Source organism: Streptomyces sp. NPDC093089 (genome assembly GCF_044754405.1).
Classification (GTDB): Bacteria; Actinomycetota; Actinomycetes; order Streptomycetales; family Streptomycetaceae; genus Streptomyces.
On sequence record NZ_JBIVPA010000011.1, the window covers coordinates 1 to 56730 of the forward strand.

Genomic DNA, 56730 nt, shown 5'->3' on the forward strand with positions numbered 1-56730 from the left:
TGGTCGGCCTTCGCCACGGCGGTCAAGGACGTCGACTACACCGGCCCGCTGGTCATCGAGTCCTTCACGCCGGACAACACCACCATCGCGACGGCGGCGTCCATCTGGCGCCCGCTCGCGGCGAGCCAGGACGAACTCGCCACGAACGGACTCGCGTTCCTCCGCACCATGTGAACACCTCCCCACCCCCTTCTGCTCATCCCCCAAGGAGCACCCTTATGTCACGACCATGGGTGAAGCGTGCCCTCGCCGCGCTCACCGTATCCCTGCTCGGTCTCACCGCCTTGCAGACCGCACCCGCCCTCGCGCATGAAGGGCACACGAACGACGACGAGTTCAAGGTCCTCCTCTTCACCAAGACGGCGGCCGGCGCCTACCGGCACGCCTCGATGGACGCGGCCATCCAGGCCTTCACCCAGCTCGGCACCGACAACGGCATCCAGGTGGACCAGAGCGAGGACGCGAACGTCTTCAACACCACCACCCTGAACACGTACGACGCCGTGGTCATGCTCCAGACCTCAGGCATGGTCTGGGACACCGACGCCCAGCGTGCCGCCGCCCAGGAGTTCGTGCGCGGCGGCCACGGCATCGTGGCGGTCCACAACGCCACGGACATGAACATCGAGTCGCAGTTCCCCTGGTGGGACGAGGTCGTCATGGCCGGCGCGCACATGACGTCGCACTCCAGCATCCTGCAGGGCACGGCCAAGGTCGCGGACAAGGTGCACCCGTCCACCGTCGGCCTTCCGGACCGCTGGGTGCGGACCGAGGAGTGGTACAACTTCGACAAGAACGCCCGCGGTGACGTGCACGTCCTCGTCACGGCGGACGAGACCACCTACAACGCCGGCCCCGCCGCGATGGGGGCCGACCACCCGATCTCCTGGTGCCGCAACGCCGAGGGCGGCAAGGTCTGGGCCACCGCCATGGGCCACCAGACGTCCTCCTACTCCGAGCCGCTGTTCCGGCAGCACCTCCTGGGCGGCCTCAAGTGGGCCGCGGGCGCCGCGGAAGGCGACTGCGGCGGAACGGTCGCCGACCGCTACCAGAAGGTGACGCTGGACGGCGCGCCCGACCAGCCCATGCAGCTCGACGTGGCCGCCGACGGCAAGGTCTACTACATCTCCCGCTCCGGCGCGGTGAACGTCATCCACACCCACGACGACGCGCCCGAGACGCACCTCGCCGGCCAGCTCGACGTCTACGACGGCGGCGAGGACGGCGGCATCGGCCTGGCCCTCGACCCGGACTTCGCCACCAACCGGTGGATCTACATCAACCACTCGCCCGCCGGCAGCGCCGAGATCAACCGTGTCTCCCGGTTCACCGTCAACGCCGACGACACGCTCGACATGGCCAGCGAGGAGACCGTGATCGAGGTCCCGGCCTACCGGGGCTCGAACGAGCCCGGTCACACCGGCGGCAACCTCGGCTTCGGGCCCGGAGGCAACCTGTACATCGGGGTGGGCGACGACACCAACCCCTTCGCCTCCAGCGGCTACACGCCCATCGACGAGCGACCGGGCCGCCAGAAGTTCGACGCCCAGCGTTCGTCCGCCAACACCAACGACCTGCGCGGCAAGATCCTGCGCGTCCATCCCGAGGACGCCGGCGGCTACTCCATCCCCGCCGGCAACATGTTCGCGCCCGGCACCGCCCTGACCCTGCCCGAGATCTACGCGATGGGCTTCCGCAACAGCTTCCGCTTCGCCGTCGACCCGGAGACCGGTTGGATCTCCGCCGCCGACTACGGGCCCGACGCGAATGCGGAGAACGCGAACCGCGGCCCCGAGGGAACCGTGGAGTGGAACCTGATCAAGGAGCCGGGCTTCTACGGCTGGCCCTACTGCGTCGGCAACCAGACCCCGTTCAACGACTACAACTTCGCCACCCAGACGTCCGGACCGAAGTTCGACTGCGCGGCGCCGGTCAACGACTCGCCGAACAACACCGGCCTGACCAACCTGCCCGCAGCCAAGCCTGCGCAGGTCTGGTACGACTACCACGCCTCCGCCGAGTTCCCCGAGATCAACGTCGCTGGCGGCGCGGCCCCGATGGGCGGCCCGTTCTACCACTACGACGCGGCCAGCACCTCCGAGCGCAAGTTCCCCGAGTACTACGACAAGACGCCCTTCTTCTACGAGTGGAGCCGCAACTTCATCAAGGAGTTCCGCCTCGACGCGGCGGGCGACCTCCTGAAGATCAACCCCTTCGTCGCCCAGCTCGGCCTGCGCGCGCCGATCGACATGAAGTTCGGCCCGGACGGCGCGATGTACCTCGCCGAATGGGGCAACGGCTACGGTCACTCCAACACCGACGACGGCATCTACCGGATCGACTACGTCGCCGGCAACCGCGCCCCGCTGGCCCAGGCGAGCGCCACCCCCGACTCCGGACAGGCCCCGCTGGAGGTCACCTTCTCCTCCGCCGGCTCCGCCGACCCGGACCAGAGCGACGTGCTCACCTACACGTGGGACTTCGGTGACGGATCCACGGGCACCGGACCGAACCCCACGCACACCTACACCACCAACGGCACCCACACGGCCCGGCTGACCGTCACCGACGGCGGCGGCAAGTCGGGCACCGCGAACGTCCCGATCACGGTCGGCAACACCCGCCCCCAGGTCTCCTTCGGCAGCCCGGCGAACGGAACGATCATCGACTACGGCGACACCCTCACCTACCAGGTCAACGTGACCGACCCCGAGGACGGCGCCGTCGACTGCTCCAGGGTCGTCGTGACCGCCGCGCTCGGCCACGACAGCCACAGCCACGACACCGGCCAGTACACCGGCTGCACCGGGACCATCACCACCAGCGCCTCGGGCCACGACGCCACCGCCAACACGTACCTCGTGCTGTCGGCCGACTACACCGACGACGACGGTCTGACGGGCACCACGAGCGTGACGCTCCAGCCCCGCCACAAGCAGGCCGAGTACTTCACCGGCCAGTCCGGCATCCGGGTCATCGAACAGAGCGGCGCCGAGAACGGCAAGCGCATCGGCGACATATCCAACAACGACTGGATCTCCTTCCAGCCCCTGAACCTGTCCGCGGCCGGGTCCGTCAGCTTCCGGGTCTCCGCCCCCTCCACCAGCGGTGGCTCCATCGAACTCCGGGCCGGCTCGCCGACCGGCACCCTGATCGCCACCAGCCCCGTCCCGTCCACCGGCGGCTGGAACAACTACGTCGACCTGGCCCCCGTCACGATCACCGACCCCGGCGGGACCCAGACCGTGTACGCGGTCTTCAAGGTGCCGTCGAGCAGTTCCTTCGACGTCGACGCCTTCACCTTGCACGCCCACGCGGCCGGAACGCCGCAGAGCGGCGGCACCTACACCGTGACGAGCGCACACAGCGGCAAGCGGGTGGACGTGCGCAACGTGTCCCAGGCCGACGGAACACCCGTCATCCAGTACACGGCGAACGGCGGCGCCAACCAGAAGTGGCGCCTCGACGCCGCGGGTGGCGGCGCCTTCACCCTGACCGCCCAGCACAGCGGCAAGTGCCTGGACCTGCAGTCCCAGAACGCCGATCCCGTCCAGCAGTGGACGTGTGCCGGCGGTGCGTCGGACCAGAAATGGACCGTCGAACCGCTCGGTACCGGCACCTACCGGGTCGTCTCGGTCCTCAGCGGAAAGTGCCTGGCCGTTCCGCAGGCCTCCACCGCCAACAACGTCCAGCTGATCCAGGCGAGCTGCAGCGCCACCGCGGCCGACCAGCGATGGACGTTCGCCCAGGTCACCTGAGTCCCTCCCAGCCCCCGGTGCCCGCCCCCCTCCCTGAAATCAGGCGGGCACCGGGCCCTCACCCCCACGCCGCTCCCACGCGAGCTCTCGACGTCAGAGGTGAACACCCCATGACACGTCCGATCACCCTCTTCACCGGGCAGTGGGCCGACCTGCCGTTCGAAGAGGTCTGCCGACTGGCTTCCGGATGGGGCTACGACGGCTTGGAGACCGCCTGTTGGGGCGACCACTTCGAAGTCGACCGCGCACTCGACGACCCCGACTACGTGCGCCGTAAGCGGGAGGTACTCGACCGGCACGGACTGTCGGTATGGGCGATCTCCAACCACCTCGTCGGCCAGGCCGTCCGCGACCACCCGATCGACGAGCGGCACCGCGCCATCCTCCCGGCACGCCTGTGGACCGACGACCCGGAGACGGTACGCCGCAACGCGGCGCGCGAGATGGCCGACACCGCCAGAGCCGCAGCGCTGCTCGGCGTCGGCACCGTCGCCGGCTTCACCGGCTCCTCGATCTGGCACACCGTCGCGATGTTCCCGCCCGCCACTCCCGGCATGATCGACGCCGGCTACCGCGACTTCGCCGACCGCTGGAACCCCGTCCTCGACGTCTTCGAGGAACAGGGCGTCCGCTTCGCGCTCGAGGTCCACCCGAGTGAGATCGCCTACGACCACTGGACCGCACGGCGGACCCTCGACGCCATCGGCTACGACGGCCCGGTCTCCGTCGAGTGGGAGGACGCCGGGATGGACCGCCTGGCCGGTGCCGCCGAAGCGGTCGGGTTCATCCGCCGCCTCGCCGAGACGAGGCCCCCCGCCGCGTCCTTCGGCGCCGCGTTCGCCACCTCCGTCCCGAAGGAAGGCACCGACCATGAGTGACACTCCCGCCTGCGAAGCCGGACGGACCGGCGTCTGGTTCGTCGGCGCCCGGGGCTCCGTGGCGACCACCGCCGTCGTCGGCGCCTCGGCCGTCGCGGCCGGACTCGTCCCGCCCGTCGGAATGGTGTCCGAGCTGGACGACTTCGCGGCCGCCGGGCTGGCCCCGGTCGACCGGCTGGTCTTCGGGGGCCACGACGTGACCGGTATCCCGCTGCCCAAGCGGGCCGAGCAGCTCGCCGTCGGTGGTGTGTTCCGGCGGTCCCTCCTCGCCGTGGTCGAACCGGCGCTCCGGGCGGCCGACCGGGAGATCCGGCCGGGAGACCGTACGGCCCCGGACCGGCCCCAGCAGGAGGCGGCAGCGGCCCTCACCGAGGACATCGTCGCGTTTCGCGATCGGCACGGCCTCGGCCAGGTCGTGGTCGTCGATGTCTCCTCCACCGAACCTCCGGTCGCCCCTCACCCTGCTCACGAGAGCCTCCCCGCCCTGGAGGAGGCCCTGGCGCACTCCTCCGGCATCCTCCCCGCCAGCTCTCTGTACGCCTACGCGGCCCTGCGGGCCGATTGCGGGTTCGTGGAGTTCACCCCGTCCCCCGGCATACGCATCCCCGCGCTGCGCGAACTCGCCGAGCTGCGAGGACTGCCGTACGCGGGCAGCGACGGGAAGACCGGCGAGACCCTGGTCCGTGCGGCCCTGGGGCCGATGTTCGCCCACCGCGCGCTGCGGGTGCGGTCCTGGTCCGGCACGAACCTGCTCGGCGGAGGGGACGGCGCGACCCTGGCCGACCCCGAGGCGGCCCGCAGCAAGAACACCTCCAAGCGCAGCGGCCTGACCGCCATGCTCGGTGAACAGGTGGAGGGCTTCACCCACATCGACTACGTGCCGAGCATGGGCGAGCTGAAGACGGCCTGGGACCACATCGCGTTCGAAGGGTTCCTCGGAAGCGCCATGACCCTCCAGTTCACCTGGCAGGGCCTCGACTCGGCGCTCGCCGCGCCCCTCGTCCTCGACCTGGCCCGCTTCCTGGCCCGGGCCCGGGAACACGGAGCCGTCGGGCCGCAGGAACAGCTCTCCTTCTTCTTCAAGGACCCCCTCCACGCGGACGGCTCGCCGGCCGAGCACCGTCTGGTCGCCCAGTTCGAGGCACTGCGGTCCTGGTACGCCGGAGACGGAAGGTGACCGGGGCTGTGGGCGCCCGGGCCGTGCTGGAGCCCGTACGGGCGCCGGCCGCGCTCGCCGTCCTGGGAGACACGCTCGCGGGCGCCGCCGCGAGCGGCCGGCCGGCGCGTTGGCCGCCACCGCAGCGGTGGGCCTGGTAGCCGCCGCGCTGGATCCGCCGGCCTGGGCTACACCGGAGTCGCCTTCACCCTGGACCACGGCCACCTGGACCCGTACACCGCGGGGGTGAGCCGCCGGCTCGCCAGGATCCGTCGCAGGCTCACCGCCCTGGGCCTGGGTGTCGTGGTGGAGACCGGCGGCCGCTACCTGCTCGGCCCCTGGCGCAAGCACTTCCCCACCCTCCTCGACGGCGAGCCGGAGGGACGCGCGCGCAGGCTCGACCTCCTGCGCGGGGCCCTCGGGAACCCGGACGCCTTCGACCTGACCCTGGGCATCGGGCACTGCCAGTGCCTGGGGCCCCTCCCACCGGCCGCGTGCGTACGGCGGGCTGCGCCCTGGCTGGTCAACGTACAGATCGAGGACATGCGCCGGGGCGTCCACGAGCACCTGGAGTTCGGGCAGGGGGATCGACTTCCCACCGGTCCTGGCGGCTCTGACCGACATCGGATACCGGGGCTGGTCTCCGTCGAGCTGCCGCGCCACGGGCACAGCGGTCCGCTGACCGCAGCCCGCTCTCTCAAGGCCCTGCGCGCCGCCTCGGCGCACCCCTGGACGGCCGAGGCCGTCCAGCAGGTCCGCGCCGACCCCCGTATTGCCGAGCGGAAATGCCGCAGGACGCCGGGATTATTCCCGAGGGAGCCCCCGCCACCAAGGGATCGGACTATTCCGACCGGCGATATCGGCACCACATCGCTACCTGTAGCGATCCCGACTGCCCCGATCATGAACGTACGCGACCTCGCGACCACGGCCCGACCCACCTCCGCCTGCGCGGAGAGCACCCCGCGAAGCGCGCCGAGTTGGCATTCGGACTCTCCCCACCTCCGCCTGGGCGGAGATGGGTCGGACGTCCTGTTCCGGTGACGGGGTGCAGCTCTCTCACCGCGCGATGACGTGGCCTCACCCGCAGAAGATGCCGTCCCGAACAGGCTGGGCTGGGGCGACGTGGTCACCTTCGCCGCCTCCACAGCAGCGCGCATCGGTGAGGTTTCAGGTGTCCGCGTCCGGGACGTCGACACCGACAACTGGATCTGGACCCTCCGCCGGCAGACCACCCCCGCCCGCGGCGGGCTTGTCGACAAGACCACCAAGGGCAAGCGCGCCCGCAAGGTCCCGCTCATCGAAGAAGTCCGGCCGATGGTCGCCCAGCGCCTGCTCGCGGCCGGTGACAGCCCGGACGCCCGCGTCTTCTTCGGTCCTCGCGGCGGACGCATCTCCACGGCCGTCCTGCGTGACGCCACGCACTGGGACGACGTCGTGCCCCAGCTCGGCTTCGAGCACCTTCGACGACACGACCTGCGCCACACCGGACTGACGTGGTTCGCGGACGCCGGGGTCCCCCTTCACGTCCTGCGCAAGATCGCCGGGCACGGCTCACCGACCACCACCCAGCACTACCTGCACCCGACGCGGCCAGATCACCGCAGCCGGTGCAGCCCTCTCCGCGCACCTCATGGCGCTCCGTGCACCTCGTTCGCTGCCTGTCACGGCAGTTGTCGCCGTCTGCCCCCGCCGACTGCCCTGGTCCCCAACTGCTCCCCAAAAACGATCGAGGGGCCGTTTCAGATCACTCTGAAACGGCCCCTCGATCGACGACTCTTTCGAGTCGGGACGACAGGATTTGAACCTGCGACCCCTTGACCCCCAGTCAAGTGCGCTACCAAGCTGCGCCACGTCCCGGTGCCCGTCTGACCTGGGGTTTCCCCTGGCCGAACGCGCATGAGAACAATACCGCACTTTCTCGGGTGGTCACGAACGCCTTTCGCGGCGGTCGGGGAAGGGGGTGCGCGCGGAAGGGGGTGCGGGTGAAGGGGGTGCACATGGAAGGGGTTGCTCACTCTGTGTGACGCGCTGGTGCGCTGGGAGGTGCGCCCGCGCGCCCCCCAATGGGTAGCGGGGAGGGGGATCGGGCGGGCCCGGGGAGCTCGTCACCTGGGCGGGAGGGGGGAGGGGAGAGATCCGGAATGCCGCCTCTCTGGTGATGAAGGGGCAGATGTGGTGAAGCGGGGGAGGTCGGGGCCATATGCCCGAGAGTTCGTTGCCGTTGGCATGTGGCAGAAAGATGCTCACGGGGAAGGGACCCGGGATCGGACCGAGCAGGCCAAGAGCACGCGAAACACAGTCGGAAACAAACGTCAACCATTCCGTTTTCGGCCAAAAATCGTGGCGATATTGCTCCACCCCGGAAAGATCAACACCATGAAGTGGTCGGCCTGTTCGGGACGGGGCCACTGCCGATGCACCACCTGCTCGGTCGACTCGCCGATCAGGAGCTTCGCGGGAGGGACTCGGATGGACAGCTACTTCAGCAGCCGCCTGCATCATCAGCTCAGGGAAAAGGTCCGCGACTTCGCAGAGAGTGAGGTTCGGCCACGGATAGCCGAGATGGAGGCCTCGCGGACGGTCCACCACGAACTGTCCCGACGCATCGCCGAGCAGGGCTGGTTGGGCGCGACAATCAGCCAGGAGTACGGCGGCATGGGGGCCGGCCACCTGGCCAAGACGATCATCATCGAGGAGCTCTCCCGGGTCAGCGGCGCGATGGGCGCCATGGTCCAGGCCTCGCAGCTCGGCACGGCGAAGATCGTCCACTTCGGCAGTGACGAGCAGCGCAAGACCTGGCTCCCGACGATCGCCGCCGGTGAGTGCCTGCCGACCATCGCGGTCACCGAGCCCGAGTCGGGCGGTCACGTCCTCGGCATGAGCGCCAGCGCGGTGCGGGACGGCGACGACTACATCCTGAACGGCAGGAAGGTCTTCGTCGGCAACAGCCACGTGGGCGATCTGCACGGCGTCGTGGTCAGGACGGGTCCGGGATCGAAGGGACTCACCGCTTTCCTGGTCGAATCCGATCGCCCCGGGTTCAGAACCGGTCCGCAGCAGGCGGCAATGGGACTCCACGGCTTCAGCTTCGGCGAGCTGATCTTCGAGAACTGCCGGGTGCCGGCCGCCAACCGGCTCGGCGACGAGGGCGACGGCCTGTCCGTCGCGTACTCCTCCAGCGTGCTGTACGGACGGGCCAACCTCACCGCCGTCTCGCTCGGCATCCACCAGGCGATCCTGGAGGAGACCACCCGCTTCGCGTCCGAGCGGATCCGCTACGGCAAGCCGCTCCACGACCTCCCGACCGTGAAGCTGAAGCTGGGCCAGATGCAGTCCCGGCTGATGACCGCCCGGCTGGCCGCGTACCACGCCGTGCACCTGCTCGACCAGGGCCGCTCCTGCGACGCCGAGCTGATGAACGCCAAGCTCGTCAACGTCGAGTCGGCGATCGACTCCGGCCGCAACGCCATGGAGATCCACGCCGCGGCCGGACTCTTCACGGACCGGGCCATCGAGCGGTACCTCCGGGACGCGCACCACATCTTCGCCCCGGCCGGCACCTCCGACATCCAGCTCCTGCGTCTGGCCGAGGTCGCCCTCGGCCAGGACAAGGGCAGCTGGTCCGAGCGCCTTTCCGAGCTGGTCAGGACACCCGACCTGGAGCCGGTGCACGCCTGATCCCCCTCCGGGACGCCGGGCACACGGACCCTCCGGAAGGTACGCGGACCTTCCGGGACACCGACGCACCGGAGCCCCGGTACGGTCTCGGCCGTACCGGGGCTCCGGTGTGTCACGCGGGGACGGTCAGAACATGTCGTCCTCGCGCCGGTTGATCTGCTCCATCAGCTCGGCCGCCATGGCCTTGATCGTCTCGAGACCGGCGCGCCCCCACGGCCGGACGTCGGTGTCGACCACGCAGATGGTGCCCAGCGCGACGCCGGTACGGTCGATCAGCGGCGCGCCCATGTACGAGCGGATGCCGATCTCGTCCACGACCGGGTTGCCCGCGAAGCGCGGGTAGTCGCAGACGTCCTCCAGGACGAGCGCCTTGCGCCGGACCACGACGTGCGGGCAGTAGCCGTGGTCGCGGGCCATGTAGCGGCCGACACCGCCGCCGCCCGCGGCCGCCGCGCCGAGGTCGGTGCCCGAGTGGGTGCCCTCGGGCGTGTGCAGCCCGGCGAAGAACTGCCGGTTCTCGTCGATGAAGTTGACCATCGAGAACGGGGCGCCGGTCACGTCCGCGAGCCGGTGGGCGAACTCGTCGAACGCCGGGTCCGGCCGCTCCCCGAGCCCCAGCTCGCGCAGCCGCTGGACACGGGCCGGCGCCTCCTTGTCGATGGGGGTCAGCAGGAGGTGACCGGTCGGGTCGTAGGTCATGGTGTGGCTCCGTAGCTCGGCACGGTGTCCGGGATGGTGGTGAGCAGGTGCTGCACCAGGGTCAGCAGGGTGCGGATGCCGGAGGAGGAGATCCGGGCGTCGGTGAGGACGACCGGCACGTCCGGCTTGAGGTCGAGCGCCGCCCGGACCTCGTCGGGTTCGTAGCGGTAGGCGCCGTCGAACTCGTTGACCGCCACGACGAACCGGATGCCCCGGCGCTCGAAGAAGTCCACGGCGGAGAAGCACTCCTGGAGCCGTCGGGTGTCGGCGAGGACGACCGCGCCGAGCGCCCCTTCGGAGAGCTCGTCCCACATGAACCAGAAGCGCTCCTGACCCGGTGTGCCGAACAGGTAGAGCACGTGCCGGTCGTCGAGCGTGATGCGGCCGAAGTCCATGGCGACGGTGGTCGTGGTCTTGGACTCCACGCCCTCCAGGCTGTCGGTGGCCGCGCTGACCGAGGTCAGCAGCTCCTCGGTGCTCAGCGGTTCGATCTCGCTGACCGCGCCCACGAGGGTCGTCTTGCCCACGCCGAATCCCCCCGCCACCAGGATCTTGAGTGCGGTGGGGAAGGGATCGGCCGAGGAACCGTCGTGGCGCTCAGAGCCGTTGTCGTAGGCCATCGAGCACTGCCTCCAGCAAGGAACGGTCGGTTGGGGTGGCGTGGAAGCGGGGCGCCCGGGCGGTGAGCGCCCCGCAGTCCACGAGATCGGAGAGCAGGACCTTGGTGACCACGGCCGGGAGCCGTAAGTGCGCCGCGATCTCGGCCACCGAGGTGGGCCCGTCGCACAGCCCGAGGGCCAGGCTGTGCTCGGGACCCATGTGCGTCTGGGGTGACGAACCGGTCGCCATCACCATCGACAGCAGGTCGAGTGCGGTGGTCGGCTTGGTCCGCCCGCCGCTGACGGTGTACGGGCGGATCAGCCGGCCGGCCGCGTCGTCGAGCCAGGGCCCTTCCTGTGCGGACGTCACGTTCACTGTCCGAGGCCACCCACCAGGCCGGCGGCCTGCCGGGCGGGAGTGACCAGGTACGGCCGGACGCTCTTGACGAGCATCGCCATCTCGTAGCCGAGGACGGCGGCGTCCGCCTCGCGCCCGGCGAGGACGGCCAGGCACGTGCCGGAGCCCGCGGTGGAGACGAACAGGAGGGTGGAGTCGAGTTCCACGACCACCTGACGGACCTCGCCGCCGTCGCCGAACCGGGCGCCCGCGCTCCGGCCGAGCGAGTACAGCCCGGAAGCGAGGGCGGCCATGTGGTCGGCGGCGTCGGGGTCGAGGCCGTGCACGGACTTCACGAGGCCGTCGGAGGAGAGCAGAACGGCGTTGCGGGTGTACGGGACCCGCTGGACCAGTCCGCTCAGCAGCCAGTCGAGGTCCGAGGAATGGCCGGTCGGCGCATTGCTCGCCATGGTGCATCTACTCCTTGTGCGCGTCGTCTGGACGCAGCGCTTCTTGGGGGGCGGGCTGGGACTCGGCGAGGCCGATTCCGCGCTGGAACGCGGCCATCAGACCGGGGTCGTGCAGGGCGTGCTCCTCGGACCTCCGAGCCACGGGTTCGTCGCGCAGCTGCGGGACGAGGTGCTCCTGGGCGCGCCGCTTGGGGAGCAGCGGACGGCTGGGGGCCTCGGCCGGGGGGGCCGGGGGGAGCGGCGAGATCAGGGAGGCGGGCGGGGCCGTGTGGTCGGCGCCGCTCTGCTGACCCGGTATCCCGGGGGCGCGGTCGAAGTCCGCGTACCCGTTGGTCGGCGCGCTCGTGCGGGGGTACGCGAGCGAGCCGGACCCGGGGGTCTCCTCGTGGCGGACGGCGGTCCGCTCCGGGGAGGGCGGGGACGGCGGTACGTGGGCGGCGGGGGCCGTCCCGTTCGTCGTCCCGTTCATGGCCAGGGGCGCGGGCGCCTGGGCCATGTGTGCGGGTGCCTGCGCCGTGGGCACGGGCGGCAGGTGGTGGGCCGGCGCCTGGTTCGGGGCCGGGGCGGTCGCCGTCACCGGGGCGGCCAGGGGGGCCGTCAGGGGGTTCGGTGCCGGGGCCGCCACAGGGTGCGGCATCGACGGTGCGGCGGGCGCCGGCTGGGACGGCGCCGGGGACTGGGTCTGCATCTGCACCTGGCCGGGCGGGACGGCCGAGGAGCCGGCGGTCGCGGCGGCCTGGCGCTCGTGCTGCGCCAGCCCCTCGGGGTCGGCGCCGAGGAGGCCCTGCGGGAGGACCAGGACGGCCTGGACGCCGCCGTAGATGTTGGACTGGAGGCGGACGGCGATGCCGTGCCGCCGGGCCAGCGCCGAGACGACGAAGAGGCCGATGCGCCCGTCCTGGAGCAGATGCGCGACGTTGACCTGGTCGGGGTCGGCGAGCAGGGCGTTCATCTTGTTCTGCTCGGTGACGGGCATGCCGAGTCCGCGGTCCTCGACCTCGATCGCGAGGCCCGCCGTGACGTACTGGGCGCGCAGCAGCACCGTGGTGTGCGGCGCGGAGAACAGCGTCGCGTTCTCGACGAGTTCGGCGAGGAGGTGGATGACGTCGGCCACGGCATGGCCCCGGAGCGTACCGTCGATCGGGGGGACGAGCTTCACCCGCGGGTACTGCTCGACCTCGGCGATGGAGGAGCGCAGCACCTCGGTCATGGTGACCGGGTTCGACCACTGGCGGCGCGAGATGGCGCCACCGAGCACGGCGAGGTTCTCGGCGTGCCGGCGGATGCGGGTGGCCAGGTGGTCGACGTGGAACAGGCCCTTGAGCAGTTCCGGGTCCTCGACCTCGTTCTCCAGCTCGTCGAGGAGCTGGATCTCGCGGTGGACCAGGGACTGGAGGCGACGGGCGAGGTTGACGAAGACCTCGACCTTCTGTTCGTTCCCGACGCTGCTGGAGAGTCGGGACGCCTGCACGACGGCTGCCACGGCGGCCTCGTGAGAGCGGGTCAGTTCCTGTGAGAGCAGGTCGAACTCGTCGCCGGTGACGGGGCCGGTCGGCAGCGCGGGGCGGGGAGGGATGCCTTCGCCCTTGCGCAACTGTTCGACGACCGTGTGCAGTTCGCTCTGGCCGCGGGCGCTGGTGCGGCGCAGGGCGTTGCAGCGGTCGAGGACCGCCTTGGCGGCCCGGTCGGCGCCGAGCGCGGCGGCCGTCACGGAGGCGACCGTGAGGGCGGCGGCACCGGTGAGTGCGGCCCAGAGGCCGGGCGTGGGGCTGGCGCCGGTGGAGCGGATGGTGAAGAGGACGGCCGCCGCGCCGCCGAGTGCCACCGCGACGGCGGGAAGCACGGAGGTGCGCAGGAGTTGGGGGCGTATGCGGGCTTCCGTCGGGAGTGGCGTGGGGGGCTGTGCCGGCGGGGTGCTGCTGGTGCCGGGGGCGGAGCGGGCGCCTGACCGGCCGTGCCGCCCGCCCTCGCGTCGGTCGGACCGCGAGGCGGGTGCGCGAAGTTGAGACATGAGTGTCCTTGGTACGTGCCCAGGAATCGGCGTACTGCGGGAGTGTTCCACGAGGTCTACGGGGGTGGTCTGAGGGGGGATGCGATGAGCCTACCGATGATCATCAACCACACACTGTAGTCGTCAACCGTTCATGTGCGGTGCGCAGTTGGCAAACTTACCCGTAGAGCGGCCCGGTCTGGTATCGCCCCCCTCGCGACCGGCCGATAAGCATTGGCCGAAACCTGACGCCGCCGCGCCGGCCCGCCCCGCTGAGCAGGAGCGGAAGGGGGCGGAGGCGTTCCCACGCCCCCGCCCTCCACGAAATCCGCTCCTGACCGGAATCCCCCGGAGGGGGCGCGAACCGTCCGGTCGGCATGCTCCCGCCCGAATCGGAACCCCCTCGGGCACTCCCTCACCCCTCGCCCGCGCCGAGCTCCCCGGCGACCGACCGGCATCCGGCCCCCGCTCACCACCTCGGTGCCCACCGCCGACCCGTGACCGACGGTGAGACCGGAACCTACCCGGCCACCTGCGGGTACCGCACGCCGGTGAGTCGTTCCGAGAGCTCCCACAGCCGCCGGGCCGTGACGGAGTCCCGGACGGCGCGCTCCCGATCACGGAGGACGGGGTCGCCACGAAGCTGGAACGGCCCGTCGGGCACGACGTAACTCCCCCCTGGCAGTCCGGGGGCGGTCGAGGCGTACAGGGAGGTCCTGGCCCCCTCCGGCGTCGGACGGAAGGCGACGCGCAGGAGCAGGCGGACGAGGGTCGCGTACGCGCGGCCCCTGGCTCCGTCGGCGCCGCCGGTGAGCACGTTGGAGCGGGTGAGCCCGGGAGCCACGGCCATGCTGCGCAGCCTCAGCCCGGAGGCGTCCGCCCTCCGCTGCAGTTCGACCGCGAAGTAGAGGTTCGCCCGCTTGGACTGCACGTAGGCGAACGCCGATCGGTAGCGGCGCTCGGCATTGAGGTTGGCCATGTCGAACCGCGCGAACCGCTGGCCCTCGCTGCTGACCGTGACCACACGGGGGTCGCCGGAGGCCAGCAGGTGCGGCACGAGGAGGCCGGTGAGCGCGAACGGGCCGAGATAGTTGATGCCGAACTGGGACTCGAATCCGTCGGCGGTCCGGGAGAACGGCACCATCGCCACACCGGCGTTGTTGACCAGCAGATCGAGCCGGTCGTGGTCCCAGCCCTCGGCGAAACGGCGGACGGACGCCAGGTCGGCGAGGTCGAGCACGCGCAGTTCGGCGCGGGCGCCGGGGACTTCGGCACGCAGTCGCTCCACCGCGTCCCGCCCGCGCTCACGACTGCGGCAGGCCAGGACGACATGGGCGCCGCGGCGGGCGAGCTCCCGGGCGGTGACGTACCCGATGCCGCTGTTGGCGCCGGTGACGACGACCAGTCGCCCCGACTGGTCGGGGAGGGAGTCCGGCACGCGCAGCGATGCTCGGGCGGTCGCCCGGGAGTCACGGGTCACGGAGGTCTCGATTCGTGGGTCGGGAATGCCCGCGACCCGACAGCACGCGGGCAGTATTGCGACTCGAAGTTGCGATACCTTGAGCCTGTCACACGCTCAAGCATCAACGCAACTGGGAGTTGCAATGGAGTCCGCCGAGCCGTCCCCGAAGCGCCCGCCCGCCGTCGGGCGGGGCGAGAAGATGCGGGCCGCCGTGCTGGCGGCGACCCTCGCCGAGCTCACGCAGACCGGGTACGCGGCGCTGACCGTCGACGGCGTCGCCCGACGGGCCGGCGTCCACAAGACGACGATCTACCGGAACTGGAGCGACTCCGACCGCCTCGTCGCCGACGCGCTGGCCGGTCACTTCGCCACGGACATCCCGATCCCCGACACCGGAGCGGTGGAGGGCGACCTGCGCGAGCTGGCGCGCGCCCTCGTCGCCACCATGACCACGCCGGCGGGCCGGGCCCTGCTCACCACCGTGCTCTCGGACGCCGTACGCGTCCCCCGGCTCGCCGAGATCAAGAACGCGCTCTTCGACGACCGGTTCCGGCGGGCCGAACCCGTGGTCACCCGCGCCGTCGAGCGGGGCGAACTCCCCGCCGGCACCGACCCCGCCGAACTCCTCAGGACCCTCGCCGCGCCGATCTACTTCCGACTCGTCTTCACCGGCGATCCGGTCGACGACACGACCGCGGACCGGGCCGTGCGCGTCACCCTGGCCGCCGCACACGCCCACGCGCTGCCGGCGGCCTGACCCGCGACGCCGGAGGGACGGGGCAGGCCGGCGGGGCGTCCCCGCCGGCCTCAGGTCGGCGAGAGGCCGTGACGTGTGCGCGGACCGGGACGCGCGGGACCTTCATCGCCGGCAGGCGTCACCGCTCGCCCGCCAGGTCGAGATCGTCGCTGCGCGCCTCCTCGGCCGCGACCTCGACGCTCCGGGGGCGGCGCCAAGGACGGTCGCTCGGGTGGGAGACGCCCCGCCACCACGACTCCCCGGGCAGCTTCCCCGCGGGCTCGAAGGGTTCGCCGGGCAGGGGGAACGCCACGGCCTGGCCCGCCTCCTCGGCCGCGTCCCCGGTCCACTCCCCCGGCTCCGCCCACGGGTGCGGGGCCAGGTTGAAGGTGCCCCAGTGGATCGGCAGCATCACGCCGCGGGGCGCACCGCCCTGGAGGTCGAGGTGGGCCCGCATGCCCTCGGCGGGGGTCATGTGGATGTCGGTCCAGAACTCGGAGTAGGCGCCGATCTGGATCATGGTGGCGTCGAAGGGGCCGTGGGCGGCGCCGATGTCCGCGAAGCCGGAGAAGTAGCCGGTGTCGCCGCTGTGGAAGATCCGGTGGGCGGGGCCGGCGACGACCCAGGAGGCCCAGAGGGTCATCTGCCGGTTGCGGAGGCCGCGGCCGCAGAAGTGGCGGGCCGGGGTGGCCGTGAGCGTCAGCTCGCCGATCTCGGTGGACTCGTTCCAGTCGAGCTCGCGCAGGCGGGAGGCGGGCACGCCCCAGCGCTCCATGTGGGCGCCGACGCCGAGGGGCACCGCGAAGACGGTGTCGGTGGTGGCGAGCGCCTTGATCGTGGGCAGGTCGAGGTGGTCGTAGTGGTCGTGCGAGATCACGACGACGTCGACCGGCCCGAGCGCGGCGAGCGGCAGCGGCACCGGGTGGAGCCGCTTCGGGCCGACGAAGGGGAAGGGGGAGCAGCGGTCGCCCCAGACCGGGTCGAAGAGGACCCGGTGGCCGTCGATCTCCGCGAGGACGCCGGAGTGCCCCATCCAGGTGAGGCGCAGCCCGGTGGCCGGGGCCTTCGCCAGGTCGGCCAGGGTGGTCGGGTGGACGGGGATCGTGCCGGTGGGGGCGCGGCGCGATCGTCCTTCCTTGTCGAAGTAGATCTTGGCGAACTCGACGCCGGAGCCCGAGGGGCCGCGTCGGGCCGGTTCGGGGTTCTGGAAGATCCCGTCCGCGAAGTTCGGCGAGCGGTGGATACGGGCGAGGCGCTCTCCCGCGGGATCCGCGCCGAAGGACTCGGGGCGCAGCGCGCGCAGCCGGGCCCGCGGCGAACGGTCGGAGCCGGTACCGGTCACAGGACCTCCTGATCTCTGGGGGTCGTTCCATTATGGGCGGCCCGCGCCGCGAACGGTCGGGACCGTCGGCCATACTGAATCGCTGTTCAGTACGGCCGACCGGCCGCACGTCCCTCCCGAGGAGCCCCGCGATGAGTACCGCCCCCCTGCTTTCCGTCGACTGGACCGACCACGTCACCGGGCGCCGGGGCCACCTGGTGGTCGACCGGCTGGTGCGCGGCGTGGCCAGCGGCGGGCTGCGGATGCGGGAGGGGTGCACGGCGGAGGAGGTCGCCGGGCTCGCCCGCGGGATGACCATGAAGGAGGCCCTGCACTACGACCCGACGGCCCGGTACGTACCGCTGGGCGGCGCCAAGGGCGGCATCGACTGCGACCCCCGCTCCCCGGAGGCGTACGGCGTCCTGGTGCGCTACCTGCGCGCGATGCGGCCGTACGTCGAGCGGTTCTGGACCACCGGGGAGGACCTGGGGCTCACCCAGGACCTGGTGGACCGCGCCGTGGCCGAGGCCGGTCTGGTCTCCTCGGTGCAGGCCGTGTACCCCCTCCTGGACGACGAGGAGGCGGCCAGGAAGCGGCTCTCCGACGCGTTCGCGATCGAGGTGGACGGCATCGGCCTCGACGAGCTGGTGGGCGGCCTCGGGGTCGCCGAGTCCGTGCTCGTCGCCCTCGACCGGGCCGGCCGGGAGCACGCCGGGACCCGGGTGTCCGTGCAGGGGCTCGGCACCATGGGCGGGGCGACCGCCCGGTTCCTGGCGCGGGCCGGGCTGCAGGTGGTCGCCGTGGCCGACGTCCGGGGCACGATCGTGAACCCCGACGGCCTGGACGTGGAGGCGCTCCTCGCCGCCCGCGACGCCCACGGCGCCGTCGACCGCGCCGCGCTGCGCCCTGGGGACCGGGAGGAGCCCGGGGACGCCTGGCTCGCGGTCGACGCGGAGGTCCTCGTGCCCGCGGCCGTCTCGTACGCGATCGACGCCGGGAACCAGGGACGGATCACGGCCCGCTGGATCGCCGAGGCGGCCAACATGCCGGTCCTGCCGGAGGCAGAGGAGGCCCTCACCGCGCGCGGGGTGACCGTGCTGCCGGACGTGGTCGTGAACTCGTGCACCAACGCCTGGTGGTGGTGGACGCTCTTCGGCGACATCGAGGCCGACGCCGACCAGGCCTTCGACCGGGTGCGCGGCGCGATGCGGACGCTCGTCGGCGCGGTCCTCGACCGGGCGGCGCACGGCACCACCCCGCGCGCCGCGGCGCACGCGCTGGTGGCGGAGCGACTGCCGGTGATCGCCGAACGCTACGGCTGGTACTGAGCCGGGCCCGCCCCACGGCCGTTGATGATCATGCCCTTGTCATGTGCTGTGTAGGCTGCACGGCGTGGCGAGAGTGCGGTTGAGCGTGGCGGAGCGGCGGGACGAGCTGCTGCGGGCCGCCGTCGAGCAGATCGAGGCGCGCGGCGTCGCGGCCGTCCGGATCTCCGACGTCGCCTCCGCCCTCGGCGTCAGCAACGCCCTGGTGCTCTACCACTTCTCCACCAAGGAACAGCTGGTCACGGCCGCCTTCGCCCACGCGGCCGAGGCCGACCTCGCCCATCTGCGCCGCCTGCTCGGACGCCGCTCCACCGCGGTGCGGCGCCTCCGGGCCGCCGTCCGCTGGTACGCCCCGACCGGCCAGGCCAAGGGCTGGCGCCTCTGGATCGAGGGCTGGGCCGCCTCGCTCCGCGACCCCGGACTCCGCCGGGTCGCCACCTCCCTCGACCAGGAGTGGAAGGCCGCCCTGACCCGCGTGATCGCGGAAGGCGCCGCCGCCGGCGAGTTCCACTGCCCCGACCCCGCGGCCACCGCCTGGCGCCTCACCGCCTTCCTCGACGGCCTCGCCGTACAGACCACCGCCTACGCCGGCTCCCTCTCCCGCACCGCCATGCTCCGCTGGGCCGACGCCGCCCTCGCCCGCGAGCTCGGCCTGCACACCGACGACGCACCGGACGAAGCCCCCGCCGAAGCACAGGACACGGGCCCCACCGAAGCGCTCACCGGGAACCCCGCCGAGGACCTGCCCCAGGCCCTCGCCGAAGCCCCCGGGCCGGCCGAACCGCCCGCACGGCGCCCCGCCGCGGAGTAGCCGCGGCCGCCCGGCCGCTCGCGACACACGCGACGGGGCTCGGGCGGCGGCGACGCCGACCCGCCCCCACGACGCACACGGCGGGCCCGGCCGGCGACAACCCGCCCCTCCCCGTCAGAGCAGCTCGTAGACCGCCGACACCGTGACCTGCTCCTCGATCTCGCCCGGGGCCGTCGGGACGCTCGGCTCGTCGGCGGAGATGCCGGGCGCCGCGCCGAGGCCGGGCCGCACGGACTCGCCCTCGCTGAGCGAGACCAGCCGGCCGAGCCGGTGGCCGCTGAGCCGGGCGTGCTGCTCCGCCTTGTCGTACGCGTCCCGGTACGCGGCCTCGCGCGCCTTCGCCCGCAGCGCCGTCGGGTCGGCGACGTCGAAGACGACGCCGTTGATGCGGCCCGAGGCCCCCGTGGTCTCGTTGACGGCGCCGATGACCTGCCCCGTCCTGTCGATGTCGCGGACCTTCACGGAGAACGCCTGCCCCGCCTGGTACCCGGTCACCTTGTTCTCGCCCTCGGCGTTCTGGGTGTACACGGGGGACAGGGAGAGGCTGTCGGTACGGATGTCCCGGTCGGCGATCCCCTGCTTGCGCAGCACCCCGAGGAGCGCCTCGGCCGCGGTGCTCTGCGCCGCCATCGCCTCCTTGGCCGTCTTCTCGGCGGCCTCGACGCCGACGGAGAGGATCGCCAGGTCCGGCGCCGCGGACGCGCGGCCCTGCCCGCTGACGGTCACCGTCGCGGGCGCGGGCTCCGCGGCGGCGACACGGAGGGCCGTCCGCGCGGGCGCGGCCGCCAGCGCGGGACCCGCCGTGCCGACGAGGAGCCCGCCCAGCACGGCGGTGGCGGCGAGCAGACGGGCGGTACGGGCGGCGCTGGGCCGGCGGATCGTCACGGGCGGTCCCTTCGAGACGTGAGTGGCCGGTGCTCCGGCGGGCACATCCCAGCACCCGGCGGCCCCGCCTCCCACGCGCCACTCCTGGCCGGCCGCTCCCTTCACCTCTCCGTACCAGCCGCGCCCCGTTCCCCACCCGGACCGACCCGGGCCGGTGCGCTGTCGGTGGCGCTTGGTAGAACTCTTCCGTCAGCCGACCCCACTCGTCCGTTGTCTGGAGCACCCGCCATGACCGTTGGCCACTACCTTCAGGAATTCCACGGCCTGCCCGTGTTCGACTTCCCGGACGCGGACGCGCGGGTGGAGCTCCCCGAGGCGGACCGGGTCGCCTGGCGGATCTCCGCCCCGACGTACTCCGATCCCGGGGACGAGCTGTGGGCGGCGCGGTTCGAGCGGTTCCTGAAGACGGTCGACGCGGGGCGGGTACGGGCGCTGGTCGTCGGCGGCTGGGACGAGGCGTACGAGAACTCGTCGGCCGACATCGTCACGGCGCTGATCGGCGCGAACAACCGGCTGACGGGCCTGGCCGCGGTGTTCCTCGGGGACATGACCGGCGAGGACTGCGAGATCTCCTGGATCATCCAGTCCGACGTGACGCCGCTGCTCGCCGCCTATCCGGCGCTGCGCGAGCTCGGGGTGCGCGGGGGCTCGGGGCTGGCCTTCCCGCCGGTCCGGCACACCGGCCTGGAGACCCTGGTGGTGGAGACCGGGGGCCTGGGCGCCGAGGTGGTGCGCGGTGTCGTGGGCAGTGACCTGCCCGCCCTGCGGGACCTGGAGCTCTGGCTCGGCACGGACGAGTACGGCGGCGACAGCACGCCGGAGGATCTGGCGCCGCTGCTCGCCGGGACGGCCTTCCCCGCGCTGCGCCGGCTCGCCCTGCGCAACAGCGTGATCCAGGACGCCGTCGCCGCCGCCGTGGCGGACGCGCCCGTCGTCGCGCGCGTCGAGCGCCTCGACCTCTCCATGGGCGTCCTCACCGACGAGGGCGCGGCGGCGCTCCTGGGCGGCCGGTCGCTGACCCACCTCGCCCACCTCGACCTGTCCCACCACTACCTGTCCGAGGCCGTGCGGGAGCGGGTTCTCGCCGCGCTCGTCCCGCACGGCGTGACCGTCGACCTCGGCGACGCCCAGGAGCCGGAGGACGACGGCGACGGCGAGGTCTACCGGTACGTCGCGGTCGCCGAATGACCGTCCGCCCGCGTCCCGCCGCCGGACCGCGGATCGTGGTCGTCGGCGATCCGGCGGGTCGCCGCGTCGCGTTCTTCCAGGACGCGCTGCGGGCCGCCGGGCTGCCCGGGGCGCGGGTGGTGTCCTGGCCCGAGGTGCTGCGCGGCCGGGCCCGGTTCACCGCCGGCGAGACCGTACGGATCGATTCGCCCGGCGAGGACCCGGAGGCCGACCGGCTGCTGCGCGACGTCGACGATCCGGCCCGGGTCGAGGGCAGCGGCCTCTGGTACGAGCGGTTCACCGCCGCCGCGGCCGGACTCGCCGCCGCCGTGGCGGAGGCGGGGGCGGCGCTGGTCGACGATCCCGGCGAGCTGCCCGTCCTCTTCGACAAGCGGCTGAGCCACGGCCGGCTGCGGGCCGCCGGGGTGCCGGTGCCCGACGCGCCGACGTCCGGTCCCGCCGCCCCCGTCGTGCGCGGCTGGGCGGACGTCCGGTCGCTGACCGCGCGGCCGGGTCTGCGCCGGGTGTTCGTGAAGCTCGCGCACGGCTCCTCCGCCTCGGGCGTGCTCGCCGTGGAGACGAACGGGGCGGGCCGGGTCCAGGCCACCACCTCGGTGGAGCGCGGTCCGGGCGGACGGCTCTTCAACTCCCTGCGGGTACGCCGCTACACGAGCGAGCGCGAGGTCGCCGCGATCGTGGACGCCCTGGCCCCCGACGGTCTGCACGTCGAGCGGTGGCTGCCGAAGGCCACCCAGGGCGGCCGGGCCGCCGACCTGCGGGTCGTGGTGGTCGGCGGGCGGGCCACCCATGCCGTGCTCCGGACCAGCCGCTCCCCCATGACGAACCTGCACCTGGGCGGGGCCCGCGGCGACCTGGCCGCGGCCCGGGCGGCGATCACGGCCGCCGGCGGGCGGTGGGAGGACGCGCTCGACGTGTGCGAGCGGGCCGCCGCCGCGTTCCCCGGCACCCGCTGCGTGGGGGTCGACCTGCTGCCGGCCAGCGGGTGGCGCCGCTTCGCCGTGGGTGAGGTCAACGCCTTCGGCGACCTGCTGCCCGGCCTCACGGGCCTGCCCGGCCGCGGCGCCGAGGGCCTCGACACGTACGCCGCGCAGGTCGCGGCGGAGTTCCCGCATCCCTACGAAGACGGCACCACAGGAACGAGCACCCCGTGAACCAGCCCGACATGAACGCGGTCGTCGGCAGCCACGACCTGCTCCTGGTCACCCTCGACACGCTGCGGTACGACGTGGCGGTCGAGCTGGCGGCCGGGGGACGGCTCCCGAACCTGGCCCGGCACCTGCCCGGCGGCGGCTGGGAGCGCCGGCACGCGCCCGGGAGCTTCACGTACGCCTCGCACCAGGCGATCTTCGCCGGCTTCCTGCCGACGCCGGCCTCCCCGGGGCCGCATCCGCGGCTGTTCGCGGCCCGGTTCGCGGGCAGCGAGACGACGGCCGGCGGGACGTACGTCTACGACACTCCCGACCTGGTGTCCGCGCTGGCGGGCGAGGGCTACCGGACGGTCTGCGTCGGGGGCGTGGGCTTCTTCAACGGGCGGCCGCCGCTGGGCGCGGTGCTGCCGGGCCTCTTCCAGGAGAGCCACTGGGAGCCGTCCTTCGGCGTCGCCTCGCCGACGTCGTTCGAGTCCCAGGTCGCGCGGGCCGAGGAGGTGGTCGCCGGCCTCCCCCGCGAGCGCAGGCTGTTCCTCTTCGTCAACGTGTCGGCGCTGCACCAGCCCAACTGGTTCCACCTGCCGGGGGCGAGCCGCGAGGCGGGCGACTCCCGGGCCACGCACGCGGCGGCCCTGGAGTACGTCGACCGGCACATCGGGCGGCTCTTCGCCGCGATGAGCAGCCGCCGGCCCTGTTTCGCGGTCGTCTGCTCGGACCACGGCACCGCGTACGGGGAGGACGGCCACACCGGGCACCGGCTCGGCCACGAGGTCGTGTGGACCGTGCCGTACGCCCAGTTCGTCCTGCCGGGACCCGACTCGGAGGCCGCCGCGTGAGCACCCCCGCCCCCCGCCCGTACCGGAGCTACGTCTACGCCTACCCGCACAAGACGGCGTACCGGGAGCTCCCCGGGCTCCCGGAGCTGGCCGCCCTGTGGGCGGACGAGCCGAAGGACGCGCTCTCCCTCTACGCGCACATACCGTTCTGCGAGGTCCGCTGCGGCTTCTGCAACCTCTTCACCCGCGTGGGCGCCCCGGACGGGCTGACGACCCGCTACCTGGACGCGCTCGACCGCCAGGCCGCGGCCGTGCGCGAGGCCCTCGGGGACGGCGGCCCGGTGCGGTTCGCCACGGCCGCCTTCGGGGGCGGCACGCCCACCTTCCTGACCGCCGGCGAGCTGGAGCGGCTCTGCGACATCGCCGAGAAGCGGATGGGGGTGGACCTGCGGGCGGTGCCGCTGTCCGTGGAGACCTCGCCCGCGACCGCGACGGCCGACCGGCTCGCCCTGCTCGCCGAGCGGGGCGCGACCCGGCTGAGCATCGGGGTGCAGAGCTTCGTGGAGGCCGAGGCGCGGGCGGCGGTCAGGCCGCAGCGCCGTGCCGACGTGGAGGCCGCGCTCGGCCGGATCCGGGACAGCGGCGTCCCCGTGCTCAACATCGACCTGATCTACGGGATCGACGGCCAGACCGAGCGGTCCTGGCAGGTCTCCCTGGACGCGGCCCTCGCCTGGCGGCCCGAGGAGCTCTACCTCTATCCGCTGTACGTGCGCCCGCTCACCGGACTCGGCCGGCTCCAGGACCCCGCGGCCGCCGACCGCGCCTGGGACGAGCAGCGGCTCCGCCTCTACCGGCACGGCCGGGACCACCTCCTCGCGCACGGCTACGAGCAGGTGTCGATGCGGATGTTCCGCCGCGCGGACGCCGGGCCCGCGGGCCCCGACGACCACGCCTGCCAGACGGACGGCATGATCGGCCTGGGGTGCGGGGCCCGCTCGTACACCTCCGCCGTGCACTACTCCTTCGACTACGCCGTCGACATGCGGGAGATCCGCTCGATCATCGACGTCTACACGGAGACGGAGGACTTCTCGCGCGCCGCGCACGGCTACGGGATGACCGGGGCCGAGGCGAGGCGCCGTCACCTCCTCCAGTCGCTGCTCCAGGCGCAGGGCATGCCCGTCGACGGCTACGAGGAGCGCTTCGGTTCCTCTCCCCTGGCCGACTTCGGCCCCGAGCTCGCCCGGTTCGAGGCGCTCGGCTGGCTGGACGCGGACGCGCCGGAGGGGCTGCTGCGGCTGTCGCCCGAGGGGCTCGCGCACTCGGACGGGCTGGGCCCCGATCTCTTCTCCCCCGCCGTACGGGCCGCGATGGCCGCGTACGAGGCGAAGTAGCGGGCCGGCGTGCACCCGAACCCGTCCTCGGGCACGGACCTGACCGTGCTGTACCGGGGCCCGCTCTCCTCCTGCGACTTCGACTGCCCGTACTGCCCGTTCGCGAAGCGGCGGGACACCCCCGAGCTGCTGCGCGCGGACCGGGCGGCGCTCGAACGGTTCACCGGGTGGGCCGCCGGGCAGACCGGTGACCGGCTGCGGATCCTCTTCACCCCGTGGGGCGAGGGCCTCGTGCGCTCCTGGTACCGGCGGGCGCTGGTCGAGCTCTCCCGGCTGCCGCACGTGGAGCGGGTGGCGATCCAGACCAATCTGAGCTGCCGCACCGACTGGCTGGCGGAGGCGGACCCGGAGACCGTGGCGCTCTGGTGCACGTACCACCCCGGCCAGACGCCGTACGAGCGCTTCCTGGCGAAGTGCCGCGACCTGACCGGGCGGGGCGTCCGGTTCAGCGTCGGCGTGGTCGGGCTGCCCGAGCACGCGGACGACGCCCGGAGGCTGCGCGCCGCCCTGCCGCCGCACGTGTACCTCTGGGTGAACGCGGCGGAGGGGCACGTGTACACCGACGCGGAGGCGGCGGAGTGGACGGGGATCGACCCGCTCTTCCCCTACAGCCGGCATCCGCACCGGTCGGCGGGGCTGCCCTGCCGGACGGGCGAGTCGGTGATCTCGGTGGACGGCGAGGGGACGGTGCGGCGCTGCCACTTCGTCAGGGCGGAGCTGGGGAACCTGTACGACGGCTCGTACCGCGCCGCCCTGCGCCCCCGGGCCTGCCCCCTCGCCGTCTGCGACTGCCACATCGGCTACGTCCACCTGGAGACGCTGCCGCTGTACGACGTGTTCGCCGGCGGGGTCCTGGAGCGGATCCCCGCCGTCCTGCCCCCGCCGTCCCTCCCCCTGACTACAGGGGCATGAGGTCGGGGCGCTTGGCCTCGACGTGGTCGCCGGAGCTTTCGCCGCGGAGGCGGCGGCCGATCCAGGGGACGAGGTACTCCTTGGCCCAGTGGATGTCGTCGCGGCGGACTTCGAGGGTGCCGCGCGGGGGGACCGGGGGCCAGGGCTGGTCCGGGTCGGCGGGCACGGGGAGGCCGAGGACCTGGCCGGCGCGCAGGGCGACACGGGTGTGGCCGTCCGGGGAGAGGTGGAGCCGGTCGTCGTCCCAGGCGCGCCGGTCCTGGACGGACTTCAGCGACCACAGGTCGAGGACCGGGCAGCCGTAGCGGTCGGCGATGGCCCGGACGTGTCCGTTGTACGTGGCGATCTTGCCGCGCAGGTGCTTGAGGAGGATCACGTCGCGGGTGTCGAAGCCGGTGGTCACCATGACGGTGCCGACGGCGGAGGCCAGGTCGGCGACGGCGCGCTCGAAGCGCTCGGCGACGTCGTCGGGGTCCGTGCCGGGGCGGATGATGTCGTTGCCGCCGGCGCAGAAGGTCACCAGGTCGGGGGCGAGTTCCTTCGCCCGGGGGACCTGTTCCGCCACGATCTGGTCGAGGAGGCGCCCGCGTACGGCCAGGTTGGCGTAGCGGAAGTCGTCGTGCTCCGGCAGCTCGTCGGCGAGCAGGACCGCGAAACGGTCCGCCCAGCCGACGTACGTCCCGTCGGGCCCGGGGTCTCCGACGCCCTCGGTGAAGCTGTCACCGATCGCCGCGTACGACCCGAATGCGTTCTTGTCTGTTGATCTCGAATCGTCTGCCACGGGACCACATCCTTCCCCTTCGGATGTGACCTACGCGACCGTAAGGAGGGGTTGACGCCGGGTGACATATGCCACCGATAAAGATTCCCCCAAGCCGGAATACGGCGGCGGCCCGGCACGTGCGTGCCGGGCCGCCAGGAGGGCTTCCGCGAAGGGAGGCGTCCGCGTCAGACGGAGACGCCGTGCTGGCGCAGGTAGGCCAGCGGGTCGATGTCCGAGCCGTAGTTCGGCGAGGTGCGGATCTCGAAGTGCAGGTGCGGGCCGGTGGAGTTGCCGGTGGAACCGGAGAGGCCGATCTGCTGGCCGCCGGTGACGGTCTGGCCGGACGAGACGGAGAGGGAGGAGAGGTGCGCGTACTGCGAGTAGTTGCCGTCGGCGTGCTGGATGACGACCTCGTTGCCGTAGGCGCCGCTCCAGCCGGCGGAGACGACCGTGCCGGCGCCGACGGCGCGGACGGTGGTGCCGGAGGAGGCGATGAAGTCGACACCGGTGTGGTAGCCGGAGGACCACATGGAGCCGGAGGCGCGGTACGGGGTGGAGAAGCCGCCGGTGACGGGGGCGACCCAGCCGGAGGCGGAGGTCGAGGAGCCCGACGACTGCGCGGCCTGCGAGGTGGTGGTCTCCGAGGTGGCGGCGGCCGGGGCGGAGGAGCGCTCGGAGCCGCGGGAGGCGCGCGGGGTGTCGCCGTTCTTCGAGCTCTGGGTGCTCTTGGGGGCGGCCTTGGGCGCGGTGCTCTTCGGGGCGGCGGGCGCGGAGCCCTTGGCGCCGAGGGTGAGCTTCATGCCGGGGAGGATCAGCGAGGGGTCCTCGCCGACGACCCGGCGGTTGTCGGCGTACAGCTTCTGCCAGCCGCCGGCGAGGTGGTGCTCGGCGGCGATCTTCGACAGGTGGTCGCCGCGGACGACGGAGTACGTCTTCGGCGCGGCCTTGGCGGGGGCGGCCTGGACGGCGGCGGGGGCCTTCACCTGCGCTGCGGCGGTGACGGCGTGGCCCGGGACGGCGGCCGGAGCGGACTGCTCGGCGGCGTGGGCCCCGGTCGCTCCGAGGAGCGGGAGGGCGACGACGGCGCCACCGGTGCCGGCGACGGCGAGTCCACGGGTGAGGGGGTTGGTCCTGGGACGGCGGTGCTTACCCTTCGCGGGCATGGCGAATTCCTCTCCGGCGCCTGCGAGGTGAGCTGTCGGGTTCGGACTGGAGATGCCCGGCCGCGTTCTCACGCGGCTTCACCCCGAGCCGTCCTGCATCGCGGGACCGGCGTACTTCCTGGGTCCCCCGCTCCTGCCACACATGGGTGAGTGAATTCCGGACGGTGGCAGGATTCGGCGGTCCGACCGGATTGACGGTGACGCTAGACGAGCGGGGTCGGCGCGAACAAGCCACTGTTTTCGAGGGGGATTCACGGGGGTGCCATTCGGCTCGAATTCCGGTCACCCTGCGTGGATGACGGTCCTTCGATTTCCTTTTTGCGCACGGAAATTGCTCCGGGCGGTCGGCCACGATCCGTCACCTTTATGACGCTGCTCACGCAGCCCGGCCCATCTCGCCTGCAACCAGGGCGCGTTATCCCCAATACCTCAATTCGGACAGATCGCCCATTACCGTCCGAGGGGGTGCGCCTTCACCACCCCAACGGGATGATTGGCCCTGGAACCGATCTCGCGTCGGGCACCCGAACGACGACACCCAGGAGCATCCGTGACGCAGCAGCTTCCGCAGGTCCCGCCCACCGAAGCCGACGAGCCCGAACTGGCGGAGGTCCGCAACTTCAGGGACGTGGGCGGCCTGCCGACGACGGACGGGCGCGCCGTGCGCCCGGGCCGTCTCTTCCGCAGCGGCCACCTCGCCCACGCGACCGAGAGCGACGTCGCCTTCCTCGCCGCGCTGGGACTGCACACCGTCTTCGACTTCCGCAACGAGGCCGACCGGAAGGTCGAGGGCGCGGACGTCGAGCTGCCCGGCGTACGGAACGTGAACATACCGCTCAACGACCCGGCCGACGGCAAGGAGTTCTGGAAGCTGGTCCGCGACGGCGAGACAGAGCAGCTGCGGGAGATCCTCGGCGACGGCAAGGCCGCCGCCCGGATGTCCGAGTCGTACCGGAGGATGGTGGTCGAGCGGGCGTCGGAGCACAGCCGGATCCTGCACTCCCTGGCGGAGGAGAGCGTCCCCGCCCTGATGCACTGCGCGGCCGGCAAGGACCGCGCCGGGCTCTCCATCGCGATCACGCTGCTCGCCGTCGGCGTCGAGCGGAAGGCGATCGAGGCCGACTACGTGAAGTCGAACGACCCGCACCGCCGCTACAAGGTGCGCCGCAGCTCCACCTCCCCCGACGCGATGTCGCCCGAGGTGATGGAGCTGCTGAGCCCGCTGTTCGACGCGCGGGTGGAGTACCTGCGGGCCGCCTTCGAGACGATCGAGGCGACCTGGGGCACGGTGGACGCCTACCTCTCGGAGGGCCTGAAGCTGGCCCCGGAGACCCGCGAGCGCCTGCGGGAGCGGCTGCTCACGGAGGTGTGACCTCCACCCGGGCCGCCCCGGCGGCCCGGACCGCCGCTACTGGTTCTGCCCGCCCAGCATGAAGAGCAGGTAGAGGAAGCCGGCGAAGAGGTGGCCGGCGATCAGGTAGGCGAAGAGGCGGAGCACGAGCCCCTTGGGGAACTTGCCCTCTCCTCGCTCCTCGCCGGTGACAGGTGCGGACTTCTCGGACATGTCGGTCCTTTCCTGGGGAAGGGTCGCGCAGGGTCAGCGCAGGTGCGGGGTTCCGTCGCCGAGGCACAGCTCGGCGGCGGGACTCTGCATCAGCGTGTGGACGAAGAGGAGCTCGGCCCCGCCCGGGGTGGCGGCGCCGATCCGGTGCGGGGTCAGCGAGTCGAAGTGCGCGCTGTCCCCCGGGTCGAGGACGTGGACGGCCTCGCCGAGCGCGAGCCGCACCCGGCCCTCCAGGACGTGGATCCACTCCTCGCCGGGGTGGACCCGCACGATGTCGGCCCGGGTGGCGTACGGCACGTGGACGCGCAGGCACTGGAGGGCGCGTCCGGCGCCGCCGGCCTGCCGGTAGATCCAGCCGTCGGCCTCGACGGGGTCGGAGCGGCCGGCCCGCACGACGGGGTCGCGCTCGGGCGGTGCCTCGCCCAGCAGCTCGGACACCGTCGTACCGTAGATGCGTGCGAGCGCGAGCAGCATCGGCAGCGAGGGCTGCCGGTTCCCCGTCTCCAGCCGCGAGAGGTGGGCGGGCGAGAGGCCGGCGCGCTGGGCGGCGGCCTCCAGGGTGAGCCCCCGGCGGCGGCGCAGGGCCCGCAGCTGCGGGGCGACGTCGGGCAGGGCGCCGGAGGCGGCGGGGTCCGGGGAGGCTTCCCCGGGGACGTGGTCCATGCGTCCATTCCGCCAGGAGGATGCCTCTGAGGCAAGTTTCTTGCCCCAGAGGCAAAGATCACCGGAAGCCGCCGCTGCCCCCGGAAGCCGGGGACACCGACGGCCCGGTGCGCTTCAGCGCTGCGCGACCGCCTGCTTCACGAGTGTCCTCCCGAAGTCCCACATCAGCCCACTGCCCCCGTGCGCCTCGTCCATGACCGCCGTGAAGGCGGTGACGAACCGGTCCACGTCCGCCTCGTCGACGACCAGCGGCGGGATCAGCTTGATCACCTCCAGGTGGTCGCCGGAGACCTGCGTGAGGATCCGGTGCCGCTGGAGCAGCGGGACGACGACCATCTGGGCGAAGAGGCCCTTGCGGGCCGCCTGGAGCATCGTCCAGCGGCCGCGCAGCCCGAGGGAGCTCGGCCGGCCGAACTCGATCCCGATCATCAGCCCGCGCCCGCGGATCTCGTGCAGCAGCTCGTACCGGGGCACGAGCTCCTTGAGGCGTCCGGAGAGCAGATCGCCGATCCGGCGGGCGTGGGCGACCGTGCCCTCGGACTCCATGACCGACAGGACGGCGAGCCCGGCCGCCATGGCCTGCGCGTTCGACCCGAAGCTCGCCGAGTGGACCAGGACGCGGTCCATCGACGAGTACACCTTCTTGAAGATCCAGTCCTTGCCGAGGGTGGCGCCGACCGGGACGTAGCCGCCGGAGAGCGCCTTGGCGACGCAGACCAGGTCCGGCTCGACGCCCTCGTCGTGCTGGTACGCGTAGAAGTCGCCGGTCCGGCCGAGGCCGGTCTGCACCTCGTCGGCGATCAGCAGGGCCCCGTGCCGGTGCAGCAGCTCCTGGGCGGAACGCAGGAAGCCCGGCGGCGCCTCGTGGACGCCCTTGCCCTGGATGGGCTCGACGACGAAGGCGGCCACGTCGCCCCGGCGCAGCTCCCGCTCCAGGGCGTCGAGGTCGCCGAGGGCGATCGCGGTGTCCGGCAGGAGCGGGTCGAAGCCCTCCCGGAAGCCCCGCTCCCCGTTGACGGAGAGGGAGCCGGTGGTGAGCCCGTGGAAGGCGTGGGAGCAGTAGAGGACCCTGGGGCGCCCGGTGGCGTACCGGGCGAACTTCAGGGCGGTCTCCACGGCCTCGGTGCCGCTGTTGCCGAAGAAGACCCGGTCGAGGTGCGGGCTGTGGGCGAGCAGCCGCTCGGCGAGCAGCCCGGGGAGCGGCTGGCAGTCGAAGCGGGTGAGGTCGGCGAGCTGGGCGTCCAGGACGTCGTGGAGGGCCTTGCGGACGACGGGGTGGTGCCGTCCGAGGCCCATCACGCCGAAGCCGGCGAGCATGTCGAGGTGGTCGACGCCGTCGGCGTCCCAGAAGTGGGCACCCTCGGCCCGCTCGTACACCTTGTCGAAACCGATGGTGTGCAGCATGCGCGGCAGCTGGTGGTTGAGGTACTTGGCGTGCAGCTCGTAGCGCTCGCCGCCGCGCGCGTCGAGCAGCGCCCGCAGGTCGAACTCCCCGCTCATGCCGGCCGCCTCACCCGTTGTTCCCGGAGACGGTCTCCCGGACCGCGCGCAGGGACTCCTTGAGGGAGCCCATGGTCGCGAGGACGGCGGTGGGCTCGTACCCGCAGTGCGCCATGCAGTTGGCGCAGCGCGGGTCCTTGCCGCGTCCGTACTTGTCCCAGTCGGTCTCCTCGACCAGTTCGCGGTACGTGGGGACGTAGCCGTCGCTCATCAGGTAGCAGGGGCGCTGCCACCCGAAGAGCGAGTAGTTGGGAATGGCCCAGGCGGTGCACGGGAAGTCCGCCTTTCCTTCCAGGAAGTCCAGGAAGAGCGGCGAGTGGTTGAGCCGCCAGCGGCGCCGGTTTCCTCCCGCGAAGGCCTTCTTGAAGAGTTCCCGGGTCTGCTCGACGCCGAGGAAGTGCTCCTGGTCGGGGGCCTTCTCGTAGGCGTAGGCGGGCGAGATCATCATTTCGTCGACCTGGAGGTCGTCGTTGAGGAAATTGAGCACCTCGATGATCGTCTGCGGTGTGTCGGTGTTGAAGAAGGTCGAATTGGTGGTGACCCGGAAACCGCGCCGCTTGGCCTCCTTGATCGCCGCCACCGCCTCGTCGAACACTCCCTCCTTGGCAACGGATTCGTCGTGCCGTTCGCGCAGGCCGTCGATGTGCACGGCGAAGGCGAAATACGGGGAGGGCGTGAAGTCCGCCAGCTTCTTGCGCAGCAGCATGGCGTTGGTGCACAGGAAGACGTACTTGCGCCGGGCCACCAGCTGGCGCACGATCTCGTGGATCTGGGGGTGCATCAGCGGCTCGCCGCCGGCGATGGACACCATGGGCGCACCGGACTCGAGGACCGCGCCGACCGCCTGCGCGACCGGCATGCGCTGCTTGAGGATGCCCGCCGGGTGCTGGATCTTCCCGCAGCCCTCGCACTTGAGGTTGCAGGCGTAGAGCGGCTCCAGCTCGACGATCAGCGGGAACTTGTCCCGCTTGCGGAGCTTCTGTTCGAAGAGGTAGGTCCCGACCCGGATGGACTGACGGAGCGGCATGGCCATAACTCGTTCACCTCCTGGGGAGCAGCAAAGAACGGTGCCATTCGAAGAACGCGGGAAGGACGGCACGAAGGACACGGAAGGCTGATATTCCCCCGCGTACCGTGCCGATCCGGACCAGTTCATGTTCCGGAGCGTCCACGACCACCCGGACGGCCGCAACCGGGCGGGCGTCGAGGCCGTCCCCGAACGCCCCGGCGGACCGGGCGGTGCGGAGCGTGGCGGCGGACTCCATGTCGACGGCGATCGCCCCGCCGACCCGCAGCTCGACCCGTTCGGGGCCGCGCACCACGTGGTCGGAGCCGATGAGCGGCCCGGTGTGCACGGCCCGCCCGGGCAGCGCCTTGGCGAGGGCCTTCACCAGCAGGTCGGTGCCGGTGCAGGGGGTGGTGCCGTCGGGCCCCCTGGTCTCGTCGGCGACGATCAGGTCCCCCGGGTGCATGCCGGGGGCGAGGCCGGCGCAGAACCCGGAGGCGATGACCGCGGCGTCCCGCCGACGCTCCTCGCCGAGGGCCCGCGCGACGGCCCGGCGGGCCCGGTCCGGGCCCATGCCGGTGCGCAGCACGGTCACCGGGCCCGGGGCGCCGCCGCGGTCCCCGCTGCGCAGGGCGAACTGCTCGATGCCGAGCGCGCAGGCGATCAGCAGCGGCGGGGTGGCGCCGGGGCCGGGCTCGCGACCCATCAGCGCTCCTCGCCGGGCGAGGGCTCCCCGTGCACGTACCGCCCGAGCGCGGTGAGCGGGAACACCTGCCGGTAGAGGTGGTAGTTGATGGAGAAGTCCCAGGGGAAGCCGGTGCCGGTGAAGTACGGCTCGTCCCAGGAACCGTCCTCGCGCTGGGTGGCGGCGAGCCAGGCGACGCCCCGCCGGACGGCCTCGGACTCCCGCTCGCCGGCGGCGAGCAGGGCGATCAGCGCCCACGCGGTCTGGGAGGCGGTCGAGGCGCCGCGGCCGACGCTCCTCTCGTCCTCGTACGAGCGGAGGTCCTCGCCCCAGCCGCCGTCCTCGTTCTGTACGGCCCCCAGCCAGCCGACGGCCCGGCGGAGCGCCGGATGGGACGGGGGCAGTCCGGCGGCGGTGAGCGCCGGGACCACCGAGCCCGTCCCGTACACGTGGTTGACGCCCCAGCGGCCGAACCAGGCTCCGTTCGGCTCCTGTTCGGCGAGGAGCCACTCGATCCCCCGGCGGGCCCTGGGGTGTTGGGCGAGGCCCTCGTAGGCGAGCATCTCCACGACGTGGGCGGTGACGTCGGCGGAGGGCGGGTCGATGACCTCCCCGAAGTCGCAGAACGGCAGCTTGTTGGGGAACGGGCTGGTGTTGTCGGCGTCGAAGGCGCCCCAGCCGCCGTCCTGCGACTGCATGCCGAGCGTCCAGCGCGCGCCCCGGGCGACGGCCGCCTCGACCCGCGCGGGGTCGGGGTGCTTCACCCGGCGCAGCGCGAGCAGCACCTCGGCGGTGTCGTCGATGTCGGGGTAGTTGTCGTTGTGGAACTCGAACGCCCAGCCGCCCGGCGGCAGTCCGGGACGGCGGACCGCCCAGTCCCCGGACCTGGTGATCTCCTCGTCCAGCATCCAGTCGACGGCCTTCACGAGCGCCGGATGGTCGGGGGCGACGCCCGCGTCGGCGAGCGCGATGGTGGCGAGGCAGGTGTCCCAGACGGGCGACTGGCAGGCCTCGATCATGCGTGAGCCGTCCTCGCGCCACACGGCGAAGCGGTCGAGCGACTCCAGGCCGGCCCGCATGACCGGGTGGTCGAGGTCGTAGCCGAGGAGGTGGAGGGCGATGATCGAGTAGACGGCCGGGGGCTGGATGCCGCCCCAGCAGCCGTCGTTCTCCTGGCGCTCGACGATCCACCGCGCGGCGACGTTCATGGCGGTCCCGCGGAGCGCGCGCGGCGCCATCCGGTGGTAGACGTGCAGCGCCTTGTCGAGCCGCTGGAAGACGCCGTCCCAGCCGGTCGCGGGGGCGAGGGGGCGGGGCGGGTTCGGCCGGGCCGGGTCGGTGTGCAGCTCGTCGAGCGGGAAGGGCGCGGGGCGGACCGGGCGCTTCGCGGAGACGACGGTGAGCGGCACGATGGTCTGCCGGGCCCAGCAGCCGAAGTCGTAGATGTTGAGCGGGAACCACTTCGGCAGGAAGAGCAGCTCCGGGGGCAGTTCGGGCAGGTCCTCCCAGCGCCACCAGCCGAAGAGGGCCAGCCAGATCCGGGTGAAGACCCGGGCGGCGGCGATCCCGCCGCGGGCGCGGACCCAGGCGGCGGCGCGGGCCATGTGGGGGGCCTCGGGCGGGTCGCCGGCGAGGCGCAGTGCCACATAGGCCTCGACGGTGGCGGAGAGCTCGCCGGGTCCGCCGTAGAAGGTCGCCCAGGCACCGTCCTCGCGCTGTCCGCGGCGGATGTGGAGGGCGGAGGCCCGGGTGGTGTCGGCGTCGTGGATGCCGAGGAACTGGCGGAGGAGGAGGTCCTCGGCGTCCATGGTGACGTTGGTCTCCAGGTCGCCCTTCCACCAGCCCGCCGGGTCCTGGCGGGCGAGCAGGTGCTCGACGGCCCGTTGCGCGGCCCGCGCGGCGGTCCCGTCGAGGTCCGGCGCCGAGGCGTCGGTGTCGTGCGTGGTGCTGGCCGCGGCCGCTCGGGGGCCCACGGCCCCGGCGCTTCCGTCGGTCGTCGCTGTCATGGCTTCCCCTTTGCGCAGTCGGATTCTTCTGCTTCTACGGGTCTGCCGTCGGCCGGCGCCGGGTGGCACCGGCCGGCGACCGCGAACTCATATCAGGGTGATGGTGATCATCTCTTCCGTACGACCACGAAGTCGGCCAGGGCGACGAGCTGCGCCCGCACGTGGGCGGGCATGTCCACCTCGTTCAGGGCCTCGATCGCGACGGCGTGCTGGCGGCGGGCCTCCTGGGAGGTCCACTCGCGTCCGCCGGCCTCCTCGATGAGGGCGGCCCGGAAGGCGAACTCCTCCTCGGAGAAGCTGTCGAAGTCGTTGGACTTGGCGTCCGCGGCGAGCAGCTCGCCGAGCCGCTCGGAGGCCTCGCCGCCAGCGGCGAGGGCGGCGACGACCGGGAGGGACTTCTTGCGCTGGCGCAGGTCGCTCCAGGTCTGCTTGCCGGTGGCCTCCGGGTCGCCCCAGATGCCGAGGAGGTCGTCCACGGCCTGGAAGGCGAGGCCGAGGTGGTAGCCGTACTCCTCCAGCTTGTCGGCGGTGCGGTCGTCGGCGCCACCGAGGACGGCACCGATGGAGACGGCGCAGGCGAGCAGGGCGCCCGTCTTGTTGCCCTCCATCTCCAGGCACTCCTCGACGGTGACCCGCTCGCGGTGCTCGTAGGAGATGTCCTGGGCCTGCCCGTCGATCAGCTTGCGGCTGGCCGTGGTGAGCCGACGGGTGGCCCGGCCCGCCTCGACGGTCCCGAGTTCCAGCAGGATCTCGTTGGCGAGGGCGAAGAGCGCGTCGCCGACGAGGATGGCCTGCGCGGGGCCGTGGACCTTCCACACGGTGTCGCGGTGGCGGCGCTGCTCGTCGCCGTCCATCAGGTCGTCGTGGAGCAGCGAGAAGTTGTGGACGAGTTCCACGGCGACGGCGCCGGGGATCCCGATCTCGGGCGCGGCGCCCGCGGCCTCGGCCGACAGCAGGGCCAGCGCCGGGCGGACGGCCTTGCCGCCGTCGCCGTCGGCGGGGTTGCCGTGGGCGTCGATCCAGCCGAAGTGGTAGGCGGCCACGGTGTCCATGGGCGACGCGAGGCGGTCGACGGCCGCCCGCAGTACGGGGGTGGACAGGGTCCGCCCCCGCTCCAGCAGTGCGGACACGTCCGCGGTGTCGACGGCCGGATTCCCCGGCGGCGCAGTCGGCACGGTCTCTCCTCTTGTTCCGGTACTCACACTCATGCCGCCTCCTGCAGCGGATGGTCATGGCGGCGGCCGAAGGCGGAGAGCGCGGCGCCCGCGGCGCTGAAACCACTGCGGACGGCACCCTCCATGGTCGCGGGCCAGCCGGTGGCGGTCCAGGCTCCGGCCAGGTAGAGGCCCGGTGCCCCGGTGCGGGCGCCGGGCCGCAGTCGGCCGACGCCCGGGGTGGGGGCGAACGTGGCCGTCCGCTCCCTGGTGACGAAGAAGTCGCGGACCTCCGCGCCGCGGGCGGCGGGCAGCAGCCGCTCCAGCTCGGGAAGGTACTTCGCGCGCAGGGCGGCGACGGGCTCGTCGATCTCGTCCTGGGCGGCGGACTGGGAGACGGCGAGGTACTGGCCGCCCACCCGTCGCCCACCACCGCCCTTGTCCGAGGGCCCTTCGGGCCCGCCCCTCAGCAGTCCGGAGGAGTCGGTGCGGTCGAAGACCCACTGCACCGGGGAGCCGAGGGTGGTGAAGAAGGGACGCTTCAGCACCTTGCGGTCGTAGACCACGTGCAGGTTGAGGATCGGCGCGGTGGCGATGTCGAGGAGGCGGTCGGGGTCGTCGAGGGCGCCCTCGGGCAGCAGGCCGTGGGTCTCCTGCTGCGGTACGGCGAGGACGACGGCGTCCGCCGTGATCGTCTCGCCGGGGACGTCGACGGCCCAACGCCCGTCGTCGGTACGGGAGATCCGCTCGGCCTTGGTGCGGAGCGCGGTGCGGACGCCGAGGGCGTCGAGCTCCTTCGCGGCGCGGGTGTCGTGGAGTTCGCCGAGCGGGACGTGGGCCCAGCCGATGTCGGCGGCGCCGGGCTCGGAGAGGAGTCCGGTCTTGAAGACCATCGCGGCGAGCCCCATGGAGGCCTGCGGGGCGGGCGCGTTGAGGGTGGGGATGCCGACGAGGTCCCACAGGGCCTCGACGGTCCGCGGGGACTGTCCGTGCCGGCCGAGCCAGGTGGCGAAGTCGATGCCGTCGAGCGCCGGGTCGGCGGGGTCCAGTTTCCTCAGGGCGAGCGCGGCCCGTCCGACGGAGGCCCGCTCGGCGAGGGACAGGTGCGGGTAGGTGGCGAGGCTGCGGGCGAGGTGCAGCGGCACGGGGAGGGCGTCGCGGCGGATCCGGCCGAGCCGGGGGCCGCCGGGGTGGCCGACGTCGAGGACGGGCACGTCGAGGCGGTCCTGGAGCGGGGCGAGGCGTGCGCCGCCGACCCGGTCGAGGAACCACCGGTAGGCGGTGCAGCAGCGCAGGTAGACGTGCTGGCCGTTGTCGACGGTGAGCTCGCCGCGGCGGAAGGAGAAGGCGAGGCCGCCGAGCCGGGGCCGGCCTTCGAGGAGGGTGACGCGGACGCCCGCGTCGGCGAGCTGGAGCGCGGTGGTGACGCCGGCGAGCCCGCCGCCGACCACGACGACGTGCCGTCGGTCGCCGCTGTCGCCGCCGCCGGAGCGCGGGTCGCCGGGGCGGCCCGCGCGGCGGGTCGGCCCGGTGCCCGGCAGGGCGTCGCGCTCGGTTCCGTCGGTCGTCACTCGGCCTCCGTTCGGGTCGTCAGGGGCGGGGTCGGGGCGGACCTGTCCGTCGGGCGCACGGCCGCGGCGGGCACGGCCGCCCCCGGCAGGGACGCCGGAACGGTGCCCGGGGTTGCGCGCCGGTCGGAAGCGTACGGTGGCATCAGGCACGCCCCCTGACGGTGCGGCGGGCGATGGTGCGGGTGTCGAGGCCGGACAGGCCGCGCACCGCGACGTAGGCCTTCTCCCGGCCGGGCAGCGAGACGCGGCCCCGCAGCACGGCCTCGGGATCGCGCTCGATCCGGTCGAGGAGGCGCCGGTAGATGCCGGCCATGGCCGCCACGCAGGCGCCGCTGCGCCGGTCGAGCAGCGGGAGCAGCCGGTAGCCCTCGGCGAACAGGGCGCGGGCGCGCCGCACTTCGAAGTGGACGAGTCCGGCGAAGTCGGAGCCGGGGGGCATCGTCGCGCTGCCGAAGCCGTCCCCGCAGCCGAACTTGGCGAGGTCGTCGGAGGGCAGATAGGTGCGCCCGTTCCCGGCGTCCTCGCGTACGTCCCTGAGGATGTTGGTGAGTTGGAGCGCGAGGCCGAGGGTGTCGGCGTACTCGGGGGCCCGGTCGGCGCCCGCGGCGCCGGGCTGGGTGCCGAAGACGCCGAGGGAGATGCGCCCGATCGCGCCCGCGACACAGCGGCAGTAGACCTTGAGGTCGTCCCAGGTCTCGTAGGTCGCGCCGCGCACGTCCATGAGGACGCCGTCGATGAGTTCGTCGAGGCCGCCGAGCGGGATGGGGAAGCGGCGGGCCGAGTCGGCGAGGGCGACCGCGACCGGGTCGGTGTCGTCCTCGTCGATCTTGCCCGCGCGCACCCGGTCGAGCAGGACCCGGGTGGCTTCGAGCCGCTCCCGCTTGGCCTCGGGCGCGAGCGTGCCGTCGCCGATGTCGTCGACCCGCCGGGAGAAGGCGTACAGCGCGGACATCGCCTGGCGCTTGTCGGCCGGCAGCAGCCGGATCCCGTAGGCGAAGTTACGGGCCTGCTGCCCGGTGACCGCCTCGCAGTAGCTGTAGGCGGCCAGGACCGGTGCGGACGGCTGGGGCTGTGCCTCCACGGTCGCGCTCACCCCTCTTTCCGCGCCCGGAGCAGAACCGCTCCCGCCTGGCGCATCAGGCTCGGCTTGGTGGCCTTCGGTGGGCCGGTCAGTACGTCGAATCCGGCGTCGGCGACGGCGTCGAGGGCCGCGAACCCCCCGGCGGTGAAGCCGGCGAGGAGGAGGCGGAGCCGGCCGTGGACGCTGCCGACGAGCGGGCTGCCCGCGTGGAGCAGCTCGCGGGCCCGCTCGGCCTGGAAGGCGATCAGGGCGCGCACGGAGGCTCCGGCGGTCGGTTGCGCCAGGTCGTCCTCGGTGACGTGGAAGCGCTTGAGGTCCTCGGCGGGCAGGTAGATCCGGTCGCGGCCGAGGTCCTCGGCGACGTCCTGGAGGTGCTCGACGATCTGGAGGGCGGTGCAGATCTCGTCGGAGCGCCGGATCCGCTCGGGCGTCTCGGTGCCGGTGATGCCGAGGACGAGCCGGCCGACGGGGTTGGCGGAGAGCTCGCAGTACGCGAGGAGGTCGTCGTACGTCTCGTAGCGGCGGACCAGCTGGTCCTGCCGGTTGGCCGCGACGAGGCCGAGGAACGGCTCGGGGCCGAGCCCGCACCGCCGCACGGTCGGCTGGAGCGCGCGCAGCAGGGGGTGGTGGGGGGTGCCGTCGAAGACGCGGTGGAGGTCGGCCTCGAAGGCGTCGAGGACGGCGAGCCGGTCGTCGGCGTGCTCGGGGTCGACGCCGAGGTGTCGGGCGTCGGAACCGCCGGGGGCGAGGTCGCCGTCGCCGATGTCGTCGACCAGGCGGGCGAAGCCGTAGACGGCCATGAGGTCGTCGCGCCAGGCGCGGGGCAGGAAGAAGGGGGCCACGGGGAAGTTCTCGTCCGCGGCCTTGCCGAGTGTGGCGCGCGAGGAGGCGTCGGGGCGCGCCTGCCGGGTGTCCGTCACAGGTCACTGCCCGCCGGAGGGACGGCGACACCCTCGTGGAGCTGGAGATTCTGCGTCATGGCCGTCACGTCTCCCGTTCTACACTGCCGATCCAATCCATCCTATTTCGGACACGCCGCCGACCCCTGCCCGTAGAGCCGCCACTCGGAGGCCCGATGGCGGTGGGGAATGGCCCTACTTGCCGCGAATCAGACCGGTCCAGCTTACGTTGTACGACGACCGTCGCCATTCGGGGGTGGCGGACATCCGGCACCCCGCCCGTACGGGTCGTCAACACGCCTACCACACAAGGGAGTTCATCCCGGCGGGCGTCAGGGGACGCGGGCCCCGGAGACGACCATGGCGAGGGTGGTCTCGACGACGGCGTTCCTGCGCTGGACGGGAAGACGCCGAAGGGGGCCTTCGAGCAGCAGGAGTGACAGTCCATGAACGGCCGACCACGCTGCGGCACCGGCGGCCGGGAGGACGTCCCGCCGCGGGGCGCCGGCCCGGGAGAGCGCGTCCAGCGCCTCCCCGAACAGGGCGAACGCGCGGACCTCGGACTCCGGGGCCCGGTGCTCCGGCACCGGCTCGTCGGGACCGCCCTGCCGGACCATGCAGAACGCGGCCCGGTACAGGCCGGGCTGCGCGACGGCGAAGCCGACGTACCCCCGGCAGAGCGCGGCGAGCCTGCGTTCGGCCGCCAGGGCCGGGTCGTCGGCGCCGGGCTCGCGGGCGGCGGCCCGCTCCATGGAGTCGGCGAGGGCCCGCTGCGCGTGGATCCTGACGGTGCGGAGCAGCTCGCCCCGCCCGTCGAAGTGCCGGTACGCGGCGGTGGGCGAGACGCCGACCCGGCGGGCCGCCTCGCGCAGGACGACCCGTTCGGGACCGCCCTCGGTGGCGAGGTCGACGGCCGCGCAGATCAGCGCGTTGCGCAGATCGCCGTGGTGATAGGTCTTGCCCCCCGAGATGGCTGCCATGTGCACATCCTGCCCGATGTTGACCGCATGAACATTCCGGGCGTGTGCGCGACGCGCAAAAAACGGAAGAGCCCCCACCGGACGACTCCGGCGGGGGCTCCGACACCGACCTCAGCGCGCGGTCTCCCGCTCGTACGCCTTGAGGACCTCGTCCGTGGGGCCGTCCATCAGGAGCTGCCCCTTCTCCAGCCACAGCACCCGGTCGCAGGTGTCCCGGATGGACTTGTTGCTGTGGCTCACCAGGAAGACCGTGCCGGCCTCCTTGCGGAGCTCGCGGATGCGCTCCTCGGAGCGGATCTGGAACTTGCGGTCACCGGTCGCGAGGGCCTCGTCGATGAGGAGGACGTCGTGGTTCTTGGCAGCCGCGATGGCGAAGCGGAGCCGGGCGCCCATGCCGGAGGAGTACGTGCGCATGGGCAGGCTGATGAAGTCGCCCTTCTCGTTGATGCCGGAGAAGTCGACGATCCCCTCGTAGCGGTCGCGCACCTCCTCGCGGCTCATGCCCATGGCGAGGCCGCCCAGGATCACGTTGCGCTCGCCGGTGAGGTCGTTCATCAGGGCCGCGTTGACGCCCAGGAGCGAGGGCTGGCCGTCGGTGAAGACCTTGCCGCTCTCGGTGGGCAGCAGGCCGGCGACGGCGCGCAGCAGCGTGGACTTGCCGGAGCCGTTGGAGCCGATGAGGCCGATGGCCTCGCCGCGGTAGGCGGTGAAGGTGACGCCGCGGACCGCGTGCACCTTGCGGACGCCCCGGCTGACCTCGGCCTTGCCGCGGCCGACGATCCGGCTGAGCGCCGCGGTGGCGCTGCCCTTGCCGCCGCCGCCCGCGTTGACGCGGTAGACGATGTGGACGTCGTCGCAGATGACGGTGGGGACGTGGGAGTCGTTGCGGTCAGCCACGGCCGTACCTCTCCTCTGCCTTCCAGAAGTAGACGAAACCGCCGATGCCGAAGAGCACGGCCCAGCCGAGGGCGGTCATCCAGACGTGCGACGGCAGGTTCTCGGCGCCGTAGCCGTCGATGAGGGCGTAGCGGATGAGGTCCATGTAGACGGCCGCCGGGTTGTACATGAGGACGTCGGCGATCCACGCGGGCTTGTCGGCCAGCATCGCGGGGATGGAGAACATGACGCCCGACGCGTACATCCAGGTGCGCATGACGAACGGCATCAGCTGGGCGAGGTCGGGCGTCTTGGCGCCCATCCTGGCCATGATCATGGCCAGGCCGATGTTGAACACGAACTGCAGGAACAGCGCGGGGACCAGCAGCACCCAGCGGAGCGAGGGGTAGCTGCCGAAGGAGATCGCGACCGCCACCAGCACGATCATCGAGAACAGCAGCTGCTGGAGCTGCTGGAGCGAGAAGGAGATGGGCAGCGTGGCGCGCGGGAAGTGCAGGGCCCGGACGAGGCCCAGGTTGCCGGAGATCGCCCGGACGCCCGCCATCACGGAGTTCTGGGTGAAGGTGAACACGAAGATGCCGGTGACCAGGAACGGGATGTAGACGTCCTTGGACAGCCCTTTGCCGGCACCGAGGATCAGCCCGAAGATCAGGTAGTAGACCAGGGCGTTCAGGAGCGGGGTCGCCACCTGCCACACCTGGCCCAGCTTCGCCTGGCTGTACTGCGCGGTCAGCTTGGCCGACGAGAAGGCCACGATGAAGTGGCGGCGGCTCCACAGGTCCCGGACGTACTCGAGCAGTCCGGGCCGGGCACCGCTGACCGACAGGCCGTACTTCGCGGCGAGCGCGGCCGGGGACAGGCCCTCGTCGACGGACGGAGGCGCGCTCGTCGCGACCGCCCCGCCCTGGTGTGTGTCACTCACAAGTCGAAACTTTCGTGTGCAAGATGCGCGGCACGTCGGGTACCACGATGTCAGACGACCGGGGGGCGACCCAGCCGGGTCAGCCGCCACACCGTACGCCACCTCATGGGACGACGCGGACCGCAGGGGGTCGCCCAGCCTTCGCGGAATCCGCCGAACCATGCCTTCAGCGCGGGGAGCGAGGGCCGCCGGGCCACGGTGAGCAGGAGCCAGACGCCGAGATAGACCGGCACCAGGGGCGCGGGCAGATTGCGACGTGCCAGCCACACTCGGTTGCGAGCCACGTTGAAGTGGTACGAGGCGTGACGGGAGGGGGCGGTGGTGGGGTGCAACAGCACCATGTCCGAACGGTAGTCGATCATCCAGTCGGCGTCGAGCGCCCGCCAGGCGAGGTCCGTCTCCTCGTGCGCGTAGAAGAACTCGTCCGGCAGCCCGCCGACTTCGGCGAAGACCTTGGTGCGGACGGCGTTGGCCCCACCGAGGAAGGTGGTCACCCGCGAGGAGCGCATCGGGTCGGAGGCACGCAGCCTCGGCACGTGCCGGCGCTGGGTGCGCCCCGTCTCCGGGTCCGCGATGCGGAAGCTGATGATGCCCAGGCGCGGGTCGGCGGTGAAGGCCTGGCGGACGAGTTCGGCGGTGTCCGGGTGGGCGAGCAGCCCGTCGTCGTCGAGGAACAGCAGGACGTCGACGTCGGTGCCGCCGGGGCCGAAGGCCTCGATGCCGACGTTCCGGCCGGCCGGGATGCCGACGTTCTCGGGCAGGTCCACGGTCCGCACCCAGTCGGGCACCCCGGTGACCGGGGTGCCCTGGCCGACGACGACGACCTCGACCGGCTCGCCCTGCTGCTTCTCGACCGAGTCGATCAGCGCGCGCAGGTCGTCCGGACGGTTGCCCATCGTGATGACGACGGCGCCCACCTTGAGGGGAGTGCTCACGGCGGGCCTCACTTCAGCCTGCTGGAGACCATGATCGACACCAGGTGCAGCACGGTCTGGAGGAGGGCGATGCCGGCGAGGACGGCGACGCCGACCCGGGAGAAGAACAGGTCTCCGCGGATCTGGTCGGCGACGGCCAGGACGACGATCAGCAGCGAGGCCTCGATGCCGAGGACGAGCCGGTGGAACTTCAGCGCCGCGGCCGCCTTGCGGGCCAGCGCCATGCCGGAGGAGCGCGGCTCGGACGCCGCCTCCTTGACCGGCGGCAGGCCGCCCTGGTGGCGGGCGACGCCGACGAGGTCGGTCTCGGCCTTGATCAGGATGGCGCCGAGGGCGGCGAGGGTCCCGAGGAACGCCCACAGCCAGTCGGCCCCGCCCGAGCCCCACAGGTCGGCGGCGCGCAGGCCGAAGCCGACGAGGACGGCCGCGTCGCACAGGTACGCGCCGACCCGGTCCAGGTACACGCCGGCGAGCGAGTACTGCTTCTTCCAGCGGGCCACCTCGCCGTCGACGCAGTCGAGCAGCAGGTAGAGCTGGACCATGAGCGCGCCGAGCAGCGCACCGGGGATCCCGGGCACCAGCAGGGCCGGCAGCGCCAGGACGCCCGCGAGGGTCATCACGTACGTGAGCTGGTTCGGCGTGACCCTGGTGACGACGAGCTGCCGGGTGATCCTGAGCGAGATCTCCCGCATGTACAGGCGGCCGCCCCAGTGCTCGCCGCTCCGCCGGTCCTTCACACCGGGCGGGTGGACGACCGGTCGGAGCTCAGCTACCGAGGGCTTCCGCACCGGACGGACCTCAGCTACCGATGGATTTTGCATAGTCGGCGTACGCGTCCCTGATGTCGTCGTCGGACAGGTCGAGGTGTTCGAGGATGGTGAAGCGGCCCGGCCGGGTCTGCGGGGCGAAGGACACCGCCTGGACGAACTCGTCCACGGTGAAGCCCATCTCCTCCGGCCGGACGGGCAGTCCGTGCCGGCGCAGGGTGTCGACCATCAGCGCGGAGGCCTCGGGGGCACCGCGCAGGTGCATCGCGAAGGCCGCTCCGAGGCCGCACTGCTCGCCGTGGCTGGCGGCGCGGGCCGGGAAGAGCAGGTCGAAGGCGTGGCTGATCTCGTGGCAGGCGCCCGAGGAGGGGCGGCTGTCCCCGCTGATCGACATGGCGATGCCGGACATCACCAGGCCCTCGGAGAGGGTGACGAGGAAGTCGTCGTCGCCCACCCCGCCGGGGTGGCGGAGCACGGCCTCGCCGGCGCTGCGGGCCATTGCGGCGGCCAGGCCGTCGACGGGTTCGCCGGTCTCGCGGTGGGAGAGCTCCCAGTCCGCGATGGCGGAGAGGTTGGAGATCGCGTCGCCGATGCCGGAGCGGACGTAGCGGACCGGGGCGTCCCGGATCACGTCGAGGTCGATGACCAGAGCGATCGGGGTCGGCACGCCGTAGGAGCCGCGTCCGTTGTCGTTGTCCAGGGTGGAGATCGGCGAGCAGATGCCGTCGTGCGACAGGTTGGTGGCGATGGCCACCAGCGGCAGACCGACCCGGGCCGCCGCGTACTTCGTCACGTCGATGATCTTGCCGCCGCCGAGGGCGACCACGGCGTCGTACCGCTTGCCGCGCATGGCGTCGGCGAGCTTGACGGCCTCGTCGATCGTGCCGCCCGAGACCGGGTACCAGTCGGCGCCCGGCAGCTCGGGGGCGAAGTGGTCGCGCAGCTTGAGGCCCGAGCCGCCGCTGATGGCGACGGCGATCTTGCCGTTGCTGGAGATCCGCTGGTCCGCGAGGAGCGCGGACAGGTCGTCCAGCGCTCCTCTGCGGATGTCGACGACGACCGGCGAGGGGATCAGCCGGGTCAGTACTGGCACGCGATCTCACGGCCCTTCGCGAGGTCGTCGTGGTTGTCGATCTCGACCCACTTGACGTCGCCGATGGGGGCCACGTCGACGGTGAAGCCGCGGTTGACCAGCTCCTGGTAGCCGTCCTCGTAGTACAGGTCGGGGTCGCGCTCGAAGGTGGCCTTGAGGGCGTCGGCGAGCTCCTCGGCGGCCTCGGCCTCGATCAGCGTGACGCCGATGTACTCGCCGGTGGCGGTCGCCGGGTCCATCAGCTTGGTGATGCGCTGGACGCCCTTGTCCTCGGCGGTGATGACCTTCATCTCCTCGTCGGCGAGGTTCTTCACCGTGTCGAGGGCGAGGATGATCTTCTGGCCGTTGCCGCGGGCCGCGAGCAGGGTCTTCTCGACCGAGACCGGGTGGACGGTGTCGCCGTTGGCGAGGATCACACCGCGCTTGAGCTCCTCGCGCGCGCACCACAGGGAGTAGGCGTTGTTCCACTCCTCGGCCTTGTCGTTGTCGACGAGGGTGATCTTGAGGCCGTACTTCGCCTCCAGGGCGTCCTTGCGGTCGTAGACGGCCTCCTTGCGGTAGCCGACGACGATCGCGACCTCGGTGAGGCCGATCTCGGCGAAGTTCTTCAGCGTGAGGTCGAGGATCGTGGTCTCGCCGTCGACGGGCACGAGGGCCTTCGGGAGGGTGTCCGTGTAGGGGCGCAGACGCCGTCCGGCACCGGCTGCGAGTACGAGGCCGATCATGCTGTTTCTCCTTCGTCGTGAACGGCGGGTGCTCCGGAGGAGACCCAGAAGCGGATGGACTCCACGAGCACCACGAGCGCGACGGCGACCGCGAGGGCGGTCAGTGCCAGGGTGAAGTCGTCACCGCGGTCCGCCAGCAGGGCGGCGAGGACGGCCACCAGGAGCGTGCGCCCCTCGTGTCCGCCGGTGACGCGCACCAGCCACGCGGGCGGCGCGCCGGTGCCGCCGCGGATGCGGTACACCGTGTCGTAGTGATGGTAGGCGACCGCCGCGACCAGCCCGAATGCGGCGGGGAGCGCCTGGGCGGCGTCGGAGCGCGCGGCGAGGACCAGGACGGTGCCGTACTCGGCGGCGCGGAAGAGCGGCGGGAGGAGCCAGTCGAGGGGGCCCTTGAGGGGCTGGGAGACGGCGAGCCCGGACAGCAGCGCGTAGGTGACGGCGCCGCTCACCACGACCCACGGGTCGCCCTGGAGGAGGGCCGCGCCGAGCACGGCGACCGCGCCGAGGGCCGCGAGCAGCGGCGTGCCCGCGTGGCGGCGGGCGTCGCGGGAGCGGAGCCGCGCGAGGGTCCCGGCGACGGGCCCCGAGTCGGCGAGGTCGGCCAGGGCCTGGGCGGCGCGGTCGGTCCGCTTCGCCTTGCGGGTCAGGGAGCGCAGCACCCGTCCGGCGGTGGTGTAGCAGGCGCCGAAGGAGCCGCCGATGATCAGCGCCCAGAAGACGATCCGGGGGTTGGTCACGGCGATGAGCACGGCGATCATGGCCCAGCGCTCGCCGATCGGCAGGATGATCATGCGGCGGGCCCAGACGGTCCATCCGACGCTGTCGAGCCGGCCGGAGAGGGCCGCGGTGGGGCTGGTGTTGGCCGTGGCGTCGTGGTTGGCCTCGTTGAACGAGAAGTCCACGACGTGCCGGCAGGTCATCAGGACCATCGCGCCGAGCGCGAGCGCCCAGACGTCGTCGCCGTTGCGGGCGGCGCCGAGGGCGAGGCCCGCGTAGAAGGCGTACTCCTTGGCGCGGTCGAAGGTGGCGTCGAGCCAGGCGCCCAGCGTCGAGTACTTCAGCGCGTAGCGGGCGAGCTGCCCGTCGGCGCAGTCGAGGACGAAGGAGACGAGGAGCAGGACGCCGGAGGCGATGTAGCCGGCGCGCTCGCCGGTCGCCGCGCAGCCGGCCGCGATCAGGGCGGTGAGCAGCGAGGCGGTGGTGACCTGGTTGGGGGTCAGTCCGCGCCGCGCGCACCAGCGGGCGACGTAGCGCGAGTACGTGCTGACGAAGAAGGTGGTGAAGAAGCCGTCGTGGGCCTTGACCGCCGTGCGCAGGCGGACGGCCTCGTCGTCGACGGCGTCGACGGCGGCGCGCGCCTGGTGGCGGGCCTCGGCGTCGGTGGGCACGGTGGCGACGAGGGTGCCGAGCGCGGGCCGGTGTACGGCGACGCCGTCGGCGTCGAGGGCCTCGGCGAGCGTGCCGGTGAGGTCGTCGGTGAGGATGCCGGCGCCGGGGGCGGCGGGCGTCTTCGCGACCTCGGTCAGCGCGCGGGCGAGCGCCGGGCGGGCCGCGCTCTGCGCGCTGAGCGCGCCGGACACGGCCGCGGCCGGGAACCGGGGGTCGGTGAGGGCGAGGCGCAGCGCGTGCACGTGGCCGACGAAGCGGGGGTCGACGAGCGCGACGCGCTCACCCGCCGGGACGGTGGCCAGCAGGGCGCCGGTCTCCTCGGCACCGGAGGCGATCCGGACGTCGAAGCCGAGCGACCGCAGATCTCCGTCGAGCGAGGATCCGGGTGCCGGCGGGCCGGTGAGGATGGCGGTCGACAGACGAACTCACTCCTTGGAGCTGACGGAGGGCCGGCGGGGCTCACGGCGGCCCCGGGCGCGGCGGTGCCGCCCTGTACCGGGCGGCTACACGTCGGCTGAGGCTATCGGATGAACGGGAACGCGAGTTCACCGAGGCTTCGCGGGCCGGACTCCCCCGGGCCCACCCGCGGCCGTACGCGTGCGCCCGTGTGGCGGTGATCATCATGGGCGATCGGTGGCCCACCTCACAAACCGCGCCCGGCCGATGCTCGGGGAGCGGTCGGGGGGCGGCGCGGACCGCGACCGGGCGTCTTCGAATATTCGCAGGTCAGAGCATATGACAACGGTGTTCAGTACCGTGTTGCACATACCCCCCACCCGTAGTTCACTTGCCAACCGGGAACCATCGGGCGCACAACGGACGACACGACCGGGAGGCCATGTCATGGGGGCTGGACACGACCACGGACACAGTCACGGGGGCCCGCCCCCGACGGGCACCGCGGGGGCCGCGTACCGGAACCGACTGCGGATCGCACTCGGCATCACGCTCTCCGTGATGGTGATCGAGATCATCGGCGGTCTGGTCGCCGACTCGCTCGCGCTGATCGCCGACGCGGCGCACATGGCGACGGACGCGGTCGGCCTCGCGATGGCCCTGCTCGCGATCCACTTCGCCAACCGGCCGCCGTCCGGCAACCGCACCTTCGGGTTCGCCCGGGCGGAGATCCTGGCCGCGCTGGCCAACTGCCTGCTGCTGCTCGTCGTCGGCGGCTACGTGCTGTACGAGGCGATCCAGCGGTTCCTGGAGCCGGCCGAGACCAAGGGCGGTCTGACCATCGCGTTCGCGGTGGTCGGCCTGGTGGCCAACATGATCTCGCTGTCGCTGCTCGTGCGGGGCCAGAAGGAGAGCCTCAACGTGCGCGGGGCGTACCTGGAGGTGCTCGCGGACGCCCTGGGCTCGGTCACGGTGATCGTCGCGGCCGGCATCATCCTGGCCACCGGCTGGCAGTACGCCGACCCGATCGCCTCGATCGTGATCGGCCTGATGATCGTCCCCCGGACGCTCAAGCTGCTGCGCGAGACCCTCGACGTCCTCCTGGAGGCGGCGCCCAAGGGCGTCGACATGGCGGAGGTGCGGGCGCACATCCTGGCCCTCCCGGGGGTGGAGGACGTGCACGACCTGCACGCGTGGACGATCACCTCGGGGATGCCGGTGCTCTCGGCGCACGTGGTGGTGGACCAGGGCGCGCTCGACTCGGTCGGGCACGAGAAGATGCTGCACGCCCTCCAGGGGTGCCTGGGGTCGCACTTCGACGTGGAGCACTGCACCTTCCAGCTGGAGCCGGTGGGTCACGCGGAGCACGAGGCGAAGCTCTGCCTCTGAGCGGAACCTCCTGTTAGCCTTTTCGTACGAACGCGTGGGGAGAGGAGCTGAGGTTGATGACCGTCGCGATGGAGGCTGCCCAGTGCGGCAGCACCCGGTCCAGCTTCAGCTTCCGGGTCTCCGGCTGACCTGATCCCGGTACTCCCACCGGTCCGTCACGTCGTCGGCCGGGACCCTTCCACCAAGGGATTCCCACGTTGTCCGACAACGCTCTGCACGACTCCTTCTTCGCCCTGCACCGCGGTCTGCCGCGGCAGGGCCCCGGCTCCGACGCCACCACCCGTCGGCTCCTCGCCCTCTCCGGGCCGCTTCCGGAGCGTCCGCGCGTCCTCGACCTGGGCTGCGGCCCGGGCCGCAGCGCGCTGCTCCTGGCCGCCGAGGCGGGCGCCGAGGTGACGGCCGTCGACACCCACGAGCCGTTCCTCGCCGAGCTGCGCGCGAGCGCCGCGGCCCGCGGGCTCGACGGCTCGATCCGCACCCTGCGCGCCGACATGGGCGCGCTGCCGTTCCCGGACGGCTCCTTCGACCTGGTCTGGGCCGAGAGCTCGGTCTTCGTCCTCGGCTTCGACCGGGCGCTGGCCGAGTGGCGCAGGCTGCTCGCTCCCGGCGGCACACTGGTCCTCACCGAGTGCGTCTGGACCACCGACGAGCCGGGCCCGGCGGCCCGCTCCTTCTGGGAGGAGCACTACCGGCTCCGTACCGTCGGCGGGAACGCGGCGGCGGCGGTCGGGGCCGGCTACCACGTCCTGGGCACCGTCCCGCAGCCCGAGAGCGACTGGGACGAGTACTACGTCCCGCTCGCCGCCCGTGCCGACGCGGCGGACACCGCCGTGCCCGGCATGGCCGAGGCGGTGGCGGGGGCGCGCGCCGAGATCGCGCTGCGGCGCGAGCACGGCTCCGACTACGGCTACGCGGGCTTCGTCCTGCGGCCCGCGGATCCGCGCTGGCGGACCCGCACGGAGACCGACGGCGACACGGCGGCGATCCGCCGGGTCGTGGCGACGGCCTTCGGTTCGGAGGCCGCGCCCTCCGCGACCGAGGCCGACCTCGTCGAGGCGCTCCGGCTCGACGCCGACGCCTGGCTGCCCGGTCTTTCGTACGTGGCCGAGGCGCCGGACGGCACGGTCGCGGCGCACGCGCTGATCACCCGCTGCCGGGTGGGCGGCGCCCCCGCGGCGGCGCTCGCGCCGGTGTCGGTGGCGCCGGCGCACCAGCGGACGGGTGCCGGGCAGGCCGTCGTCCGGGCGGTGCTCGACGCGGCCCGGCTGCGGGGCGAGCGGCTCGTGCTCGTGCTGGGCCATCCGGAGTACTACCCGCGGTTCGGATTCGTACGGGCGTCCGCGTACGGAATCAAGCCAGGTTTCGAGGTCCCGGACGAGGCGATGATGGCGCTCGTCGTGGACGACTCCGCGCCGGTTCCGGCGGGCACCCTCGTCTATCCGGCGGCTTTCGGCGTCTAGGCTCCTGCGGCGCGCTCCCGCTCCCGCCGCACCGGTGCCCTCCGGTCCGGCGGGAGCGGCCACGTCCGGCCGACGAAGTACGGACAAGCCGGTTTTGTACGGCAGACTGTGGTGGCCCCACCGGGCCGAGGACCGAAGCGAAGGATGGGTATGCCGACCACACCAGCCACCGCGGCTCACGTCTCGCCGGAGATCACGTCGAACGGTGTCCAGACGTCCGGAGCCGCGGCGCCGATCATGCTCGAACTGGTCGACGAGGAGGGGAGGACCATCGGCACGGCGGAGAAGCTCGCCGCCCACCAGGCGCCGGGTCAGCTCCACCGCGCCTTCTCCGTCTTCCTCTTCGACGAGGAGGGGCGCCTGCTGCTCCAGCGCCGGGCGCTCGGCAAGTACCACTCCCCCGGCGTGTGGTCGAACACCTGCTGCGGCCACCCCTACCCGGGCGAGGCGCCGTTCGCCGCGGCGGCCCGGCGGACCTTCGAGGAGCTCGGCGTCTCGCCGACGCTGCTCGCCGAGGCCGGCACCGTCCGCTACAACCACCCGGACCCCGCGTCGGGCCTGGTGGAGCAGGAGTTCAACCACCTCTTCGTCGGCCTCGTGCAGGCCGAGCCGCGGCCGGACCCGGAGGAGATCGAGGACACCGTCTTCGTGACCGCCGACGAGCTGGTCGAGCGCCACGCCGCCGCGCCGTTCTCCGCCTGGTTCATGACGGTGCTCGACGCGGCGCGTCCGGCCGTCAGGGAGCTGACGGGTCCGTCCGGGGGCTGGTGACCGTCGGGAGCGGCGCGCTCCCCGGCCCCGGTGCCATCGGGGCCAGGGGCAGCGCCGCCCAGATGATCTTCCCTCCGGTCGCGGTGTGCTCGACGTCGCAGGCGCCGCCGGCCTCCTGGGCGACCTCCCGGACGAGCAGCAGCCCGCGCCCGCCCGTCTGCCCGTAGTCCGCTTCCAGCGCTTTGGGGCGGTACGGGTGGTTGTCCTCGACGGACACCCGGATCCACTCGGGGCCGATGGCCACCTCCACCGCTATCTCCGGGGACAGCAGCGCCGCGTGCCGCACGGCGTTGGTGACCAGCTCGGAGACGATCAGCAGCAGGCCGTCCATGATCTCCTCGTGGAGGGGGACGCCCTGGCGGACCAGCAGGTCGCGTACGGCGTGCCGGGCCTGCGGGACGGAGACGTCGACCGCGGCCGCGGTGAAGCGCCAGACTCCTTCGTAGGACGGTTGCCGGGTGGGGACGCCTCCGTGGGTGTCCACGGTCCCGTTCCCACCCTCGTGCTCGATTCTCGCCACGGATCGAGTCTTGGCAATCCGCGTGGGCAGACCGGCCTACTGACCAGAAGTCGACACTTATCGGCCGCCTTCTGACCACCTGAGTATGCCGACGTCAGTTGTTCGACCGATCCTGCATGCTTTCTGATGACTCCGACGATGTACCCGTCGCCGGCACCGGCGGGGTCACCATACCGACGACGCGCCGAGCACCGCCGGCCAGCCGAATCCGCGCCTCGGCTTCTTCCCCTGACGGGCCATGTCCTGGACGGGGTCGGCACGCCGGTGGTGCCACGGGCGTCCTCGGCCTTGCGGCGCCTCCTCGGAGCGGCCCCTTCCTGATCGTGCGTTCGGGTCCGGCGGATAGCATCCGGCCCATGGAGCCGCAGCTGAAGGACAGCGTCACGGACGGGGTCGCCACCGTCGTCATCGCCAACCCCGCCAAGCGCAACGCGATGAGCGCCGGCATGTGGCGCACGCTGCCCGGTGTCCTGGAGCGGCTCGCCGCCGACTCCTCGGTGCGGGCGCTCGTCCTCACCGGCGAGGGGGACACGTTCTGCGCGGGCGCGGACATCTCGACGCTGCGGGAGCCCGGGGACGAGCAGCAGACGCTCGCGGTACGGGCCGAGGAGGCGCTCGCCGCCTTCCCGAAGCCGACCCTGGCCGCCGTCCGGGGCTTCTGCGTCGGCGGCGGCAGCCAGCTCGCTGCCGCCTGCGACCTGCGCTTCGCCGAGGAGGGCACCCGCTTCGGGATCACGCCGTCGAAGCTCGGCATCGTCTACCCGTCCTCGTCGACCCGCAGGCTCACCGCCCTCGTGGGGCCCTCGACCGCCAAGTACCTGCTGTTCTCGGGCGAGTTGATCGACGCGGACCGGGCGCTGCGCACCGGATTCGTGGACGAGCTCCACCCGGCGGGCGAACTGGACAAGCGGGTGGCCGAGTTCACCCGGATCCTCGCCTCACGCTCGCTGCTGACCCAGGCGGCCGCCAAGGAGTTCGCCGACGGGCGCCTCGACCGCGACGCCCACTGGGCGGAGCAGGCACGCGGCAGCGGCGACACCGCGGAGGGCGTCGCCGCCTTCGTGGAGCGCCGCGCGCCCCGCTTCACGTACGGCCGCTGAGACCGCGGGCGGGGTCTCAGCCCTCCTTGACGAGGTCCCTGGTGTCCGTACCCCGCCAGTGCGCGACGATCGCCGCCGGGGCCTTCTCCGGGGATCCCGCGTCGTAGGGCGGCTGGGGGTCGTACTCGGTGAGCAGCTGGATCGTCTGGGCGACCTCGTCGCCGGCGATCCTGCCGAGCAGGTGCAGCGCCATGTCGATGCCGGAGGAGACCCCGGCGGCCGTGACGTACTTGCCGTCGAAGACGACCCGCTCGCCGGTCGGCTCGACGCCCTGGGCGCGCAGTTCGTCGAAGGCGAGCCAGTGGGTGGTCGCCCGGCGGTCCTTCAGCAGGCCGGCCGCGGCGAGGATCAGCGAACCGGTGCACACCGAGGTGGTCCAGGTGCTGGTGGCGTCGGCCGCGCGCAGCCAGTCCAGGGTCTCCTGGTCGTGCATGGCCACGCGCGCGTCGGGTCCGCCGGGGACGAGCACGATGTCCGGGCTCGGGACCTCGGCGAGGCTCTTGTCGGCGACGAGGGCCAGGCTGCCCTGGTCGTTGCGGACCGGCCCGGCCTCCTTGGCCACGAAGACGGTCTCGGCTCCGGGGAGGCGGGCGAGGAGCTCGTACGGCCCGACGGCGTCGAGGGTGGTGAAGCGGTCGTAGAGCAGGACGGCGATCTGCACGGTGGTTCCCTTCGGTCGACTCGGATGACTCCGATGATTCGGTCGCCCCCCGTCGGGCGGGCGCGTGTCAGGCGACAGGTGCGTGGAAGCGGCGGCGGTACTCCGCCGGTGCGGTGCCGAGCGCCTTGAGGAAGGCGCGGCGCATGGACTCCGGGGTGCCGTAGCCGGAGGCGCGGGCGACCTCTTCGACGCCGCGCGAGGTCTCCTCCAGGAGGCGGCGGGCGTGTTCGAGCCGGACCCGGTCGACGTAGCGGCCGGGCGGGGTGCCGGTCTCCGCGTGGAAGGCACGGGCGAAGTGGCGGGGCGAGAGGCGGGCGCGGGCGGCGAGGGCGTCGACGGAGAGGTCGGCGTCGGGATGCTCGGTGATCCAGTGCTGGAGCTCGCGCAGCGGCTCCCGGCGGGCGGTCTGGGCGGACAGCTGGGCGCTGAACTGGGCCTGGTTGCCGGGGCGGCGCAGGAAGACGACCAGGTGGCGGGCGACGGTGAGGGCCACGTCCCGGCCGAGGTCCTCCTCGACGAGGGCGAGGGCGAGGTCGATGCCCGCGGTGACGCCGGCGGAGGTGGCGAGCCTTCCGTCCCGTACGAAGATCGGGTCGGGGTCGACGTCGACGTCGGGGTAGCAGCGGGCGAGGTGGTCGCAGGCGACCCAGTGGGTGGTGGCCCGGTGCCCGTCGAGGAGACCGGCCTCGGCGAGCAGCAGCGCCCCCGTGCAGACGGACACCAGGCGCCGGGCGCGCGGCGCGTGGGTGCGCAGCCAGTCGACGAGGGCAGGGTCGGGCGCCCGGGTGCCCTCGCCGCCGGGGACGACGAGGGTGTGCGGCGGGCCGTCGGCGACGGCCTCGTCGAGGGTGGTGTCGGGAAGCAGGCGCAGGCCGCTGTGCGTGCGGACCGGGCCGCCGTCCAGGGAGGCGGTCCTGAGGGGGTACGCGGCCGGGTCGCCGGCGGCGCGGCCGGCACCGGCGAACACCTCGACGGGTCCGGTGACGTCGAGGCTCTGGACGTCGTCGAAGAGGACGACGAGGAGGGGGCGCTGCGTCATGCCTCCATCCTTCGCGGCGTCCGCGGCGTCCGCAATGACGGGCAACCCACCTTTCCTGCCATCGTCCCCCTGGTCGCGGTCCGACTGTTCCCGTCGTACCGACCAGTCGGTAACGTTCACGTCCATGACGACTCCACTGCCCCCGCGCGCGGGGCGCCGCTGCCACAACGCCCTCAATCCGCTGCACTCGACGCTCTACTTCTCGCCCGACCTGGACCGCGAGTTCGCCGCCCTCGGCTTCACCGACCAGAGCGCGATGCGGCTGGCCGCGCGCAGCGCCGCCCTCGGCGCGGTGGGCGCGGGCACCGTCGCCGCGACCTTCTACAACTACAACCACGAGCTGCTCGCCCGGCACCTGCCCGCCGTCTGGGAGACCGCCTCCCCCGCCGAGGTGCTGGACGCGCGGCTGCGGACCGCCGACGCGACCCTGCGCCGGCTGCTCGGCGACGACGCCGTCGACTCCCCGGAGATGGCCGAGGCGGCGCGGCTCGCGCTGCGCGCCGCCGAGGCCTGCACCCGGCACGCCCGGCCGCTGTACTCGGCCCACGCGGACCTGCCGGTGCCCGAGCAGCCCCACCTCGCCTACTGGCACGCCGCGACCCTGCTGCGCGAGCACCGGGGCGACGGGCACCTCACGGCCCTGCTCTCCGCCGGGCTCGACCCCGTCGAGGCCCTCGTCTCGCACACCGCCACCGGCAAGGGCATGGCCCCGCGCTGGGTCCTCGGCTCCCGCGGCTGGCGGCGCGCCGACTGGGACGCGGCGGTGGAGCGGCTGCGCGGCCGCGGGCTGCTCGACGCCGACGGGGAGCTGACGGAGTCGGGCACCGCCCTCCGCACCGAGCTGGAGGAGCACACCGACCGGCTGGACGCCGCTCCGTACGAGCACCTCGGCGCGGCCGAGGTCGAGCGCCTGACCGAGCTGGGCCGCGGCTTCCTGTTCGCCGCGGCGGCCGCGGGCGCCTTCCCCGCGGACCTCACCGGCAAGGCGTGACGCCGGACCCGGCGAACCGCCGGAACGGGTCGGTTGCCGCGTCCGGGTGACCGACCCGGCACAATGCACTCGCAAGCTTGAGGCACGAGAAGGCGAGTCGGGACACCGTGACGACGTCCATCGAAGCAAGGATCGCCGAGGAGCTCGGCGTACGCGAGCGACAGGTGAAGGCAGCCGTCGAGCTCCTCGACGGCGGTTCGACCGTGCCGTTCATCGCGCGCTACCGCAAGGAAGCGACCGAGATGCTCGACGACGCGCAGCTGCGCACCCTGGAGGAGCGGCTGCGCTATCTGCGCGAACTGGAGGACCGCCGGACGGCGATCCTCGACTCGGTACGCGAGCAGGGCAAGCTGACGCCGGAGCTGGAGGCCGGCATCCGGGCGGCAGACACCAAGGCGCGCCTGGAGGACATCTACCTGCCCTTCAAGCCGAAGCGCCGGACGAAGGCCCAGATCGCCCGTGAGGCCGGCCTCGCACCGCTGGCCGAGGGGCTGCTCGCCGACCCGTCCGTCGAGCCGACGGCCGCCGCCGCGGCCTTCGTGGACGCGGACAAGGGCGTCGCGGACGCCGCCGCCGCGCTGGAGGGCGCGCGGGCGATCCTCGCCGAGAAGTTCTCCGAGGACGCCGACCTCATCGGCGAGCTGCGCGAGCGCATGTGGGGCCGCGGCCGGCTCGTCGCGAAGGTGCGGGACGGGCAGGAGGAGGCCGGGTCGAAGTTCGCCGACTACTTCGACTTCGCCGAGCCGTTCACGGCGCTGCCCTCGCACCGGGTGCTCGCCATGCTGCGGGGCGAGAAGGAGGACGTGCTCAGCCTCGACCTGGAGCCGGAGGAGCCGTCGGAACTGCCCGGCCCGTCCTCGTACGAGGGAATCGTCGCGGGTCGCTTCGGCGTCGCCGACCGGGGGCGCCCGGGCGACAAGTGGCTCCAGGACACGGTCCGCTGGGCCTGGCGGACCCGCATCCTCGTCCACCTCGGGATCGACCTGCGGCTGCGGCTGCGGACGGCGGCCGAGGACGAGGCGGTCCGGGTGTTCGCGGCGAACCTGCGCGACCTGCTGCTCGCCGCGCCGGCCGGCACCCGGGCGACGCTCGGCCTCGACCCGGGCTTCCGCAC

50 protein-coding genes, 1 tRNA gene, 4 pseudogenes and 1 riboswitch (1 of these 56 only partly in view) are annotated in these 56730 nt (G+C 72.7%); of the genes and pseudogenes, 23 read left to right on the forward strand and 32 right to left on the reverse strand.

Features of this window, described 5'->3' with window-relative positions:
* From ACIQFX_RS25160 to ACIQFX_RS25190, 7 genes and pseudogenes are all read left to right on the forward strand, one after another.
* Positions 1-174, forward strand: a pseudogene (locus ACIQFX_RS25160) (sugar phosphate isomerase/epimerase); the annotation flags it as partial.
* 44 nt (positions 175-218) lie between these two features.
* Complete coding sequence (locus tag ACIQFX_RS25165; protein ID WP_402467444.1) at positions 219-3758, forward strand: ThuA domain-containing protein; 3540 nt, start codon at positions 219-221, stop codon at positions 3756-3758.
* A gap of 110 nt (positions 3759-3868) precedes the next feature.
* Complete coding sequence (locus ACIQFX_RS25170; RefSeq protein ID WP_402467447.1) at positions 3869-4636, forward strand: sugar phosphate isomerase/epimerase family protein; 768 nt, start codon at positions 3869-3871, stop codon at positions 4634-4636.
* Positions 4629-5813 (forward strand): inositol-3-phosphate synthase, encoded by a 1185-nt coding sequence (locus ACIQFX_RS25175; protein ID WP_402467450.1) that lies wholly within the window; start codon positions 4629-4631, stop codon positions 5811-5813. Before ACIQFX_RS25170 ends, ACIQFX_RS25175 begins: the two co-directional genes overlap by 8 nt.
* Positions 5810-5953, forward strand: a complete 144-nt coding sequence (locus ACIQFX_RS25180; protein ID WP_402467453.1) for a hypothetical protein — start codon at positions 5810-5812, stop codon at positions 5951-5953. Before ACIQFX_RS25175 ends, ACIQFX_RS25180 begins: the two co-directional genes overlap by 4 nt.
* Positions 5954-5969: 16 nt before the next feature.
* Positions 5970-6515: pseudogene (locus tag ACIQFX_RS25185) on the forward strand (sugar phosphate isomerase/epimerase family protein); the annotation flags it as partial.
* Positions 6516-6905: 390 nt separating this feature from the next.
* Positions 6906-7458, forward strand: a pseudogene (locus ACIQFX_RS25190) (tyrosine-type recombinase/integrase); the annotation flags it as partial.
* 120 nt (positions 7459-7578) lie between these two features.
* Here ACIQFX_RS25190 and ACIQFX_RS25195 read toward each other — a convergent pair.
* A tRNA-Pro gene (locus ACIQFX_RS25195) sits at positions 7579-7652 on the reverse strand.
* Between the two features lie 612 nt (positions 7653-8264).
* On the opposite strand from ACIQFX_RS25195, the gene ACIQFX_RS25200 reads away from it, so the two are divergent.
* Entirely contained in the window at positions 8265-9473 is a 1209-nt protein-coding gene (locus tag ACIQFX_RS25200) for an acyl-CoA dehydrogenase family protein (protein ID WP_402467455.1), read from the forward strand.
* 126 nt (positions 9474-9599) lie between these two features.
* Here the strand turns inward: ACIQFX_RS25200 and ACIQFX_RS25205 are convergent, their stop codons facing one another.
* The 6 genes from ACIQFX_RS25205 to ACIQFX_RS25230 all read right to left on the reverse strand — a co-directional run bounded on the left by ACIQFX_RS25205 (position 9600) and on the right by ACIQFX_RS25230 (position 15048).
* Positions 9600-10172, reverse strand: coding sequence for a GAF domain-containing protein (locus tag ACIQFX_RS25205; RefSeq protein WP_402467458.1), 573 nt, complete (start codon positions 10170-10172; stop codon positions 9600-9602).
* A complete protein-coding gene (locus tag ACIQFX_RS25210; protein WP_376489528.1) occupies positions 10169-10792 on the reverse strand; it encodes an ATP/GTP-binding protein in 624 nt (207 codons plus the stop codon). Before ACIQFX_RS25210 ends, ACIQFX_RS25205 begins: the two co-directional genes overlap by 4 nt.
* The gene (locus tag ACIQFX_RS25215) at positions 10770-11147 is read right to left on the reverse strand and encodes a DUF742 domain-containing protein (protein WP_376489529.1); all 378 of its coding nucleotides are present in this window, start codon (positions 11145-11147) and stop codon (positions 10770-10772) included. Before ACIQFX_RS25215 ends, ACIQFX_RS25210 begins: the two co-directional genes overlap by 23 nt.
* Positions 11144-11578 (reverse strand): roadblock/LC7 domain-containing protein, encoded by a 435-nt coding sequence (locus tag ACIQFX_RS25220; RefSeq protein WP_017236638.1) that lies wholly within the window; start codon positions 11576-11578, stop codon positions 11144-11146. The genes ACIQFX_RS25215 and ACIQFX_RS25220 overlap by 4 nt, the downstream gene beginning before the upstream one ends.
* A gap of 7 nt (positions 11579-11585) precedes the next feature.
* Positions 11586-13589, reverse strand: coding sequence for an ATP-binding protein (locus ACIQFX_RS25225; RefSeq protein ID WP_402467463.1), 2004 nt, complete (start codon positions 13587-13589; stop codon positions 11586-11588).
* Positions 13590-14088: 499 nt separating this feature from the next.
* Positions 14089-15048, reverse strand: a complete 960-nt coding sequence (locus ACIQFX_RS25230) for an oxidoreductase (protein WP_402467466.1) — start codon at positions 15046-15048, stop codon at positions 14089-14091.
* A 124-nt stretch (positions 15049-15172) separates the two neighbouring features.
* On the opposite strand from ACIQFX_RS25230, the gene ACIQFX_RS25235 reads away from it, so the two are divergent.
* Positions 15173-15787 carry a TetR/AcrR family transcriptional regulator gene (locus ACIQFX_RS25235; protein ID WP_402467469.1) on the forward strand — a complete coding sequence of 205 codons (615 nt, stop codon included), beginning with the start codon at positions 15173-15175 and terminating at the stop codon, positions 15785-15787.
* Between the two features lie 118 nt (positions 15788-15905).
* Here ACIQFX_RS25235 and ACIQFX_RS25240 read toward each other — a convergent pair whose 3' ends face one another.
* Positions 15906-17108 carry an MBL fold metallo-hydrolase gene (locus tag ACIQFX_RS25240; RefSeq protein WP_402467472.1) on the reverse strand — a complete coding sequence of 401 codons (1203 nt, stop codon included), beginning with the start codon at positions 17106-17108 and terminating at the stop codon, positions 15906-15908.
* Positions 17109-17239: 131 nt separating this feature from the next.
* On the opposite strand from ACIQFX_RS25240, the gene ACIQFX_RS25245 reads away from it, so the two are divergent.
* Both ACIQFX_RS25245 and ACIQFX_RS25250 read left to right on the forward strand, forming a co-directional pair.
* Positions 17240-18415, forward strand: a complete 1176-nt coding sequence (locus ACIQFX_RS25245) for a Glu/Leu/Phe/Val dehydrogenase dimerization domain-containing protein (RefSeq protein ID WP_402467475.1) — start codon at positions 17240-17242, stop codon at positions 18413-18415.
* A 64-nt stretch (positions 18416-18479) separates the two neighbouring features.
* A pseudogene (locus tag ACIQFX_RS25250) lies at positions 18480-19067 on the forward strand (TetR/AcrR family transcriptional regulator); the annotation flags it as partial.
* A 270-nt stretch (positions 19068-19337) separates the two neighbouring features.
* Here the strand turns inward: ACIQFX_RS25250 and ACIQFX_RS25255 are convergent.
* Positions 19338-20108: an SIMPL domain-containing protein gene (locus ACIQFX_RS25255; RefSeq protein ID WP_402467478.1), complete on the reverse strand. Its 771-nt coding sequence runs from the start codon at positions 20106-20108 to the stop codon at positions 19338-19340.
* A gap of 228 nt (positions 20109-20336) precedes the next feature.
* On the opposite strand from ACIQFX_RS25255, the gene ACIQFX_RS25260 reads away from it, so the two are divergent.
* The 5 genes from ACIQFX_RS25260 to ACIQFX_RS25280 are packed head-to-tail and all read left to right on the forward strand — an operon-like array spanning position 20337 to position 25526.
* Positions 20337-21296: an STM4015 family protein gene (locus tag ACIQFX_RS25260; protein WP_402467482.1), complete on the forward strand. Its 960-nt coding sequence runs from the start codon at positions 20337-20339 to the stop codon at positions 21294-21296.
* Positions 21293-22447 carry an STM4014 family protein gene (locus ACIQFX_RS25265; protein ID WP_402467485.1) on the forward strand — a complete coding sequence of 385 codons (1155 nt, stop codon included), beginning with the start codon at positions 21293-21295 and terminating at the stop codon, positions 22445-22447. The genes ACIQFX_RS25260 and ACIQFX_RS25265 overlap by 4 nt, the downstream gene beginning before the upstream one ends.
* 11 nt (positions 22448-22458) lie before the next feature.
* Positions 22459-23280, forward strand: coding sequence for an STM4013/SEN3800 family hydrolase (locus tag ACIQFX_RS25270; RefSeq protein WP_402468194.1), 822 nt, complete (start codon positions 22459-22461; stop codon positions 23278-23280).
* Positions 23277-24614 (forward strand): STM4012 family radical SAM protein, encoded by a 1338-nt coding sequence (locus ACIQFX_RS25275; RefSeq protein WP_402467488.1) that lies wholly within the window; start codon positions 23277-23279, stop codon positions 24612-24614. The genes ACIQFX_RS25270 and ACIQFX_RS25275 overlap by 4 nt, the downstream gene beginning before the upstream one ends.
* Before the next feature lie 9 nt (positions 24615-24623).
* Positions 24624-25526 (forward strand): STM4011 family radical SAM protein, encoded by a 903-nt coding sequence (locus ACIQFX_RS25280; RefSeq protein ID WP_402467491.1) that lies wholly within the window; start codon positions 24624-24626, stop codon positions 25524-25526.
* On the opposite strand, the gene ACIQFX_RS25285 is transcribed toward ACIQFX_RS25280, so the two are convergent.
* Positions 25513-26307: an SGNH/GDSL hydrolase family protein gene (locus tag ACIQFX_RS25285; protein WP_402467494.1), complete on the reverse strand. Its 795-nt coding sequence runs from the start codon at positions 26305-26307 to the stop codon at positions 25513-25515. The genes ACIQFX_RS25280 and ACIQFX_RS25285 overlap by 14 nt on opposite strands.
* A 167-nt stretch (positions 26308-26474) precedes the next feature.
* The gene (locus ACIQFX_RS25290; protein WP_402467497.1) at positions 26475-27452 is read right to left on the reverse strand and encodes a peptidoglycan DD-metalloendopeptidase family protein; all 978 of its coding nucleotides are present in this window, start codon (positions 27450-27452) and stop codon (positions 26475-26477) included.
* A 4-nt stretch (positions 27453-27456) separates the two neighbouring features.
* Positions 27457-27642: riboswitch (cyclic di-AMP (ydaO/yuaA leader) on the reverse strand.
* A 360-nt stretch (positions 27643-28002) separates the two neighbouring features.
* Between ACIQFX_RS25290 and ACIQFX_RS25295 the strand changes: the two genes are divergently transcribed.
* On the forward strand, positions 28003-28824 hold the full coding sequence (locus tag ACIQFX_RS25295) for a tyrosine-protein phosphatase (protein WP_402467500.1): 822 nt from the start codon (positions 28003-28005) through the stop codon (positions 28822-28824).
* A gap of 36 nt (positions 28825-28860) precedes the next feature.
* Here the strand turns inward: ACIQFX_RS25295 and ACIQFX_RS25300 are convergent, their stop codons facing one another.
* The 18 genes from ACIQFX_RS25300 to ACIQFX_RS25385 all read right to left on the reverse strand — a co-directional run bounded on the left by ACIQFX_RS25300 (position 28861) and on the right by ACIQFX_RS25385 (position 47708).
* Positions 28861-29016, reverse strand: coding sequence for a DUF6126 family protein (locus ACIQFX_RS25300; protein WP_167534180.1), 156 nt, complete (start codon positions 29014-29016; stop codon positions 28861-28863).
* Positions 29017-29049: 33 nt separating this feature from the next.
* Entirely contained in the window at positions 29050-29679 is a 630-nt protein-coding gene (locus tag ACIQFX_RS25305) for a helix-turn-helix domain-containing protein (RefSeq protein ID WP_402467504.1), read from the reverse strand.
* Between the two features lie 114 nt (positions 29680-29793).
* Entirely contained in the window at positions 29794-31179 is a 1386-nt protein-coding gene (locus tag ACIQFX_RS25310) for an aspartate aminotransferase family protein (protein WP_402467507.1), read from the reverse strand.
* A gap of 10 nt (positions 31180-31189) precedes the next feature.
* Positions 31190-32212 (reverse strand): adenosyl-hopene transferase HpnH, encoded by a 1023-nt coding sequence (gene hpnH / locus ACIQFX_RS25315; protein ID WP_402467511.1) that lies wholly within the window; start codon positions 32210-32212, stop codon positions 31190-31192.
* A gap of 7 nt (positions 32213-32219) precedes the next feature.
* The gene (locus ACIQFX_RS25320; protein WP_402467514.1) at positions 32220-32891 is read right to left on the reverse strand and encodes a 1-hydroxy-2-methyl-2-butenyl 4-diphosphate reductase; all 672 of its coding nucleotides are present in this window, start codon (positions 32889-32891) and stop codon (positions 32220-32222) included.
* The gene (shc, locus tag ACIQFX_RS25325; RefSeq protein WP_402467517.1) at positions 32891-34876 is read right to left on the reverse strand and encodes a squalene--hopene cyclase; all 1986 of its coding nucleotides are present in this window, start codon (positions 34874-34876) and stop codon (positions 32891-32893) included. Before shc ends, ACIQFX_RS25320 begins: the two co-directional genes overlap by 1 nt.
* 107 nt (positions 34877-34983) lie before the next feature.
* Positions 34984-36084 (reverse strand): polyprenyl synthetase family protein, encoded by a 1101-nt coding sequence (locus ACIQFX_RS25330; protein ID WP_402467520.1) that lies wholly within the window; start codon positions 36082-36084, stop codon positions 34984-34986.
* Positions 36081-37601, reverse strand: coding sequence for a hydroxysqualene dehydroxylase HpnE (gene hpnE / locus ACIQFX_RS25335; protein ID WP_402467523.1), 1521 nt, complete (start codon positions 37599-37601; stop codon positions 36081-36083). Before hpnE ends, ACIQFX_RS25330 begins: the two co-directional genes overlap by 4 nt.
* A gap of 142 nt (positions 37602-37743) precedes the next feature.
* The gene (gene hpnD, locus ACIQFX_RS25340; protein WP_402467526.1) at positions 37744-38694 is read right to left on the reverse strand and encodes a presqualene diphosphate synthase HpnD; all 951 of its coding nucleotides are present in this window, start codon (positions 38692-38694) and stop codon (positions 37744-37746) included.
* Positions 38691-39602 (reverse strand): squalene synthase HpnC, encoded by a 912-nt coding sequence (hpnC, locus tag ACIQFX_RS25345; protein WP_402467529.1) that lies wholly within the window; start codon positions 39600-39602, stop codon positions 38691-38693. Before hpnC ends, hpnD begins: the two co-directional genes overlap by 4 nt.
* Before the next feature lie 311 nt (positions 39603-39913).
* Positions 39914-40561, reverse strand: a complete 648-nt coding sequence (locus ACIQFX_RS25350) for a TetR/AcrR family transcriptional regulator (RefSeq protein WP_402467532.1) — start codon at positions 40559-40561, stop codon at positions 39914-39916.
* A gap of 111 nt (positions 40562-40672) precedes the next feature.
* Entirely contained in the window at positions 40673-41458 is a 786-nt protein-coding gene (locus tag ACIQFX_RS25355) for an ABC transporter ATP-binding protein (protein WP_402467535.1), read from the reverse strand.
* Positions 41451-42380 (reverse strand): ABC transporter permease, encoded by a 930-nt coding sequence (locus ACIQFX_RS25360; RefSeq protein WP_402467537.1) that lies wholly within the window; start codon positions 42378-42380, stop codon positions 41451-41453. The genes ACIQFX_RS25355 and ACIQFX_RS25360 overlap by 8 nt, the downstream gene beginning before the upstream one ends.
* A gap of 50 nt (positions 42381-42430) precedes the next feature.
* A complete protein-coding gene (locus tag ACIQFX_RS25365) occupies positions 42431-43276 on the reverse strand; it encodes a glycosyltransferase (protein WP_402468197.1) in 846 nt (281 codons plus the stop codon).
* A gap of 47 nt (positions 43277-43323) precedes the next feature.
* Complete coding sequence (locus ACIQFX_RS25370) at positions 43324-44103, reverse strand: CDP-alcohol phosphatidyltransferase family protein (protein WP_402467542.1); 780 nt, start codon at positions 44101-44103, stop codon at positions 43324-43326.
* Between the two features lie 10 nt (positions 44104-44113).
* Positions 44114-45175, reverse strand: coding sequence for an iron-containing alcohol dehydrogenase family protein (locus ACIQFX_RS25375; protein ID WP_402467545.1), 1062 nt, complete (start codon positions 45173-45175; stop codon positions 44114-44116).
* Positions 45163-45900, reverse strand: a complete 738-nt coding sequence (locus tag ACIQFX_RS25380) for a sugar phosphate nucleotidyltransferase (RefSeq protein WP_367819857.1) — start codon at positions 45898-45900, stop codon at positions 45163-45165. The genes ACIQFX_RS25375 and ACIQFX_RS25380 overlap by 13 nt, the downstream gene beginning before the upstream one ends.
* The gene (locus ACIQFX_RS25385; RefSeq protein WP_402468200.1) at positions 45897-47708 is read right to left on the reverse strand and encodes a DUF5941 domain-containing protein; all 1812 of its coding nucleotides are present in this window, start codon (positions 47706-47708) and stop codon (positions 45897-45899) included. Before ACIQFX_RS25385 ends, ACIQFX_RS25380 begins: the two co-directional genes overlap by 4 nt.
* A 424-nt stretch (positions 47709-48132) precedes the next feature.
* Between ACIQFX_RS25385 and ACIQFX_RS25390 the strand changes: the two genes are divergently transcribed.
* From ACIQFX_RS25390 to idi, 3 genes are all read left to right on the forward strand, one after another.
* Entirely contained in the window at positions 48133-49074 is a 942-nt protein-coding gene (locus tag ACIQFX_RS25390; protein ID WP_402467548.1) for a cation diffusion facilitator family transporter, read from the forward strand.
* 197 nt (positions 49075-49271) lie between these two features.
* Positions 49272-50534 carry a GNAT family N-acetyltransferase gene (locus tag ACIQFX_RS25395; protein WP_402467552.1) on the forward strand — a complete coding sequence of 421 codons (1263 nt, stop codon included), beginning with the start codon at positions 49272-49274 and terminating at the stop codon, positions 50532-50534.
* A gap of 150 nt (positions 50535-50684) precedes the next feature.
* Positions 50685-51305 (forward strand): isopentenyl-diphosphate Delta-isomerase, encoded by a 621-nt coding sequence (gene idi / locus ACIQFX_RS25400; RefSeq protein WP_402467555.1) that lies wholly within the window; start codon positions 50685-50687, stop codon positions 51303-51305.
* Here idi and ACIQFX_RS25405 read toward each other — a convergent pair.
* Positions 51271-51789 carry an ATP-binding protein gene (locus tag ACIQFX_RS25405; protein WP_402468202.1) on the reverse strand — a complete coding sequence of 173 codons (519 nt, stop codon included), beginning with the start codon at positions 51787-51789 and terminating at the stop codon, positions 51271-51273. The two genes, idi and ACIQFX_RS25405, sit on opposite strands and share 35 nt — an antisense overlap.
* A 392-nt stretch (positions 51790-52181) precedes the next feature.
* Here ACIQFX_RS25405 and ACIQFX_RS25410 point away from each other — a divergent pair, with 392 nt between their 5' ends.
* Complete coding sequence (locus ACIQFX_RS25410) at positions 52182-52925, forward strand: enoyl-CoA hydratase/isomerase family protein (RefSeq protein WP_402467558.1); 744 nt, start codon at positions 52182-52184, stop codon at positions 52923-52925.
* A 16-nt stretch (positions 52926-52941) separates the two neighbouring features.
* On the opposite strand, the gene ACIQFX_RS25415 is transcribed toward ACIQFX_RS25410, so the two are convergent.
* Positions 52942-53586, reverse strand: a complete 645-nt coding sequence (locus tag ACIQFX_RS25415; RefSeq protein WP_402467561.1) for a DJ-1/PfpI family protein — start codon at positions 53584-53586, stop codon at positions 52942-52944.
* 67 nt (positions 53587-53653) lie between these two features.
* The gene (locus tag ACIQFX_RS25420) at positions 53654-54625 is read right to left on the reverse strand and encodes a GlxA family transcriptional regulator (protein ID WP_402467564.1); all 972 of its coding nucleotides are present in this window, start codon (positions 54623-54625) and stop codon (positions 53654-53656) included.
* Between the two features lie 124 nt (positions 54626-54749).
* Between ACIQFX_RS25420 and ACIQFX_RS25425 the strand changes: the two genes are divergently transcribed.
* Positions 54750-55616, forward strand: a complete 867-nt coding sequence (locus tag ACIQFX_RS25425) for a hypothetical protein (protein WP_402467566.1) — start codon at positions 54750-54752, stop codon at positions 55614-55616.
* A gap of 107 nt (positions 55617-55723) precedes the next feature.
* Positions 55724-56730, forward strand: the 5' portion of a protein-coding gene (locus ACIQFX_RS25430; RefSeq protein WP_402468204.1) for a Tex family protein. It continues 1420 nt past the right edge of the window; the window shows 1007 of its 2427 coding nt (coding positions 1-1007); it begins with the start codon at positions 55724-55726; the stop codon falls past the right edge of the window.

Excerpts from the sequence above, each read along its gene's own strand:
- ACIQFX_RS25165 (WP_402467444.1), top strand. The coding sequence starts at position 219 with ATGTCACGACCATGGGTGAAGCGTGCCCTCGCCGCGCTCACCGTATCC.
- ACIQFX_RS25170 (WP_402467447.1), top strand. The coding sequence starts at position 3,869 with ATGACACGTCCGATCACCCTCTTCACCGGGCAGTGGGCCGACCTGCCG.
- ACIQFX_RS25175 (WP_402467450.1), top strand. The coding sequence starts at position 4,629 with ATGAGTGACACTCCCGCCTGCGAAGCCGGACGGACCGGCGTCTGGTTC.
- ACIQFX_RS25200 (WP_402467455.1), top strand. The coding sequence starts at position 8,265 with ATGGACAGCTACTTCAGCAGCCGCCTGCATCATCAGCTCAGGGAAAAG.
- ACIQFX_RS25205 (WP_402467458.1), bottom strand. The coding sequence starts at position 10,172 with ATGACCTACGACCCGACCGGTCACCTCCTGCTGACCCCCATCGACAAG.
- ACIQFX_RS25210 (WP_376489528.1), bottom strand. The coding sequence starts at position 10,792 with ATGGCCTACGACAACGGCTCTGAGCGCCACGACGGTTCCTCGGCCGAT.
- ACIQFX_RS25220 (WP_017236638.1), bottom strand. The coding sequence starts at position 11,578 with ATGGCGAGCAATGCGCCGACCGGCCATTCCTCGGACCTCGACTGGCTG.
- ACIQFX_RS25225 (WP_402467463.1), bottom strand. The coding sequence starts at position 13,589 with ATGTCTCAACTTCGCGCACCCGCCTCGCGGTCCGACCGACGCGAGGGC.
- ACIQFX_RS25235 (WP_402467469.1), top strand. The coding sequence starts at position 15,173 with ATGGAGTCCGCCGAGCCGTCCCCGAAGCGCCCGCCCGCCGTCGGGCGG.
- ACIQFX_RS25245 (WP_402467475.1), top strand. The coding sequence starts at position 17,240 with ATGAGTACCGCCCCCCTGCTTTCCGTCGACTGGACCGACCACGTCACC.
- ACIQFX_RS25260 (WP_402467482.1), top strand. The coding sequence starts at position 20,337 with ATGACCGTTGGCCACTACCTTCAGGAATTCCACGGCCTGCCCGTGTTC.
- ACIQFX_RS25265 (WP_402467485.1), top strand. The coding sequence starts at position 21,293 with ATGACCGTCCGCCCGCGTCCCGCCGCCGGACCGCGGATCGTGGTCGTC.
- ACIQFX_RS25270 (WP_402468194.1), top strand. The coding sequence starts at position 22,459 with ATGAACGCGGTCGTCGGCAGCCACGACCTGCTCCTGGTCACCCTCGAC.
- ACIQFX_RS25290 (WP_402467497.1), bottom strand. The coding sequence starts at position 27,452 with ATGCCCGCGAAGGGTAAGCACCGCCGTCCCAGGACCAACCCCCTCACC.
- ACIQFX_RS25300 (WP_167534180.1), bottom strand. The coding sequence starts at position 29,016 with ATGTCCGAGAAGTCCGCACCTGTCACCGGCGAGGAGCGAGGAGAGGGC.
- ACIQFX_RS25305 (WP_402467504.1), bottom strand. The coding sequence starts at position 29,679 with ATGGACCACGTCCCCGGGGAAGCCTCCCCGGACCCCGCCGCCTCCGGC.
- ACIQFX_RS25310 (WP_402467507.1), bottom strand. The coding sequence starts at position 31,179 with ATGAGCGGGGAGTTCGACCTGCGGGCGCTGCTCGACGCGCGCGGCGGC.
- hpnH (WP_402467511.1), bottom strand. The coding sequence starts at position 32,212 with ATGGCCATGCCGCTCCGTCAGTCCATCCGGGTCGGGACCTACCTCTTC.
- ACIQFX_RS25320 (WP_402467514.1), bottom strand. The coding sequence starts at position 32,891 with ATGGGTCGCGAGCCCGGCCCCGGCGCCACCCCGCCGCTGCTGATCGCC.
- shc (WP_402467517.1), bottom strand. The coding sequence starts at position 34,876 with ATGACAGCGACGACCGACGGAAGCGCCGGGGCCGTGGGCCCCCGAGCG.
- ACIQFX_RS25330 (WP_402467520.1), bottom strand. The coding sequence starts at position 36,084 with ATGAGTGTGAGTACCGGAACAAGAGGAGAGACCGTGCCGACTGCGCCG.
- ACIQFX_RS25350 (WP_402467532.1), bottom strand. The coding sequence starts at position 40,561 with ATGGCAGCCATCTCGGGGGGCAAGACCTATCACCACGGCGATCTGCGC.
- ACIQFX_RS25365 (WP_402468197.1), bottom strand. The coding sequence starts at position 43,276 with ATGGGCAACCGTCCGGACGACCTGCGCGCGCTGATCGACTCGGTCGAG.
- ACIQFX_RS25380 (WP_367819857.1), bottom strand. The coding sequence starts at position 45,900 with ATGATCGGCCTCGTACTCGCAGCCGGTGCCGGACGGCGTCTGCGCCCC.
- ACIQFX_RS25390 (WP_402467548.1), top strand. The coding sequence starts at position 48,133 with ATGGGGGCTGGACACGACCACGGACACAGTCACGGGGGCCCGCCCCCG.
- idi (WP_402467555.1), top strand. The coding sequence starts at position 50,685 with ATGCCGACCACACCAGCCACCGCGGCTCACGTCTCGCCGGAGATCACG.
- ACIQFX_RS25410 (WP_402467558.1), top strand. The coding sequence starts at position 52,182 with ATGGAGCCGCAGCTGAAGGACAGCGTCACGGACGGGGTCGCCACCGTC.
- ACIQFX_RS25420 (WP_402467564.1), bottom strand. The coding sequence starts at position 54,625 with ATGACGCAGCGCCCCCTCCTCGTCGTCCTCTTCGACGACGTCCAGAGC.
- ACIQFX_RS25425 (WP_402467566.1), top strand. The coding sequence starts at position 54,750 with ATGACGACTCCACTGCCCCCGCGCGCGGGGCGCCGCTGCCACAACGCC.